We start from the raw sequence: 57,671 nt of genomic DNA on the forward strand, positions 1-57,671 counted from the left end.
GAACTTGATAAGTTAGTTGAGGCAATGAATAACGATAAGGATATGGTAATCATGGTTAAGGCGCACACGGATAACCGTGGTAGTGCACAGTACAACATGAACCTATCTAACAAAAGGGCTAAGGCTACGGTTCAGTATGTCATCTCAAAAGGTATCGCTAAGGAACGTATCTCCGGACAGGGATATGGTGAGAGCGAGCCTAAGGTTGACTGCAAGGAAAACTGTACCGAAGAGCAACATGCTCAAAACAGACGATCTGAGTTTATTATCGTTAAAGGAGATAAGGCTTAAAAAAGAATTAAATTTATATACAACATAAATAGAATTGTTTATGTTTGAACCCTGCTATCCTCATGGCCGTTATTGTGCACATGTAGGATAGCAGTTTTTTTATACCCTTATGTAATTTAAAATAGTATTTTGCAACTGTAAACCCGTATTGTATTTTGGAACTATTTGTTGGGCTTTTATGTATAGCCATAGCTTTGTTTTTTCTTTTTCTGGCATTTAATGTGCTTATTGAGCCTGCCTATATGCTTATGTTTGATAAGCCTGTATATGTACATTGGTACCTGTTTACCAATGAGCTTCCTACAGAAGCCCAGTTTATACTGAATAAGGAATTCAGATTTTACAGGAATCTCTCTCCTGTAAGAAAGAAATACTTTAGGCATAGGGTGCATGCTTTTATTGAATATTATGATTTCGTTGGAAGAGAAGGGGCAGAGGTGACCGATGCTATGAAAATAAGGATTTCAGCTACAAATGTGATGCTTACGTTTGGAATGAGGCAGTATCTTACAGATGTATTTCAGACAATAATCGTTTATCCTGATACTTTTTTGTCACTTGCGAGTGAGGAGTATCATAAAGGGGAGTTTAACCCCGCAGCGGGTGCTATAGTATTCTCATGGCGTCATTTTATGGAGGGTATAGAGTATGATAATGACAACTTAAATTTAGGGCTACATGAGTTTGCCCATGCTCTACATTTTAGTTCCCTTCGTAAAAGGACAGTAGGGACTGCTTCTGTATTATATAGCGATATGCTTGATAAGATTATGAAATATATTAGCCAGCCTGCTAACAGGGAAAAGCTTATCCAGGCAGATTATTTCAGGTTATACGCTTATACCAATCAGTTTGAGTTTATAGCGGTTATATTGGAGTACTTTTTTGAAACACCAAATGAGTTCCGGCAAAAACTGCCAGAACTATATGATATGGTAAGTAAGATGATAAATTTTAGACGTTAAGACTTCTCCTGATGTTTTTAATCTGGTTATTATGCCTCATGGTATGGTAGGTTATAAAATGTATCATTTCCAGTTTTGACATTCCTTTTAAAGGATGTACATCGGGTAGAGATGTTATTTGGGAAAGATTGCTTTTATAAGCCGCCTCAATAGTTTTTTTACTAAGTTCTTTTAAGGAAGCAATTAATTCTTTTTTATCATAAACTTTATCTTCGGGAATTATAAAATCAGGGGCCTGCATTTTATTCTCAAAATCCAGAAACAGCTTTTTCAGATTCTCAGCATTTTTGTCAGGAGCACGGTCTACGGGTTGTGTAGGTTCGCTAAGAATATTATCTGTTCCCGTTCCTGATTTTAGTAAGTGACAGCCAACCTGAGCAGCTGTCCAACTGTTCTTAAAAGGAATAGTATTTATCTCTTCCTGACTGAATTCAGAAAGAAGTTGAGTTGTTTCATTAAATGATTTTTCCAGTTGATTGATGATTGCCTCCATGTCTATTCTTTTTAGTTAAGTATCCCTGTAAAATAAAAAAAAAGCAGCCGAATAATAACCCCGGCTGCTTCATATTAGTTGTTGATTCTGGCATCAAAGTTAATCATCCATTGTACCCCGAATTTATCGGTTAACATACCATAATAGGCACCCCAAAACATATCGTCCATAGGCATGCCTACTTTACCACCTTCTGCAAGTCCGTTAAAATACTTATCGGCTTCCCCACGACTTTCCGCATCAATGGTGATGGAACTGTTAGTGCCAAACTTTACCTGTTCCATAGATTTAGGAACATCGGTACCCATTAGCAAACTACTGCCTAGTGGTAGTGCAATATGCATAATGCCGTTTTTTTCGGTTTCGGGCATGTTCTCACATCCCGGAGTATCGCCAAAACGCATAATGGTTACAAACTCTCCTCCAAATACCGACCTGTAGAAGTTGAACGCTTCTTCTGTATTTCCGTTAAAATTTAAATAAGGATTAACTGCTCTCATTTTATGATTGATTTTTATTGTTTCTCTAATTTAGATTTAATGTTGTGCAGATTTGTGTCAAGATCTTTACCTATCATGTTATCCATCATCAGGTTCATAAAGTTCATAGGGTAGGAACTGTTGCCCTGCATAACCCAATGCACATTTGTACTGTTGTTGCCTGAATTTTCGGTAGTGATGTATACTTTTGCTTCACTTTCAAATGGCCTGACAAAACGAAGATCCATATCAAGGCGTTCGTTGGTCTTTATGTCGGTTATTTCCAGTTCGCCTTCACCTACGTCGTCATTACCGTCCCAGCCGTAAATAAAGCCTTTTGTACCATCATTGCCTGTAAATTCGGTTTTCATGTTTGGATCTTTCATCCATACACTGTATTCGTCCATGTTTTTAAGATGTGATACATAATCAAAAACTTCTGCCTGAGGTTTGTTAATGGTAATTTGTCTTTCCACTTTATATTCTTTGCTAATGAAAATTGCCAGTATAAAAGGGATAGCAATTATGACAAGAAGTACTATCAGGATTCGTTTAATTATTTTCATGGTGATTGATTGTTAGGTTATATTATTTGTTGTAATGTAATAGGGTTATTCCACATTCAAAAGCTTTGCTCTCTACAAGTTTCAGGTTTTGCCTGTTATCAAGCTCTTCAAAAATAGGCATGCCTTTGCCTAAAGCGGTTGGATTTACAAACAGGAAAAACTCATCTATAAGTCCTTCTTTAATAAGAGAAGAAACAAAAGTTCCACCGCCATAAGCTATGATGTCACCACCATTTAGCTCTTTTAATTTTTTAATATCATCTGTAAGATTATGAGCTAAAGATGTGTTATTCCACGGATTGTCCTTTATGGTGTTGGTAAATACTATTTTAGGGATTTGATGAAAATCACTTGCTTCTTCCCTTGTTTCAGGATTGTTGTACTGGCTTTCCCAATGTGCGATAAAACCTTCGGCAAGTTTTCTGCCTAATAGGATAGTATCAACAGGTTTTGTTAGGGTGGTAACATAATCTTTAAGTTCCTGGTCCCAGTTCCAAATCATCCAGTCCATTTCACCGTTTGGGCCGGCAATATAGCCGTCTATAGACATTTGTACCTGAAGCTTTAGTTTTCTCATGGCTGATTTTAAGTTTATAATTAATTTTTATTTTCTATTTGGTTTTTTGTGCCTTTACCAAAAAGAACGGCATCGGCCGAATATCTTCCGCTACCGAGAATGAAAATGACTATGCATAGCAACATATAAACAAAGGCAATTGCTTTTACATCAAAGCCATCGTTAGCATGTGCTACGAAAAAAGCGATTATCATGGTTATGAATACCGGTATTACCGAAAAACGGGTTAGTAATCCTATAAGGATAAAAAAACCGCATACGAGTTCGGCAAAAATTACAAGATTAAAAGACAGTTTTGCTCCTATCCCTATAATATCCTGAAACATAGATGCGAATGCTTCATAGTTTGCTGCTTTCATATAACCATAATAAACAAACATTCCGCCGAAGATCAGCCTTAGTAATAAAGTGGCCAAATCAATGTTAAGTGCCTGTACTTTAATCAGATTTTTCATCTTGGTTGATTTTGTAGTTAGTTTTATAAAGTTATGAATATTAGTTTATTGCGGTTTGTGAAAACGATATAATAATTATGAGTGTTTTAAAGTTTTTCATTTTAATATTACAAATTTAGGATGTAGTGTTTTTGCTAAAGGAACGTTTAAACGTCATTATAAGGGGGGATTTAAGACAAAGAGGCTATAAACGAAAAAAGCCTCCCGACGGAGGCTTTTTTATATTTTGTATTCAGGATTTAGAAAACCAGTGTCTGCATTGAATGCGGAGCACTCTCTACTTCTGTAGCCTGACCGTTTATCCAAAGGAAATAGTTTACTTTCTCTTCACCGCGGTTCATTACAATTACCACAGTTTTTCCGTCAGGGTTTAGGAAAGCGGTAGCCTCTATAGCACTACGGCTTGTAGAGCAGGCAATCTTTTTAGCACCTTTTTGAACAAATTTTGAGAAATGACCTATATAGTAATACTCATTGGTAAACATAAGTTCACCGGTTTTGGTATTTGCGTGAATAGGTGCAAAACATAGGTTCATAACGTGGTTAGGTCCTCCTGTTTCATCAAGAAGAATGTTCCAGTCGGTCCACGCTGTTGTACCGCTGTTAAAGTCATTGATAAGGTTATGTCCGTACAACTCACCCAGTTTCCAATCGTTTATCTTATTTATATCAAACTGTTCTTTGCAGCCTTCGGTAAAAATAAGGTTGGTTTCAGGGAAGCTTTCATGTACCAGTTTAAGGTTATTAAACATTTGCGAACCTCCGTTCCATGTTTCATACCAGTGGTAACCTATGCCCCAAAGGTATTTTGCAGCCTCAGGGTCATTAAGTACTGTGGCGGCTCTTTGGAACAGCATATCGCGGTTGTGATCCCAGGCAATGATTTTTTTGTCGGCATAACCGGCTTTGTGCATTGTAGGGCCTAAATAGTTTTTAAGGAAATCACGCTCTTCTTCACCTGTGTAAATACATGACTCCCATTTTTGGGTTGCCATAGGCTCATTTTGGATTGTAATACCCCAAACTGGGATTCCCTCTTTCTCATAAGCGGCAATAAACTTAGTGTAGTAAGTAGCCCAGCTTTGATAGAACTCAGGTAATAACTTGCCGCCTTTTAACATGCTGCCGTTACTTTTCATAAAGGCAGGAGGGCTCCAGGGAGAAGCATAAAGCGTGAGCTCTCCGCCTGCTGCTTCAATAGCCTTCTTAATAAGCGGAATACGATATTTTTTATCGTGGCTTATGTTAAAAGACTTCAGTTCCTTATCACCTTCTTTTACGTAGGTGTAGCTTTCGCTGGCAAAATCACAACTGTGAATGGTAGTACGGGCGAGATTGTACCCAATACCTTTTTCTTTGTCGTAATATGCTTCAAGAAGCTGTTTTTGTGTCTCTTTAGGCAGTTTGGCAAATACTTCGGCAGATGCATCGGTAATAGCGCCACCAAATCCCATTACATTTTGAAAAGTATGGGTTGGGTCTACAAATACAGATACTTCTGTTTCCAGTGGTTGTTTCTTTTCGCTGAACGAAAGAGTGCCTTGTGCCGGCGTTAGTCTTTGGTTTGTTTCCTTAACGGTATTGTATACCGTTACTTTTTTGCCTGAGGTGGTATAGGGCGTTTTTTGGGCAAACGATGCCACTCCCGATACCATCAGGATGGTTAATAGATACTGTCTCATAGATGCGGTTTTGAGATTAGTGTATATATGTAATTAAATTAAAACGATGTAAGCTTTTTAAGGTCGGCAATAGTTTGAGTAGGATTATCCGACTTAAATACAAAGTTTCCGGCAACAAGTACATCAGCACCTGCTTCCACAAGCAACTTAGCATTTTTATCGTTTACACCACCATCAACCTCAATAAGGGTAGGGGCATTGTGTTTTTCGATAATTTCTTTAAGCTGTTTGATTTTGTTATATGTATTTTCAATGAAAGACTGTCCGCCAAAACCTGGGTTAACGCTCATCATGCAAACCACATCAGTATCTTTAATAACATCTTCTAAAAGCGCTACATTAGTATGTGGGTTTACAGCAATACCGGCTTTCATACCTTCGGCCTTAATTGCCTGCAGGGTACGGTGCAGGTGAGTACATGCTTCATAATGAACGGTTAGGTTTGTAGCACCAAGAGCAGCAAATGTTTTAATGTACTGATCTGGGTTTACAATCATAAGGTGCACATCTATAGTTTTTTTAGCGTGGCGTGTAATAGCCTCTAAAACCGGCATACCAAAAGAAATGTTAGGCACAAAAACGCCATCCATAATGTCTATGTGAAACCAGTCGGCATCACTGTTGTTAATCATTTCAATATCACGTTGCAGGTTGGCAAAATCAGCCGAAAGCACAGATGGTGCAATTAATGTATTTTTCATTATTGTTAGAGTATGAATTTATGCAAATATAAGCGCAAAGTTTTTAAAATGCGTAGCTTAACCTTTGCAAAGTCATGTTATTGTGGATAAATGATAATTTTTATGGAGGAAATTTAAAGTATGTGTAAAAAAAAACTCCGGTAATCAGCCGGAGTTCAATCATCAATCAAAAAACGAACAGTTATTGAACTGTAAGTGTCTTAAATATTTTTATTCGTGTTGAAAGTCAAAATTTTGGAGTGCCAAAATACAAATTTAATCTAAAAAAGCGAATTTTGGAAGCTCTTTTTTGGCTTTTTACGATTATCCTAAATATGTTTTAAGGATTTTACTTCTTGAAGTATGCTTTAATCTTCTGATAGCCTTCTCCTTAATTTGGCGTACACGCTCACGGGTAAGGTCAAAAGTTTCACCAATTTCTTCAAGTGTCATAGGGTGCTGGTCACCCAGGCCAAAATAAAGGCGTACCACGTCGGCTTCACGCGGAGTAAGGGTTTCAAGAGCCCTTTCAATCTCTGTGCGAAGTGATTCGTGAATAAGCTCACGGTCAGGATTTGGAGATTCTCCCGAACGAAGAACGTCGTATAAGTTAGAGTCTTCACCTTCAACAAGTGGTGCATCCATAGACAGGTGACGACCTGAGTTTTTCATACTCTCTTTTACGTCATTTACTGTCATATCAAGTTCTTTAGCGATCTCTTCGGCAGAAGGGGCACGCTCATTACTTTGCTCAAGCAAAGCATACATTTTATTGATCTTGTTTATGGAGCCAATTTTGTTAAGTGGTAAACGAACAATACGGGACTGTTCTGCAAGTGCCTGTAATATAGACTGACGAATCCACCATACGGCATATGAAATGAATTTAAAACCACGGGTTTCGTCAAAACGCTGTGCAGCTTTAATAAGTCCTAAATTTCCTTCGTTAATTAAATCGGGAAGTGTTAATCCCTGGTTTTGATATTGTTTTGCAACCGATACAACGAAACGCAGGTTGGCTTTTGTAAGTTTTTCAAGTGCTCTCTGGTCTCCGGCTTTAATACGTTGTGCTAACTCTACCTCTTCATCTGCAGTGATCAAATCTACTTTTCCAATCTCCTGTAGGTACTTGTCTAATGAAGCAGTTTCCCTGTTGGTAACCTGCTTGGTAATCTTAAGCTGTCTCATCTAAAATCTCCTCTGAGTTATGTGTTGAGATAGTTATACGTAACGAGTTGCAAAAAAGTTACAGAAAATTTGAAATTATTTTTAATTAGCTTATTGTTAAGGTTTTGTGTTATTTGTTTATTTAAACATTTTATTCAATACTCCAAAAACTCCTCTTATAAAAGTAGCGCTGGTAACCGTTTTGATAATCTGTTTTTCCAGTGTGCTGCTTGTAGAAGTCGTTCGGGTGCTTCGGGTAGTTTGCTTACGGGCTTTCTCTTCGGTTTTTTGCTGTTCTTCCTGCTGTTGCTGCACGGTGATTACCTCTATTTTTTTTGTAAGTATCTCGCAGGCACTTTCGCGGTCTATTTCCTCAGCATATTTTTTAACCAGTTTGGAGCTGTTGTTTATCTCGCTTATTTCCTGTTCTGTAAGTATGTCCATTCGGCTCATTGGGGCACGCAGCATAGTAGCGGCAAGCGGGGTAGGGATGCCCTTTTCGTTAAGTGCAGTAATGAGTGCTTCACCGGTACCCAGTTGCGTAATCACTTCATCGGTATCATAAAAATCAGAGATAGGGTAGTTCTCGGCTGTTAGTTTGATGGCTTTACGGTCGGTTGCGGTAAAGGCGCGTAGTGCGTGCTGTACCTTTAATCCCAGCTGACTCAATACACCGTTTGGAACATCGGTAGGGTTTTGGGTTACAAAAAACAGCCCCACACCTTTAGAACGGATAAGCTTTACTATAGTCTCTATCTGATCCAGTAGTGTTTTACTGGCTTCATCAAAAATTAGGTGTGCTTCGTCTATAAAAATTACCAGTTCAGGCCTTTCAGCATCACCTTTTTCGGGCATTTGATTATAAATCTCAGCCAGTAACGAGAGCATAAAGGTTGAAAACAGTTTCGGTTTGTCCTGAATATCGGTTAACCTCATAATGTTTACATAGCCCTTGCCTTCGTTATCTATACGCATAAGGTCTTCAATCTCAAACGAGAGTTCGCCGAAAAACAGGTTGGCATCCTGCTGTTCCAACTCGATTATTTTGCGGAGTATGGCTCCTGTTGAAGCGGTAGATATGCGTCCGTATTCCTTTTCAATCTCTTCTTTACCTTCATCGGTAATGTATTGCAGTACTTTTTTAATGTCCTTTAAATCCAGTAAAGGCATGTTGTTATCGTCACAGTATTTAAAGATAACACTCATAATCCCGGTTTGGGTATCGTTAAGATCCAAAACCCTTGAGAACAAAACAGGGCCGAATTCTGAAACTGTTGATCTAAGTCTTACACCGTGTTGTTTGGAAAGGCTCATTAGTTCAACGGGGAAACCTTTAGCTTCATACGGAAGTCCTATTTTGGCATGCCTTTCGGTAATAAAGCTTTTTTCTTCCCCCGGTTTGGCAATACCGCTAAGATCTCCTTTTATATCCATCATCAATACAGGAATACCATTGTTAGAAAGGTGTTCTGACAGGATTTGAAGGGTTTTAGTTTTACCCGTACCGGTAGCCCCGGCAATAAGTCCGTGCCTGTTTAATGTTTTTAACGGAACATTTACATAAGCCCCCTCTACAGGTTCGCCGTTAAGCATAGCTGTTCCCAGTGTTATAGCGTCGCCTTTTGTGGTATATCCTTTAGTAATGGTATCTAGAAATTGAGCTGTATCTGCCATAAAGGTTTTGGTTTGTTTTACGAATCTAAATTTCGGGTAATAATTTTTATCTGGCAAGAGGGGTGCTTTTTTCTTTTTATTTACAGAGTGTTTTATTTTAACATTTTTTTTATTTTATCGTTATTTTATTATGTTAAAAAATGTATTTTTGAAAGCTTTATTATGACCTTACTATTATGAAACACAGTTTACTACTTTTCTTTTTCTTTTCTTTTTTTTATGCCGCAGGGCAAAATTCATTCTCGCCTCTTGACACTTTATCTCATACTTGTGCTGCTAAGCTTAAAGTTGAATATGTAAAAAAGTTTAAGAATATTAATAATAACAGGGAATATGAAACATCTGCACAAAAAAATGTTATCAAAGAAATATATGGCGGCTTACAGGAAGACTTTATAGAAAAGATTGATAATAATAATTTTATTTGTGACAGCGAGCTTAATAGTTACCTAAATGGTCTCATGAATGAGATACTTACAAGTAACAGTATTGATAAGGATATCTACCGTATACTGTTGTCAAAAGACCCCGATGTTAATGCTTATAATACCGGTGATGGTACCGTTGTGGTTAACTACGGCCTTTTTCTTGCTGTTGATAACGAAGATGAATTGGTTTTTGTGATTTGTCATGAAGTAGGACACCAGTTTCTTGATCATTTAAAGAAAGATGTAGAGGCCTATGCCCGCTTGTCTACTTCTGAAGAAATGATAAAGAAAACCAAGGAGATAAAAAAACAAAAATATGGTAAAGCCTCTATGGCGACCAATTTACTTAAAAACATACGTTACCAGAGTTACAGTGAGAGAAGGGAAAAGGAGATTGAGGCCGACTCCATAGGTTTGGTTTTTTACAGGCAAACCAAGCGCAGCCCTGCGGCAGCTATATCCTTACTTCAAAAGCTTGATGTCTCGGATGCTGAGAAAGATTCCCTTGTTGTGGAAGACTATAAAAAGATTTTTGAAAAGGGAGGTTTTGTGGTTAAACAACGCTATTTTGAACAGGAAGAAAGTTTATTTCAAACGTATACAAAAGATGAAAGGTTTAATGCTGATTCACTTAAATCACATCCTGATTGCTCTACACGTATAACGCTCATTAAAGATTATCTTGATAACAAGTTTCTTGAAAGCAGTATGGGTAGTTCTACAGGTTTTGAAGAAATAAAAAGGAACAGCGTGTATCAAAATCTTTTTAATATGTTTTCGGCCCAGGATTATGGTATATCACTATATGAGGCATTAAAGCTGTATAAGTACGAACTTGAAGATCCTGTGCTTAAAAACATCATATATCTTAATCTTGTTAAGATATATGATTCCCGAAAAAATTATACCATTAACAGGTATGTGCCTAAGCATGACAACCTGCGTAACACCAAAAGCCTAAACAGGTTTATTAGTTTTATAAGCAATATAAAAATGACCGATTTAGAAACTATTATAAACAACTTTAAATCCTAAACATGAAATATCGTTTTTTACTGATTTTGTTTTTTGTATTATCGCTTACTTATGGACAGGTTGCCGATTTAGGTAAGTTATCACGAGGTAAGTTTTATTCATCTGCTGAAATTAAGGATAAGCACAACAACATCAGAGGCTACTTCCTTCTTTATGAAACAGATAAAGTGGCAAAGGAAACCTACCAGCTGGAGTATATACTTCTTGATGAGAACCTTACCAAGGTGACTAATGGCTTTATTACAGAAATGAAATATGAGTCATGGTTTTTTACTGCTAAGAAAATTAATGTTGAAGTTGTTTTAGAAGGCCGTAAGTTACTTATTGGCTTTGCAGATGATATAGCGGGGGAAGAATACTTTAAAAGATATAGAATACTTGATATTGCATCAAATGAGTTAAGTGATCCTTTTATATACAACAAAAATACCTTGGTTAAAAACCCTGAATTTGATCGTAAGCATTCCAATGTTGCAAGTAACCAGTCTGAAGAAATAACTTTTTACAATGAGGTAGGGCTTATGGCTCATTCTAAAACCATGAATAAGAAGCATGGAGTAACAGATAGGAGGTTGGTGCATTATGATGATGACCTTAACGAATTGTGGACTTTTAAGTATGACCAGATAAAAGCAAAAAAACTGACTGCCTTAACTTATCTTAATTCAGATAGTGAGGTGATTGTAATGCTTAATCATTATCTGAAGAATAGTAATGTTACAAAATACCTTAATGAGATGTCTGTTTCTTTTATAGACTCTGAAAAAGGTAACCTTATAAAAGAAGTACCTTTTCCTAAAGATGATTATACATATAGGGTGGTAGATTGTGCCATAAAAGATGATAAGATTTTTGTGATGGGAAACATGTCTGAAAAAACGAAAGAAGGTTTTGTTCATGATTCGAAAGGTAAAGGACTTTACAAGTTTGTTTTTGACAAGGAAACCGGAGAGCTTTTGGATAAGAAATACCTTTTATGGGAGAATTTATTAAACAATAAGAGTATAACTATAAACAAAAACGGGGTTGTAAAAAAAGAAGGCAAAATGTATATACACAATATGCTTATGCTTGATAGCGGTAAGGTTATAGCGGTTGGCGAAACCTTTTTGAATAAACCAATTATTACCAATAATATGTATTTGTTTGAACTTGCCGAAGATTTTTCTGTTTCCCAGTGTTTTGAAATTGAGAAATTCAGGAATAAATTTTCTAATACCAATGCATATTCGTCTACTATAAAGAGATATGGATTGTTTGATTTTATGGATTATCAGGATTTGGGAGATGATGAATATCTTTTCTTTCTTAATGATAATGAGAAAAACTCTAAAAACAGAAAGAAAACAACCTTGTATGGTATCATATCCTATTCAGACGGGCAGTTTAAAAGGCAGACTCTTAATCTGAAGACCGAGACCAGTACTATTTTTGCTACCAGTGCAAAAAAAGGATATATGTTACTGGTTGAGAATTTTGACGATGATGCAAAAGCCACCGAATTACGATTAGAGAAAGTAAATTTCTAGATCATAAACTAAAAATCCCTGCATAGCAGGGATTTTTAGTTTATGATCTAATTATTTTTTTCCATTTTTGATGAGTCATTATAAATTTAATCTCTTGATTTCCATAAGCCCCGGTATCTTCCCATCCCTTTAGGCGGTAAAATGTTTCAGCACGCGTGCCTGTACCGGTACTAAGCCAAATGGTTTCCTGTGTTTGTGAGAAATACCAGTCCATCATAATATTGTGGAGGGTTTTACCTATGCCTTTATTTTCAAATTTCGGTAAAATGAATAAAGCCCATACGTTATTATCGGCTGTGCTTACTATAGCAAAACCGACTATTGTATTATTTATTTCAGCTACCCAGCCTTTACCCCGGCGGGTAATATAATTTTCCACATCGCTGTCTTTAACCAGTTCGGGGTTAGAGAGTATGTTCTCCTTAACGGCATGCCTTACAAATTGTATTTGCGGAATATCGGTAATTAATGCTTCCCTGTACGTTAGGTCGGTTTGCATGGTTTTGTGTTTTAAAAGTTGTAATCCAGTTCGCTGTTCATGCGCTGAATGTAAAAATCTATTTTTTGATGCATACGGTTAAAGAACAGTTTACGGTCACGTGTGCCCGACTGGTTAAGTGATTTTGAGTTTTTGATTTGATAGTTAAAAAAATCTTCGGTGCTTTGACAGGTGTCATTATCACCTGTAATAAAGTATCCCAGCATAGTGTAGGGTACAAATAATGATTTTTGTTTTACCGATGATAACAGCACGTTGTTGTTTAATAATAGCAGTTCGTTATAATACAAGTGATAGCCTGTATCGTTTTTAGAACATTTTTGTTCGACTTCATGTAGTATGGCTTTAAGGTCATCACAAACATGCATTGCGTTTTCCAGTGTTAATAGTCTCGACTGGAAAAAGTAATATATCTGTTGTATAGTGCTGTTTATAGTAGTGTCGTTCCAAATCTCTTTTACCTCTACATTTTTGTATACGTTGTTAAGTTTTTGGCTGTGTTCAAGCAATGAACCGCTAACGGTAAAATTCTCAAACTTTTCGTGTTGCTGCCCGCTAAGAAGATCAAGCCATACATAGAGCTTAAACTTGGAGAGTAATGTTCCGCTAATGGTGTGGAATAACGGAATATCCTTTGCCGAATAATACATAACCGAATCAGGATAATTTTTATATGCTTCCAGTTTTTGTGCCGAGTCTTTAAAGTAGTCGGTTAGGTTAGCTATGTTTTTTATTTCGGCTGTTTTTTCTACAACTACCTTATTACTGTTGCCAAACAGGCTATCCATTGATATGGAGTAATGACTGCACAAAGCTATTGTTTCGTCAATACTAAATTTGCTTTTTTGGGATATTCTCCTGTGTGCGGCATCATAGCTAATGTTGAGTATGGCGGCTATCTCGTCTATAAGTGATGCCGACCGGCTATGCTGCCTTATGGTTTTTAAAAGTTTATCCTGATTGTCCATTTGTGAAAATTGCAAATACTGTGTGGTTTTTAATTTGTTAACGCAATTATGATTGCAATATACACAATAGTTTTGAGCTGAACTTTTAATCAGCTTATTATGAAAAATGTACCGTTTTTATTGATTGGTTTTCGATTTCTTCTAGCCCCTGTAATGATTACGTTGGCTTATGTTTATGAAGACGATGTCAGGCTCCCTCTGGTTATTTTATTGCTGTTAGGTATATTGTCGGATATATTTGATGGTATAGTAGCGAGGAATGCAGGAGTTTCAACTGAGAAATTGCGGAGAATGGACAGTCAGACAGATTTACTTTTCTGGGTCTCTGCCGGGTGGTGTGCCTGGGTGCTTAATCCCGGTATTGTGTTACATAATAAATATGCTATTATTATGATATTTGTGATGGAAGGGCTTACTTATTTGTTTAGTATTTTAAAATTCGGGAAGGAAACCTGTACGCATGCCTTTCTTTCCAAAATATGGGGCCTAACTCTTTTTATTGCTTTTTTTGGTATAATAGGTTTTGGTTATGCGGGCTGGACATTTACATTAGCCGTGGCTTTTGCTCTTATATCTCATTTGGATGTTTATCTTATTATTTTTTTTCTTCCGCGATGGACACATGATGTCCCAAGTTGTTACCACGCATGGTTAATAAGGAAAGGAAAAGATATTAAAAGAAACAGGTTTTTTAACGGATAGTAAAATGCTTGTTTTTTTGTGCAGGCTCTGGCAGCATTCGTTATTTTATCTTGATGTCTGTTATTTTTTAGCAAGGGTAATGTATTGGCTTAGTTTGAAATTATAAGCCCTGCTTAATAACAGGGCTTTTTAAGCTATAATTCGATTTTTTTGAGGATTGTTTTATCAATATAAAATGTGCCAAACGGAATGATACAGGCAAGAAGTACTTTCCAGGTAGTGACTTTAAATTTCCATTGCTGTTCCACACCTACACTTAAGGTATTAAATATAAAAAAGAGGAACAGAGCTCCGTGAATGGTTCCAAGTATTGTTGATAGGTGAGGGTAACCATACAAGTGTTTTAAAGGAGTGGCAACAAATAATAATATTAGTAACGATGTGCCCTCCAGGAAGCCTATTAGCCTTAGCCTTCCTACATTGGTTTTAAAGAGATTTTTCATAATTAAAAACGGATTAGAGGTCGGTTAGCGAGAGGAGAGAATGGCCATGGTATTGCTAATAGTATTAGCAGAGCGGCAAGGCTAAACCATATTAACATGGTTTTGAATTTTGTTTCGTCTGTTTTTTCTCTTTTAGATTTAGCCGAACCTATAGTGATAAAAACAATTGCTAATAACATTAGCATTATATGAATGAGTCCGAAAAAAAGGGTTTCACCTGTATTGTTTTCTGTGGTGTAAAACTGTTTTACAAACGGACTTTTTACATACAGTATTATTCCGGTAATAAGCTGTATGTGTGCAATGGTTGCGGTCCAGTGCCTTATGGCATTGCTGATTTTGGTAAAGGTGGTTTTACCTAAGTAACCTTTTACCGAAATAATTATGGCATAGGTTAGACTAAAAACCACAGCCCACCTGAAAACCGAGTGAACTGGGAGTAAAAATGAATACATAACTGTGTTTTGATTGATGATTGACATGACAAAAATAGTAAAAACATACTAATTAGTATGTTTTTGGGCAAAAAAATTATTCCAAAGTATTCAGGTAATTTTTGAATTGGGATAGATAACTGATATAGCTGGGTTTTCCGTGTATTTTTCCCAGATTCCTGATTCCCCCGTAGCCTGATATAATGTACTGTGCCGCTTCTTTTGAGTTGGTATTACTATTTATCTTTCCAATAGCTTTTCCGTTTTCCAGGGTATTGGTTATGGCTTCTTCCCATTGTATGACCAGTTGGGAAAGCGCTTTATTAAAAGCCTCATTGTATGATGCCATTTCTTCCACCATATTTATAGCAGGGCAGCCGTATTTTATAATAAAAAAAGGATCTTTAAGCAGGAGGGATTCTATCATGTTATATATCTCCTCTACCGGATTGCCATTGTTAGGTAATGCTTCTATAAGCGATTTGCGCATGCCGGGCTGCATTACCTCGTTTATCATGGCAAGTCCCATTTCGTCCTTATTTTTAAAATGATAAAAAAAAGCACCCTTAGTTACCTGTGTAGTTGCGATAATCTCGTCTACACTGGTGGTGCGGTAACCGTTTTGGTAAACCAGCTCAAATGCTTTTTGTAGTATGTTAAGCCTTGTGGCTGCTGCTTTTTTTGATGACATATTATAGAAACAAAACGCTAAGTTAAATAAAAAACCCTGCTATATAGCAGGGTTTTTATGAATTAACCTTATAAAATATTAAGCTTCCTTATTACCGTCTTTGTCATTATTTCTTGGTCCTCTGTTATTATCCCTGTTGGGGCGAGGTCCTCTGTTCTCTCTTGGAGCACGGTTCTCGTCTCTTGGCGGACGATTCTCATCTCTTGGAGGTCTTGGTAATAATGCTTTTCTTGAAACTTTCTCTTTTCTGGTTTTAGGATCGATACCGATGTATTTTACATCAAACACGTCACCCATATTAACAACGTCAGAAACATTTTCTGTACGTTCCCATGCTAATTCAGATACGTGTAACAGTACTTCGTTACCCGGAGCCTGAACGTACTCTACTACTGCACCAAAGTCAAGCATTTTTACAACTTTTACGCTGTAAGTTTCGCCCACCTGTGGTTTGAATATAATAGAGTCGATTTTGCTAAGTACAGCCTGCATTCCGTCCGGATCAGTACCAAGGATTTCAACTTCACCCTGCTCGTCAACCTCGTTAATAACGATAGTTGTACCTGTAGCTTTTTGAAGTTCCTGAATAACTTTTCCGCCAGGACCGATAAGAGCACCAATAAATGCACCAGGTATAGTAACCTTAACAATTTTAGGAGCGTGTTTCTTAACAGTTTCTCTTGGCTGACTGATAACTTCGGTAAGTTTACCAAGGATATGAAGACGGCCTTCGCGAGCCTGCTCAAGAGCCTGCTCCATGATTTCGTAGTTAAGTCCTTCAATCTTGATATCCATCTGGCAGGCAGTAATACCATCGGCAGTACCTGTAACTTTAAAGTCCATGTCACCTAAGTGATCTTCATCACCAAGGATGTCGGAAAGTACAGCCCATCTGCCTGTTTTATCGTCAGAGATTAATCCCATTGCAATACCAGATACCGGTTTTGCGATTTTAACACCTGCATCCATAAGGGCAAGTGTACCTGCACATACGGTAGCCATAGAAGATGAACCATTAGATTCAAGTACTTCAGATACTACACGAACAGTATATGGGTTCTCGTCAGTAAGCATGTTTTTAAGTGCACGTTGCGCAAGGTTACCGTGACCAACTTCTCTTCTTGAAGTACCTCTTAGCGGTTTTGCTTCACCGGTAGAGAACGGAGGGAAGTTATAGTGTAGGTAGAAGTTCTCTTCTCCCTGCTCAGACGGTAAGTCGATAACGTTAGCCTCACGGGATGTACCTAGGGTAACTGTTGCCAGTGCCTGAGTTTCACCTCTTGTAAATATAGCCGAACCGTGTGTTGAAGGTAGATAGCCCACTTCACACCAAATAGGGCGTATCTCGTTTGTTTTTCTACCGTCAAGACGTACGCCTAAATCAAGGATTACGTTTCTTACAGCTTCTTTTTGCGACTTGTAAATGTATTTGCTAATCAGGTCAGCAAGTTCAAGTTGCTCCTCTTCTGTAAAGGCAGCAAGAACCTCTTCCTTAATAACGCTGAATTTCTCAGAACGTTCCTGTTTAGAAGAACTTTCCTTAGCAACAGCAAAATACTTGTCGTATGAAAGGTCGTATACTTTTTTCTCAACATCAGCATCAGTAGCTTCCTCTTCGTAAGTTCTGATTTCTTTGCCAATTGCAGCTTTAAGTTTTTCCTGAGCAGCTATCTGAGCTTTAATGGCATCGTGAGCAAATTTAATTGCTTCAACCATTTCTTTTTCAGATATCTCTTTCATTTCACCCTCAACCATTGCAATAGAGTCGCTTGAAGCACCAATCATCATATCGATGTCAGACTGCTCCAGTTGTTCTCTGCTTGGGTTGATGATAAATTTACCGTCTACACGTGCTACACGAACTTCTGAGATAAGTGTGTGGAAAGGTACGTCTGACACTGCAAGGGCAGCAGAAGCTGCAAGGCCTGCAAGTGCATCAGGCATTACGTTTTCGTCGTGAGACATAAGTTGAATCATTACCTGCGTTTCAGCGTGGTAATCATCCGGGAAAAGTGGACGAAGTACACGGTCTACTAATCTCATGGTTAATACCTCTGCGTCACTTGGTCTTGCTTCACGTTTGAAGAATCCGCCCGGAAAACGGCCCGCGGCCGCAAATTTTTCACGATAATCTACCGTTAAAGGTAAAAAGTCAATGCCCGGAGCGGCAGTTTTTGCGGAAACTACAGTTGCAAGCAGCATGGCATCGCCCATTTGGACTACTACAGAACCGTCTGCCTGTTTTGCAAGTTTCCCTGTTTCGATCGAGATGCTTCTTCCATCTCCAAGATCGATAATTTCTCTTGTTACATTTGGAATCATAAATCCATTTCTTTGATTAAACAATGGGTACGTTGTAGTTGTGTAGTTGTTGTGCGTAGTTGTTTAAACCCCAATGAAAAACCAAAACTTTTTTTATGCAAAATATGTAAAAACAAAAAGAGGCGCGCAGGCGCCTCTTTTCATCTCGATTATTTTCTGATGTTTAATTCTTTGATAATCTCACGGTATCTGTTAATCTCTTTCTTCTTAAGGTAATCAAGAAGACTTCTTCTTTTACCTACCAGCTTAACAAGAGAACGCTCAGTGTTAAAATCGTGACGATTCTTTTTTAAGTGTTGAGTTAAGTGGTTAATTCTGAATGTGAATAACGCAATCTGTCCTTCTGCTGTTCCTGTGTCAGTTGCAGATTTACCGTGTTTTGAAAAGATTTGCTCTTTTACTTCTTTAGTTAAGTACATGCCAATATTGTTTAAATAATTTTTATGTAACGGGCCTATCCCGATTGGGTGCAAAGGTAATCAATATTTTAAAACCCGCAATACTTTGTTTGATAAGTTTAAAATGTACTTAGTGTGTCAGGTAATCAGTAAGTTAGAATAACTTGGCTACCTGTTCGTTTACAAATTCCAAGAAGCGTTCATCCAGTTCGCTAAAAGCGTCCAGTACGTTAGAGTCAATGTCTATCTGGCCTATGTTCTTTCCGTCTACAAAAAGTGGTACTACCACTTCTGATTTTACTGTAATACTACAGGCAATATAATTGTCCTGTGCGGTTACATCGGGTACCACAAAGTTTTCGTTAGAAACTGCTACCTGTCCGCAAATACCTTTTCCAAAAGGTATAACGGTATGATCGGTAGGTTCGCCGGCATAAGGGCCTAACAGGAGTTCTTCCTTGTCTCCGTTCCTGAAATAAAAGCCTACCCAGTCATAATAATCAATATTATCTTTTAAAAGATGGCAAAGCTGTAATAGTTTTTCATCTCTTAAAGTGTTATCATGGTGCAGTATATCTGTAACTTTCGGTTTTAACTCTTCAAATGTCATTGTGTATAATATTTAATACAAAAGTATTTATTAAAGCATTCTGGCTTATGTTTTTTTGTGTTAAAAAATATAAAATTCCCACATTTTGTGTTTTAACAGGGGTAGTGCGGCATCACTTAAAATTAAATGTATAAATTTGTGGCACAATGAAACTTAAAAGGCACATAAACATACTTTTGGCGGCACTCCTGTTAATGTCTAACACGGGGTTTGCGCTTAATGTACATTATTGCCACGGAGAGATATCATCGGTTACGCTTGCCTACAAACTGGATGAACCATGTATGGCCAGTACTAGGGAAGGTAAGAGCTGTTGTGCCATGAAAGCCGAAACCGGAAAAAAATGCTGTAAGAATGATGTTGTAAAGCCTCATGATAAGAGTGATAATATACTTGTAAAATCACTTCAGCTTGATCTTGGTTCTTTTTATGTTGCCGATACCTGGCAGCCACTTAATGTTGCTTACAAAGCACCTGTTGTAAAGCAGGTAAATACTTCCTTTTACTGCGAGGCCAATGCCCCTCCGCTCTTTAAACTCTATTGCCAATACATTTTATACGCCTGATTTTAATGTTTTTCAGTTTGATTTCCCTGTGATGGGGAATACTACTCGTTAACATTAAAATATTTTTATGCGTAATATATTATTTTATACAGCTTTGCTGTGCACCCTTATGGTACAGGCACAGGATAAGCTAAGCGGTAAGGTGCTGGATGAAAACAGCCAGCCGCTTCCGGGAGCCAGCCTTTACTGGCTCAATACAAACGTTAGCGCCTCTACAGAAGCTAACGGTACTTTTGAGATTCCTTACAAAACGGAATATAAAAAACTGTTGGTAAGTTATATTGGTTATACTACCGATACGCTTACTGTGGAATCTCCTGATTTTATAACCCACTCGCTTAAACCATCTGAAGAGAGTGAGCTTGATAATGTGGTGATAGATAAAACCAGAAAGAGTCTAAAGCGTACAAGTGCATCGGCAGCTAATGTGGTTAACATGAGTTCCGGTGAGCTGCTTAAGGCAGCATGCTGTAATATAGCCGAGAGTTTTGAAACCAACCCTTCCATTGATGTAAACTTCTCTGATGCCCTTACAGGAAACAGGCAAATCAAAATGCTGGGACTTACCAGTCCGTACCTCTTAATATCAGAAGAAAATATTCCTTCGGTTCGTGGTGCCTCACAGGCATATGGATTATCGTTCATACCGGGTACATGGGTAGAGAGTATACAGATAACCAAAGGTACAGGTCCTGTTATTAACGGTTATGAGAGTATATCAGGACAGATAAACTACGAGCTGTTAAAGCCTGCTATGGATATTCCGTTCTTTTTAAATGCCTATGGCTCTCAGGGTGGCCGTTTCGAGCTGAACACCCATTTCAATAAAAAGCTAAATGACCACTGGAGCAGTAGCCTGTTTGTGCATGGTAATACTAGGGTGACCAAAAACGATATGAATGACGATGGGTTTTTGGATAATCCGCTGGCAAAACAAATCAATGTAATGAACCGCTGGCAGTATAATAACCCTGAAACCGGATGGATTAGTTTTATAAACCTTCGTTATATGAGGGATGAGAAACAAACCGGTGAGGTTGATTTTGATCCTGATACCGATAAGTTCACTACTAATCACTGGGGTGCCGAAATCAATACCGATAAACTGGACATTTCTACCAAGCTGGGATATGTGTTCCCTGATATGCCTTACCAGAGTATAGGGTGGCAAACGGCTTTTAACTGGCATAATCAGGATTCTTACTTTGGGTTTAACCAGTATGATATAGATCAAAAGAGTTTTTACTCTAATTTGATATTCAGTTCAATAATAAGTAATACTCTAAACAAATTTTCTACAGGTCTTAATGTTACTTACGATAATTATGGCGAGTTTGTAAATACTATAGACCATAGTCGTATTGATAACAGTGTGGGTGCCTTTTTTGAGTATACTTATGATAATACCCGTAACTTTAGCTTTGTTGCGGGTGGTAGGTTTGATTTCCACAATCGTTTAGGCGCATTTTTAACACCACGGATGCATTTAAAATACAATCCGTGGGATAAGGCAACTTTAAGAGCTTCGTTTGGGCGTGGGAAAAGGGTAGCTAATATTTTTGCCGAAAATCAATCGCTGTTTGGTAGCTCAAGGGTAATGAGTATTTTGAACTCGGGAGGCAAGGTGTACGGACTGGATCCTGAAATTGCATGGAACTACGGCTTGAGCTTTGTACAGGGGTTTCCGTTATTTAACAGGAATGCCGAGTTTGTGGTAGATTTTTACAGGACTGACTTCCAAAATCAAGCAGTGGTCGATTTGTATGCCAGTCCGCAACAGGTATTGTTTTATAATCTTGACGGTAAATCGTATGCTAACAGCCTTCAGGTAGAGCTGAATTATGAAATTACCCGTCATTTTAATATCCGTACGGCTTACAAGTACTACGATATTCAAACCGATTATCTTTCAGGAACACAGGATAAGCCACTACAGGCGAAACACCGTTTCTTTACCAACCTGGCTTATGAGACCCATATTGGAGAAGGAGGTAAACAATGGAAGTTTGACTTTACCTATAACTGGATGGGTAAACAACGTCTGCCATATACAGGCAGTAATCCTGTTCAGTACCAAATGGGAGATTATTCTCCTGCCTTCTCGTTAATGAATGCTCAGGTTACAAGAACCTTCTCAAGCGTATTTGAAGTATATGTAGGAGGAGAGAATATAGGTAACTACAGGCAGAATAAAGCTATTGTTGGCGCCGATAATCCTTTTGGCCAGTATTTTGATACGTCTATCGTATATGCTCCGGTTTTTGGACAAATGTATTATGCCGGATTAAGATTTAAAATCAAATAATAAAAAAGTATATATTTAACATTCAAAAAATTAAATCATGAAAAATATAATATTAGTAGTGTTGGTAACTCTTTTCGGATTAACAGCACAGGCACAGGATAAAGAAGTTAAAAAAAGTAAGAACGCTAAATATGAGATTGCTGTAAACGGTAACTGTGATATGTGTAAAAAACGTATTGAAAAAGCAGCTTTCAGTGTGAAAGGTGTTAAATCGGCCGAATGGCATGCAGACCACCAGGACCTTCACCTTATACTGGATGAGAACAAATGTAGTATTGAGGATGTTTCTAATGCTGTAGCCAAAGCAGGACATGATACCGAACTGGTAAAAGCGACCGAAGAGGATTTTCAGAAACTGCATACCTGCTGTATGTATGACCGTATGGAATAGAAAAACAGATAAAAAAGTAAATCCCGAATTCAATTCGGGATTTTTTTTGGTCTATTGATATTAAAACAGCTTATTTATTCACTTTTTTATAGTTAAAGGGACTGCTTTAATTGTGCTCTATAGAGGGAATTATTAAATTGCATGTACTTACTATTAACCATAATCACCTTATGAAAAACCTAAAGTATGCACTGGCCTTTTTGGGGCTCTCGGCAATAATTTTACCTGAAAGTGCACAGGCACAGGAATTTTTTAAAGACAGGAAACTCTACCTTAATGAAGACGGAAGCAACTATGTGAAGTTTACCTTTATGACCCAGGCCTGGCTTAGAAGTATGGATTATAATCCCGGGACTACCATAAACGGAGTTGAGAAAAACAGTGGTACAGATATAGGTATTCGCCGTTACAGGGTACAGATGTATGGGCAGTTAACCGATAGGGTTTTTGCATACAGTCAGTTTGGAGAAAATAATTTCAACACTATATCCGAAAGGAAACTGGGCTTTTTTGTACACGATGCCTATGGTGAGTATGCTGTAGATAAAACCAAGCTTTCTATAGGTATAGGTTTGTCAGGGTGGAGTGGGCTGTCGCGTTTCTCGTCGCCTTCTGTAGGCTCTATTTTAGGGATAGACGCCCCTTTGTTTTTACAAACTACTAATGATGTGAACGACCAGTTTTTAAGGAAGCTTTCGGTGTTTGTAAAAGGTAAGTTGGGTAAGTTGGACTACCGTCTGCAAATGGCCGACCCACTTGAGGTTAAAAACTCACCCCCTGGATTAAATGAGGCTACTTTCTCTACCGATCCTTCAGAGATGCAGTGGAACGGTTATTTTCAATACCAGTTTTTCGATCAGGAATCTAACATGACGCCTTATTTAACGGGAACGTATCAGGGAAAAAAGAAGGTGTTTAATATAGGTGTAGGTTTTATTTACCAAAAGGATGCTATGTGGATGCTTAATAATACTGGTAGTGTGGAAAAAAGTGATATGGTACACTTTGCAGCCGATGTATTTTATGATGCTCCCATAGGTACAGGTGGGCAGGCAGTAAGTTTTTACGGTAATGTAACCAGTTATGACTTTGGAAAAAGCTATATACGTAACGGAGGGGCAATGAATCCGGCTAACGGCAGTAATAACCCTGTTATGCTAAATGGGGGAGGAAACAGTTTCCCTATGTATGGTACAGGTACCGTGATTTATGCCCAGGCAGGGTATAAGTTTAAGGATAACCTTATAGGGCAAACTACCTTAATGCCTTATGTGTCATTACAGCATGCCGATTATGACAGATTAAATGATGCGATGAATTTTTTTGATGCCGGTGTTAACTGGCTATTGGATGGGAATGTGTCTAAATTTACCATTGCTTATCAAAACAGACCAATATATAATTTAGGTGGAGAGAAAACCGGAACAAAAGGTGCTATTATAGCCCAGTATCAGGTTTTGTTCAATTAAATAAAAAAGCGGGTATATACCCGCTTTTTTTATAGGTTAATAGTAATAACCTGAGAAATGATTTTGCCCTCGGGCGAAAGTCCTTCAATAATTAATTTAGCTTCTCCTTTATAGGTTTGCGGAATACTAAAACTAAATTTTCCGTTTTCGTCACTTATTATTGTAGGTATCCAGTGAATCAGTCCGTAATTGTTAAAACCGCTTCCTGTATAGCCAGATGTGTATATGGTGCTTTTAAAAGGTGTTATTTTTTCAAATCCGTTTTTTATAACATAATCAAATACAGGTTTATCTTTAGTTTTACTGAAAGGCTTTCTTTTACGGTATATTTTTATTATTCCTATTCTGTTTTGCAGTGTTGGTACCGACATGTGTTTATTAATATAAAACTCATCAATATCACAGGTTAAAATATCTCTTAAAATATCCAGTTTTATCAGGCGGTAATCATCCAAAAATACATCAGGAGAGTTTTTTAGATTCTTTATAAAAGTGTTTTTAAAAAGGCCATAAACAGCTATAGCACTATCGGGTCTGTTTCTTACCTCAAAACCATGATATCTTATAAGGTCGAGAACAGTAGGGAAACCCAGACAGTCTTCTTCTGTTATTTTATATCCTTTTAGCTGTCCGTTGCCCAGTGTTGTTGCAAACTTAAGCTCTTCTCTTTTTCCTTTAACTACAACCTCTTTTAATGCTATTGTTTCTTTTTGTATATCTGGGACGTAGGTAAGAGGGGTACTTATACTTTCAGTAAAACAAATATTTTGACTCGGTATATATGAAGCCTTGTGCTGTGAAGTGTTGTTTAATGTTGTTGTATATAGTTTAGGATTTATATTTTTGCCGTTTTGTAATAATTCAAAAGTAAGTTTAGTAGAATCGGCCAGTATCAGGTTATCAAAATAAAACTCATTATTGTTTACAATCTCGGCTTTTTCGTCAATAACAGTTCCGTAAGAGGTAAGTCTTACAGAGTAATCTTTTCCGCTTTTTAAGTTTTGGTTAATTACGCCTTTAATTTTTAAACCCATATCAAAAGTATAGTTTTCTTTTGGCGGATTTTGTTTTATATTTTGCCATATGTATTTGCTTTTGCAGCAAATAAGATACTGGTCAAGACTTTCGTTGGGCTGTGAACTGTTATTAAAGTATTCAGAAATATTTATATCCGGAGAATCTTCAATATAAGGTGCAAGTAAGAAGTCGTTGAGAATATTGTTATTGTTAAGTGTTTTAGTTTGTAAAGGTAATACGGTAATGCTTAAATTAGTATTTGCTGTTGTTTCGGCTGTAAATACTATATCTGTATTTTCTGCTTTATTTCCGGTGATTTTTACATGTGAATTGCTTTCAAATCTTTTATATAGTAGCCTTTGTGCTACTTCATTTAAGTCTTTGTCGAGTATCCTGATGGTGTTTAATCCGTTAAATAAATAATCGTCATTAATCACCAGTTTATGGTCTGTAACGTTATCAGTGAACTTCGTTTCCAATAAAAAAGCATTATCATCTTTATGTATAAGTATGTAAAACGGCTTGTTTTCTATATCCTGATAGGTATTTTTATTGGTTTTTAATTCCAGCGAAGTATTGTTAGTGCCTGTTTTGTTAGTGAGCTTAACAGTTATTCCTTTTTTTAGGGCTTTTGGTAGTGCTGTTTTATAAGTTTGGTTGAGAAAATAAACACTTAATGAGTCTGCCGGATTTTCTTCAAGGTAATAATATTCAAATTTTCCGTAACCGTTATTATCAAGTTGTATAGTTTGAATTGTTTCAGCGTTGTTGAAAAGGGTGACTTCTGTAACAGGTAAAGGCTGGTTTTTACAACCCTTTACCGATATGGCCATTGTGTTTGTTTTGTTTTTGAGAGATATACCTCCTTCGGGATATACATTTATTTTAACCTGGGCATCGTTTGTAGAGTTTTGACCCGGAGTATCGGGGTTAATCACTTCAATTTTATATAAGGCAGATTGATTTTCACTAAAGTTATTCATCCAGTTAGTATAAAACTGTAAATAGTAACTGCCCGAAGCCATGTTAGGGGGGAGTTCAAAAGAGCCTTCAAAGGAGCCTAAGCTACCGTATAGTAATTTTGAGTCTAAAGTTTTGTTTTCAGAATTTTTTAGTACTGCAAAAATGTTTGTTGTAGTAAAAAAAGGGGTATTTTTTTTACTGTAGTACACATAGCCCTTAAACCATATACTTTCGTTAGTGATGAAAGTGGTTTTGCTAAAATGCACATGTATATTTTCTCTTTCAAGAGAATAGTAATTTTTGACTATCGATGAGATTTCCTGTACTTTATTTTCCTGTCCGTAAATAGGCAATGCTATTAAGATACAGAGAGATATTATTGTTGTAAGGTGCTTTTTCATAGTTTGGGTAAGGTACAAAAAAAGAGGGTGTTAAATACTTTAACACCCTCTTTTTTATAAGTTTACTGTTTTTATTTCCGAAACCATTTTTCCGTCGGGGGCAATACCTTCTATAAGTATTTTAACCTTGCCCGAATAAAGTTTAGGTATAATAAAGCTAAACTCTCCTTTGGCATCTGTAATAATTGTAGGATGCCAGTCTATAAGTCCGAAGTTTTGGAAACCTATATCATCATAAGTTGAAAGGTATTCAGCGTTTTTGAATTCCTTATTTTCTTCAAACCCATTTTTTATAAGAAAAGCAGTTTCAGTTTGTTTCTTTTTCGATTTGAAACCTCCTCCCGGTTTAAGGTAAATTTTAATCATTCCCATTTTGTTGTCAACTCCCGGTACAGGCATATGTTGGTTAATGTAAAGCTCATCGACTTCAGAGGTTTGAATACCATCTAATACATCAAAGCTCATTAACTGCCAGGTGTTCATATAAACCATTGGGGTTGTAGGCTGCCCGTTAAAGGTGTTTCTTGTCCTTCCGGTAATATTAATATCTCCCATTGGCGTTTTGGTTACATCAAAACCATGATATCTTATAAAATCAAGCAGATAGAAAAAGCTGATAGCATCATCTTCACTAATTTTATATCCTCTTAGTAAGCCATTTCCAGATCCTCTTGCATATTTTAGTTTTTTAGTAGCATCAGCATCAATAGTTATGTTTTCGAGCATTACGCTTTGAGAGTTGTATTTTGGTAATGCAATTTCTGAATCAGGATCTGTAGTATAATTAATGCAGGAAACTTTAACGGGTTTGTAGGGTTTATTAAACGATCTTATATTGTTTGATACCTGAGGGGTCAATCTTAAAGGTTCTGGTTTTTGTCCCGGTTTAACCAAAGAGAAACTTACATTACATGAGTCAGGCACAATTAAGTTGTTGAGGTAAAATTCATTATTATCGGTTACATAAGCCCTTTCATTCAGTAAGCCTTTAAAAGAGGAGATTATAACATAATGCCCTTTTAATGATTTTTTCTTATTTATGGTGCCTTTTAGAGAAAGGCCTATGTCAAACGAATAGTTTTGTTTTGGAGGGTTACTTTTTATGCTGTTCCAGTTGTATTTACTGGTTTGGCACATTAGGAACAGGTCAAGTTCGTATTTATTTGTTCTTGATAGGTTACTAAAATATTGTTTAGCGGTAGTTTTTACCTGTCCGTCAATGTAAGGTGAAAGAAGGAAATCGCCATAAATGTCTTCTTTTTCAGTAATACTTATGGTGTTTGCCGGTAAAACAGAAACGCTAAGACTCATGCTGCCGCTGTTTACTTTTCCTTTAAACTCTACGGTGCCGTTATCGTCAAATGTTTTTTTGATATAGGTATTTACAGTGGTTTCAGGATGTATGTAAAAAAGTCGCTGTCCAATTTCTTTAAGGTCAGTATCCAGAATACGAAGCGTGTTTACCCCTTCAAAAAGATCTTTGTTTTGAAGAAGGATAGTTTGTTCCAGTTGATTATCATTAAAAGAGAAATCGATAACAGATGTTTTGTCATCTTTGTTTATAACTGCATAGTATGTTTTACCCTTAATGTCATTGTAGGTAAAGGAGTTGGTTTTAAACTTAATAATAGTTTTGCCGGCCATTATATAGCTGTTTACATCCATAATGATTCCTTTAGCCTGAACCGGAGGTAAGTGTTGGCTGTATTTATTTCCGTTTAATTCTATTTGTACCGTATAGTCTGCTGAGTTATTTGCAGAAATGTCAAATCTGCCATAACCCAGTTTATTCAAAGTTATCTCTTTAATATCTTCTCCTTTGCTGTTTAATACCGTTGCCTTATTAATATTGAGAGGTGTGTTATCACACCCGGTTACATGTACCGCTATTGTGTTTGTACAGTCGCTAATAAAGCTGCCTTCGGGTTTTAGAGTTATATTTACTTCTGCTTCTGCGTTTTTAGTTAGTGATGCAGGGATGCCTGTTTCCTCATTTATAACTGTTATATCGTATACAGAAGACTCGTCCTCAATAAAATTATTCATCCAGTTGGTGTAAAACTGGATATAGTATTTTCCGGATTTTAAGCTGTTATCAAGTTTAAAGTTTCCTGTAAAATCACCAAGGTTTCCGTATAGGAGTTTTGTTTCTAAAACAGTTCCGTTTTCATCTATAAGATTTGCAAAAATATTTACGCACGAGAAAAAAGGGATATTGTATTTTCTGTGAAACACATAGCCTTTAAACCAAATGCTTTCTCCTGTTAAAAAAACATTTTTGTCAAAATGCGCGTGGATGTTTTCACGTTCGAGAAGGAAGTAATCCTCAAATTTCTTTGCAATTTCTTCCTTTTGGGATTGTTGTGCAAAGCAGGCTAGCCCGTTTGCGAGTGCAATGCATAGGAGCAAAGCTTTAATTTTCTTTTTCATGTGTAGGTGTGATTGTTATTTTTCAATTTTTTTGGTTTTGCTAAAATATGTCTTTTTCAATTATTATAAAAAAGAAAAGGAGCCCATGCGGGCTCCTTTGTATATGTTGTTGTGATGCCTGTTATTACATCATTCCGGGCATTCCGCCGCCCATTGGCATTCCGCCGCCAGCAGCACCTTCTTCTTTAATGTCGATTAAAGCACATTCTGTTGTAAGTATCATACCTGCAACCGAAGCAGCATTTTCAAGTGCAACACGTGTTACTTTTTTAGGGTCAATAACACCGGCACCAAGCATGTCTACATACTCGTCTGTTTTAGCATTGTAACCAAAGTCACCGGTACCCTCAGCAACTTTCGAAACTACTACAGATCCTTCAAGACCCGCGTTTTCCACGATTGTTCTAAGCGGAGCCTCAACAGCACGAGAAACAATCTGGATACCTGTAGCCTCATCTGCATTGTCAGCATTAATGTTGGCTAATACGGCTTTAGCTCTAAGTAAAGCTACACCACCACCGGCTACAATACCTTCTTCAACAGCAGCTCTTGTTGCATGTAATGCATCGTCAACTCTGTCTTTTTTCTCTTTCATTTCAACTTCACTTGCAGCACCAACATAAAGTACAGCAACACCACCTGCTAACTTAGCAAGACGCTCCTGTAGTTTCTCTCTGTCGTAATCTGAAGTGGTCGACTCCATTTGTGCTTTGATTTGGTTTACACGGTTTTTGATGTTTTCTGCATCACCGGCACCATTTACAACTGTAGTGTTGTCTTTATCAATAGTTACTTTTTCGCAAGTACCAAGCATATCAAGGGTTGCGTTTTCAAGAGTATAACCTCTTTCTTCAGCAATCACAGTACCTCCTGTAAGGATAGCGATATCTTCAAGAAGTGCTTTTCTTCTGTCACCAAAGCCAGGAGCTTTAACGGCAGCAATTTTAAGTGCACCTCTTAATTTGTTTACTACAAGTGTAGCAAGAGCTTCGCCGTCTACATCTTCAGCAATGATAAGAAGTGGTTTTCCAGACTGAGCTACAGGCTCAAGTACAGGAAGAAGATCTTTCATTGAAGATACTTTTTTGTCGTATAGTAAAATGTAAGGGTTCTCTAGTTCCGCTTCCATTTTTTCTGAGTTGGTAACAAAGTAAGCTGATAGGTAACCTCTGTCAAACTGCATACCTTCAACAACGTCAACATAAGTATCTGTACCTTTAGCTTCCTCTACAGTAATAACACCTTCTTTACCTACTTTACCAAAAGCAGTAGCGATAAGTTCACCTATAGATTCGTCGTTGTTTGCAGAGATAGAAGCAACCTGTTTAATTTTGTCTGTAGTACTTCCTACTTCTTTAGTTTGTTCAGAAAGATTTTTTACAATAGCTTCAACCGCTTTGTCAATACCTCTTTTAAGGTCCATTGGGTTAGCGCCTGCTGCTACGTTTTTAAGTCCTTCTTTAACTATAGCCTGTGCTAAAACAGTAGCTGTTGTAGTACCGTCACCGGCAAGGTCGTTAGTTTTAGAAGCAACTTCTTTCACCATTTGAGCACCCATGTTCTCAAGTGCATCTTCAAGTTCTACTTCTTTGGCTACAGATACACCGTCTTTAGTTACGGTTGGTCCGCCAAATGATTTACTTATAATTACGTTACGTCCTTTAGGGCCTAATGTTACTTTTACAGCATTAGCTAACGCATCAACACCACGCTTTAAACCGTCGCGTGCCTCTATATCAAATTTTATCTCTTTTGCCATGTTGTATTCTGGTTATATGTTTTTAAAAAATATTAAACTCTTATTAGATTACTGCAAAAATCTCTTCTTCTTTCATTATCAGGTAATCTTTACCTTCAAATTTAAGCTCAGTTCCTGCGTATTTACCGTATAAAACAGTATCACCAATCTTAACTGTCATGTCATGGTCTTTAGTTCCGTTACCTACGGCTACTACAATACCTTTTTGTGGTTTTTCTTTAGCAGTGTCAGGGATAAAAATACCTGAAGCAGTTTGAGTTTCTGCGGCTACGGGCTCAATCAGAACTCGATCTGAAAGTGGTTTAATGTTTAAAGCCATATGAATTCCTATTTATGTTTATTGTTTTTAAAATTAACTGTTTTGAATTTTTCAGAAATTGTGCCAATCCATAAAACTGACAGATTTATGGTAAAAAAAATGCCAGCACTGACAGGCTGGCATTTTTTTATATTGTATGTTGAAACTATTCCTGAGTTGCTCCCTCTGTGGCAGCAGGAGTTTCAGTAGCGGCCGGAGCAGCTTCTTCTGTAGCAGCCGGAGCTGTTGTAGCAGGAACAGAGCTCTCGTCAATAATACTATTTGTAGTTCCGTTAGAGAAACTTAAAGTAGATAGTAAAATTAAAGCGATTAGAACAGTAGCAAGAGTCCAGGTACTTTTGTCAAGAAAGTCTGTTGTCTTTTGTACACCACCCATCATTTGAGTTCCTCCGAATGAAGAAGATAATCCTCCTCCTTTAGGGTTTTGTACCATAACTACTAAAACCAAAAGGAAACTTACTACTACAATTAGTACCAGAAAAATTGAAAAGTCAACCATTGTTATTTATATTATTATTTTGTTGTAAAATCTTTATATCCGCTATGCGGTCTGCAAAGAAAACACTTTTTTCCGGATATTTCAAAATTAAAATTTCATAAGCTTGAATTGCTTTCTGATATTTTTTTTGTTCCAGGTATACTCTTGCAAGTGTTTCAGTCATAGGCAGCGAGTTGTCACTACTGCTTTTTTCTATGTTTGCAACGGGCTGGGTAGCATTTCTTACAGGAACTATTTTAGGGTTTGATTCTATAAACTTATCTATAAGTTCCAGTTTTTTATCTAAAGAAGTTGGAGCTGTATTCTCTGTTTCCTGCTTTTCAGGTTCTTCAGTTTGGGTGTTTTCGGCTTCAACCTTGTTTTCCTTTTCGGCAGTTGTTACTTCTTCCGGAGTTTCCTCACGGTTTATAGGAGAGAGTTTTGAAAGTTGTAGCCATTCCTGAAAAGAATGTTGCTCGGCTTTATTAAACTCCAACGGTTTGCCTATCTCCAGTTTTTTTTCGGTATTATCCTGTTGAGGTTCCTGCTCTTTATCATGTAATTCGTTTTCTTCTTCTTTAGGAACAAAAACAGGTGAAGTTACTATTGCAGGTGTATGATGAATTTCTTCTTCTTTCCTTTTGTTTTCTTCGGCTTCTTTTATGGTTTGCTCTATAGAGCGCTCCAGCCTGTTAACATTAGGGGTGGGGGATTCTGTTTCTTCTGTACCAGTTTGTAAGGTTTCGGTATCCTTAACAGTGATTTCTTCAATAGCCTTTTCTTTCTCCTCTAAAAAATCCTTTTGAATACTCTGAAAATTCTCTGAGGTGATAAAGTCAAAAAGTATCGAACGGTCATTGGTGTGAGCTGCCGTTTTTTTAAGCTCCATATTATAACGAAAGCTATCCTGATTATATAAGCCTTTTAAGTGTATGGCACGTGCACTTTGCAGGTACGGAAATTCGTAAAGTACGCTTTCCAGATCCATGGTGTGCTTGTCTGTAACACTATAGGGTTTATTAAGCAGGTATGTAAAATCTTTCGTGTTCAAATGTTTTTATTTTAAGGGAGCTTTTTATTTAATTACCATTTTGCCAGCGACTCATTAAAGATGTCCTGGGTTATTCTTTCAAAAATTTCATCTAAAGCAGCAGTAAGCACTGATCCTGTAGGTAACGAGTCGCCACTAAAGTCATAAAAAAAGCTGAACGGCTTTTCAAAATCGTCGTCTTCATTTCTTTTGTTCGTAAACCTTACGTTTACTGTGATGCTTAACCTGTTTTGAGCAGCACGCTGATCGGCAGTGGCTGTCATTGGAGAGATACGGTATTGTGTAATCTCGCCTTCGTAAACCAAATCACCTCCCGAATTGGTAAGTGTAAGGTTTGTTTGGTTTTGTATCAGGTCCTGTAACCTCAGGGTAAAAGTACGTTCTATACCCGGTTCTACAATTTCAGCACTGTTTTGAAAATAATTTACCTGAAAAGTTTCGGCATCAATTTTACCTGTTCCGGTAAAATTATATACACTACAATTGTTAAAGGTAGTAGCTAAAACTAAAACAAGTATGAATTTTATATATCTCATTATCCTTTTTTATTATTAAAGGTTGTGTTTTTTATTCTTTAGGCTTTTGACCAGTTTGTAAGCGACTCATTAAAGATGTCCTGACTTATTCTTTCAAAAATTTCATTAACCGCTGTTGTAAGCACAGATCCTGTAGGGAGATCATTACCATTGTAATCATAATAAAAACTGAAAGGCTTTTCAAAATCCCCTTCAGGATTATTTTTGTTTGAAAATCTTACGTTTACAGTTATGCTTAACCTGTTTTGAGCAGCACCCTGATTTGCGGTAGCTGTCATAGGTGAGATGCGATACTGTGTGATTTCGCCTTCATAAACCAAATCAGGATTAGAGTCGGTTAGGTTAAGGCGGGTTTGGTTTTGTATCAGTTCCTGTAACTTATTAGTAAAGGTGCGCTCTATGCCCGGTTCTACCAGTTCGGCATTATTCTGAAAATGTTTTACCTGAAAAGAATCGGCATTTACACTTATTCCTGTAAAGCTATAAGTGTTACAGCCGCTAAAAGTAGCTGCTATTACAAAAACCAGTATAAATTTTAAGTATTTCATCAATCCTTATTAATTAAAGGTCGTATTGCTTAATCTTTCTGTATAATGTTCTTTCAGATATTCCTAACTCATCGGCAGCAGCCTTACGTTTTCCTTTATTACGTTCCAGTGCCTTTTTTATAAGCTCAACTTCTTTTTCGTCTAAGCGAAGCGTTTCCTCTTCCTCAACCGTTTCAGCAAAAAGGTAATGATCATCGTCGTCATCATCGTCATGATGATTTATTACGGTTTCGGTAGGATGGCTTATGTTTTGAGGAGACATAACCTCTGTACGGATTCTCTCTTCAAAATTGTGACTGTTATCTTCTACAGTACTGTTGCCGTAAATTTTTTGGATAAGCCCTTTATTAGATTCCTGTACTTTGCTGGTATTACCGTTTTGCATCAGTTCCATGGTAAGCTTTTTAAGATCGTTTAAATCACTTTTCATATCAAACAGCACTTTGTATAGTATTTCCCTTTCGTTACTAAAGTCGCCTTCTGCTTTTTTCTCACTAACTACGGCAGGCAGGTTAGTACCTGTATCCGGCAGGTAAGAGCGCAGTGTGGAAAGCGAAATATCGCGATTGGTTTCCAGTACTGATATCTGTTCTGCAATATTACGCAGCTGCCTAATGTTTCCGCTCCAGCGATAACGCAACAATAACTGTACCGCGTCGTCATCCAGTTTAATAGGAGGCATTTTATATTTGTGTGCAAAATCAGAAGAAAACTTTCTGAACAGCAAGTGGATGTCTTCTTTACGTTCGCGCAGGGGAGGGAGTAAAATCTCTACTGTACTTAAACGATAGTAAAGGTCTTCCCTAAATTTTTCCTTTTCAATGGCTTCAAACATATTTACGTTTGTTGCTGCTACTATACGCACATTGGTTTTTTGTACCTGAGATGAACCTACTTTTATGAACTCTCCGTTTTCAAGTACACGAAGCAACCTAACCTGTGTGGTTAAGGGTAGTTCCCCAACTTCGTCAAGGAAAATAGTACCACCGTCGGCAACCTCAAAATATCCTTCACGGGTAGAAGTAGCTCCTGTAAAGGCTCCCTTCTCGTGGCCGAAAAGCTCACTGTCTATAGTTCCTTCAGGTATCGCACCACAGTTAACGGCAATGTACTTACCATGTTTTCTGTGAGAAAGTGCGTGTATAATTTTAGGAATACTTTCCTTACCTACACCGCTTTCCCCTGTAACCAGTACCGAAATATCGGTAGGGGCTACCTGTATCGCTTTTTCCAAAGCACGGTTAAGTTTAGGGTCGTTACCTATAATTTCGAATCGCTGTTTTATGGCTTGTATGTTTTCCATAGGCATTGTCACGTTTTTATTTTATGAGTGACACTTTGATTTTTGACTGGACAGAATTGAATATGTTTTTCATTTCTGCCTGTTGTAATAAATCAATTTGTGACTTATCAAGTATTACAGCCTGGTTTTTACTTATGTATATAAAAAACCATTTTTTTGTTTCTTTTACTTTGTAAATGTCTTCCCATTTATATGTCGTACTAAAATCTTCACCTTCGCTTTTATATGAATTAGGGGTAAAGGTGTAACTAACATTAGTATAAAACCTGCTGTTTTTTGTAAAAGCTTTTTTTGAAGCCTTTTTTATACTTCTCCAAAGTAATAGAGGTATAGCGATTATTGCTATTGCATATACAAAAATATTGTAAGCGGTATTATCTGTTTCGTTATATGCATTGAACGGATTTATAAATGTTATAATCGCACTCAGTGTTAAAGCACCATAAATAATAATTAATATTGGGCTTCTTCCTATTACTAAATTGTATAGGCTCGCCTTTGCAAGGTCATCTTGCTTTAAGCTTTGGTTTATGGTAATGTCTGTCATGCTTAATTCATCTCACTGTAACCTACTGCATCACCAATAAGGGTTGCCGAAGTACAATTGCTTATCTTTACATTTACAAAATCACCCGGTTTATAGTTACCCTCTTTTGGGAAAACTACCGTAGTATTTTGCGAATTACGCCCGCTCCAGTGTTCGTTAGAACGTTTGGATTCTTTTTCAATAAGTACTTCAACCGTTTGGCCTACAAAACGCTGGGTTCTTTCAAAAGCCATTTTTTGCTGTAGGTTGATAATCTCTGTTAGTCGACGGTTTTTCACCTCGGCAGGGATATCATCTTCCAGTTTTCTGGCAGCCAGTGTACCCGGACGCTCAGAGTAGGCAAACATGAACCCGAAGTCATACTTACAGTGTTCCATAAGGCTTAATGTGTCCTGATGATCTTCTTCGGTCTCGGTTGGGAAACCTGCAATCATATCCTGAGAAAGTGATATTTCAGGGATAATACGGTAAATGTTATCTACAAGCTCCATGTATTCCTCACGGGTGTGCTGGCGGTTCATTGCTTCAAGTACACGCGTACTACCACTTTGTACCGGCAGGTGGATATACTTGCATATATTATGGTGTTTAGCCATTACCTCAATTACCTCAAGGTGCATGTCCTGAGGGTTTGAAGTACTGAAACGGAAACGCATTTTAGGGAACTGTGTAGCAACTATATCCAATAGCTGGGCAAAATCTACAGCTGTTGCTTTTTGCATTTCGCTGGCTTTTTCAAAATCTTTTTTAAGTCCGCCGCCATACCACAGGTAGCTGTCTACGTTCTGGCCAAGTAGTGTTACCTCCTTAAAGCCTTTCTCCCATAGTGCAGCAATCTCTTCGGTAATACTTTGTGGGTCACGGCTTCTTTCACGTCCGCGGGTAAATGGTACCACACAAAACGTACACATATTGTCACAACCGCGAGTAATGGAAACAAATGCAGTTACCCCGTTACTGTTAAGACGTACAGGGGCAATATCGCCGTAGGTTTCCTCTTTAGAAAGGATTACGTTAATGGCATCGCGTCCTTCCTCAACCTCTTTTAAAAGATTAGGCAGGTCTTTATAGGCGTCTGGGCCTACTACCATATCAACGATTTTTTCTTCCTCAAGGAACTTACTTTTTAAACGTTCAGCCATACAGCCTAAAACGCCAACTTTCATTCCCGGGTTTATTTTTTTTATAGCGTTGTACTTGTCCAGTCTTTTACGTACAGTCTGTTCTGCCTTATCGCGGATGGAACACGTATTAACCAATACCAAATCGGCCTCCTCAAGGTTTTGGGTGGTGTTATATCCTTCATTTGCAAGGATGGATGCAACAATCTCGCTGTCAGAAAAGTTCATCTGGCAACCATAGCTTTCTATAAAAAGCTTTTTACTGTTTCCGTCTTTTTGCTCTAAAACAAGGCTTTGTCCTTGTTTGTTCTCTTCTATAATCTTTTCCATGATTCGCTACTGTAGTGCTTTTTTGAATTGGCAAAGATACTATTTAATTTGTAAAATATGACATATTGACATATTCTATCAGGTTAAATTCGCTGCATTAAACAAACGCTTTACTCCGGCAACAGATCGTAATATAAAAGTAAAGCCCAAAAGTACGATTAAACCTCCGGCAGAAAGGGAAGAAGAGGCAAGTAGCCCTGCCAGTATAAATGAGCACCCTGATGCTATCATTCGGTTTCGGTAATCGTAAAGTTCTACTTTGTCCTTTTCAAAATAAAGCAAGGCAAGCGATATGGTTCCGGATGTGCCTATAAAGAAAATAATATCCTGATACGGATTATTTTGCTGTATTATGGATAAGGCTATTAATGCAACTGAAATGAGTAACCCTAAAAATACGGTTGGTTTGTCAATTCCGGCTTTTGGAACCCAGCGGAATGATTCGGCATAAAAACTAAGGTTGAAATTTTCATACTCCTCTTCAGTCATGAAATGGCCTGTTAGGCATTTTCTTTTTAGTGTGTCCAGATACTTAAACGGGAAGCGGTCCCTAAAATCCATATACAGGCCAAGGTATACCTTTTTATTTTTTGGGATTTTTATTACAGATTTGTAAAAATCAAGTTTAATGATTACTTCTTCAATGTCAGAATCTATATTTAGGGTGAGCTCCTCACTATGCATGATTTTGGTGATTAACTGCTTTTTATTATCATAAATTTTAATTTTTCTGATGTGTCCCCAATTATAGGGTAGTAACAGCTTTATGTTTATCTCTCTCATAACGTGGTTTGAGTTATATGTAAAGTCCTAAATTTAATAAACTTACGGTGGAATGGCAATGGGTTTTATGTTTTTTTATTTCGGGCATATATATAATAAGGTGTAGTGTGGTGTAAAGTGGTGTTTTAGCATTTATTTGTGATAAAAAAGTATGAATTTGAAATGTCCAAAATTTAATATTTAAAAAAATCCTATACTTTTGCGACAAAGGAAAGCAAATATGGCAAAGAATTTAGTGATCGTTGAGTCGCCTGCAAAGGCAAAAACCATTGAGAAGTTTTTAGGTAAAGATTACCAGGTGGAGTCCAGTTATGGACATATAGCCGATTTACCCTCAAAGGAAATAGGGGTGGATATAGAAAACGGCTTTAAACCCAAATACCAGGTGTCTTCAGATAAAAAGGCTTTGGTTAAAAAACTTAAGGATCTGTCTAAATCAGCTGAGACAGTTTGGTTGGCGAGTGATGAGGACCGTGAAGGAGAAGCTATAGCCTGGCACCTTGCTGAAGAGCTTAAGCTGGATAAGAGTAAAACCAAGCGTATCGTTTTTCATGAAATTACCAAAACGGCAATCCAAAAAGCGATTGAGAATCCAAGAACTATTGATTATAATCTTGTAAATGCACAGCAGGCAAGAAGAATATTGGATAGGTTAGTGGGTTATGAGCTTTCGCCGGTATTATGGAAAAAGGTTAAGAGCGGGCTTTCTGCGGGGCGTGTACAGTCAGTTTCTGTACGTCTTATTGTAGAAAGAGAACGTGATATACAAAATTTTAAAGCAGAGGCTTCTTATTCAATAACCGCCGAGTTTGTTAATGAGACGGGTAAAACGTTTAAAGCGAGGCTTCCTAAAAACTTTACTACAAAACAGGAAGCACAGGATTTCCTGAATAAAAATATAGGGTCTGAGTACAAGGTTACCGATTTAGAGACTAAACCAGGTAAAAAATCACCAGCAGCTCCGTTTACCACATCTACACTGCAACAGGAAGCGTCGAGAAAACTGTACTTTCCTGTTGGGGTAACTATGATGCTGGCACAGCGACTGTATGAGGCCGGACTTATAACATACATGAGAACGGATAGTGTTAACCTTTCTCAGGAAGCGATGGCTGCCGCCGAAGCCGAGATTACTAAGTCTTACGGTAAGGAATATAGCAGGCCACGTAACTATGCTACAAAAAGTAAAGGTGCACAGGAGGCTCACGAGGCTATCCGTCCTACAGATATGACCCGTCATACGGTAAATATAGACAGGGATCAGGCGAGACTTTACGATTTGATTTGGAAAAGAACAGTGGCTTCTCAAATGAGTGACGCTAAATTAGAGCGTACCAATGTTAAGATAGAAGCTAACAATCATAAAGAGATTTTTGCAGCATCGGGAGAGGTGCTGTTGTTTGAAGGTTTCCTTAAAGTGTATCTTGAAGGAAGTGATGATGAGGATGTGGAACAGGAGGGTATGCTGCCTGCATTAAAAGTAAACGAGAAGCTGCGTAATAACTACATTACAGCTACCGAGCGTTTTTCAAGACCGCCTGCACGTTATACGGAGGCTGCTCTTGTTAAAAAGCTTGAAGAACTTGGTATAGGTCGTCCGTCTACTTATGCTCCTACAATTTCGACTATCATAAGCAGGAATTATGTGGAGAAAGGAAGCTTTGAAGGTCAGGAAAGAAAATATGCTCAGCTAACCTTAAAAGCAGGAGCGGTTTCAGAACAGCAATTGAAAGAAAACGTAGGATCGGATAAAGGAAAACTGGTGCCTACAGATATAGGTATGATTGTGAATGATTTTCTTGTAAATCATTTTGAAACCATACTGGATTATAATTTTACCGCTAAAGTGGAGCAGGATTTTGATGAGATTGCATCGGGTAATGAAGACTGGACAAAAATGATGAACGATTTTTACAGTCATTTCCATCCTAATGTAATTGATGTTGAGAAAAATGCCGAGAGGGAATCAGGGGAACGTATTTTAGGCACAGATCCGGAGAGTGGAAAACCGGTAATTGTTCGTTTAGGTAAATTTGGGCCAATGGCTCAGATAGGTGATGCCGAAGATGATGAGAAACGATTTGCCAGCCTGTTGCCTGAACAAAATATAGGTAGTATTACCCTGGATGAAGCTCTTGGATTGTTTATGTTGCCAAAAACACTGGGTACATACAAAGGTGAGGAAGTTGAGGTAAACAACGGTCGTTTTGGTCCGTATGTTCGTTTCGGTAAAACTTTTATCTCTCTTCCTAAGGGAATGGATCCGCTTGATGTGAACTTTGAGGTGGCTTCTAAGCTTATTGCAGAGAAAGAGCAGGCCGATGCGCCAATTGGTACTTATCAAAACGAGCCCGTTCAAAAAGGGGTGGGGCGTTTTGGTCCGTTTATCAAATGGAACGGAATGTTTATCAATGTGAATAAAAAATATGACTTTGATAACCTTTCACAGTCGGATATAGTAACTCTTATTGAAGATAAGCTTCAAAAAGACAGGGATAAGCTTATCCATAACTGGGAAGACGAAGGTATAAGGGTTGAAAAAGCTCGTTGGGGACGTTCGGTTATCCTTAAAGGGAAAACTAAAATCGAACTAACCAAAGATGTGGATGCTGAGAAGCTAACGCTTGATCAGGTGAAGGCTTTGATAGAGGAGAAAGCTCCGGCAAAAAAGACTGCTAAGAAAGCAACTGCTAAAAAAACAACTGCAAAAACAAAAAAGAAATAAAGTATGGTATTTGATTTTTTAGAACCTGTAGACGAAAGCTTACTGGAGTTTATAAGTGAACTTCCTGAGCAGTCTCTGGGGAGGAGGGTCAGTATACACACATCTGATGTTTTTCCTGATTTGGACAAAGCGGCTATTGCTATAATAGGTGTTTTAGAAAACAGGGGTTCTCATGGGCAGGACGAGCGTGTACATCTTGAACATGTTAGAAAGGAGTTTTACAGTTTGTTTCCGGGTAACTGGCATGCAAATGTTATTGACCTTGGTGATATTACTGCAGGGAACACTCCAGAAGATACATACTATGTTGTAAAGACACTGGTTGAGGAACTGGTTAAGCAAAAAGTGGTTCCTTTAGTGCTGGGAGGGTCTCAGGATATTACTTATGCTATGTACAGGGGGTATGACAGACTTGAGCAGATGGTTAATCTGGTTTCGATAGACAGTAAGTTTGATTTTGGTAGCGAGGGGGAAGGTCTTACAGCTAACTCATATTTAACTAAAATAATCGTAGAAGAACCCAATAATCTTTTTAATTTTAGCAACGTAGGCTATCAAACGTATTATAATTCTCAAGAAGAGATTGATTTGATTGAGAAATTGTATTTTGATGCTTACCGTTTAGGTGAAATAAGTAATAATTCGACGATCGCTGAGCCGGTTTTTAGGGACGCAGACATTGTTTCTGTCGATATGACGGCTGTAAAATCAAGTGATTCCGGCAATTATGTTAAATTTATCCCAAATGGCTTTGATGGAAAAGAAATTTGTATTTTAGCGCGGTACGCAGGGATAAGTGATAAGGTTACTTCATTTGGAGTATTCAATCACAATAATTCCGCTCAGGAGTCCGTTTTAATAGCTCAGGTGTTGTGGTATTTTATCGAAGGGTTTCATTACAGGTCTAATGAATATCCTTTTGGGAGTAAAGAGCACTACCTTAAATATATTGTTCCTCTGGAAGACGAGGAACTGGTTTTTTATAAGAGCGACAGGACAGACAGATGGTGGATAGAGATACCATATGTGTCTCATGTTAATAATAAATTAACAAGAAATACGTTGTTACCTTGTACACATGAAGATTACAAGGGTGCATGCGGGAGTGAGATACCGGAAAGATGGTGGAAGGCCCAGCGAAAAAACATTATTTGATGATAATGTTATAAAAAGAGCATAGTTTTATTTAGATTTTCTTAAAGTTACCATTAGATTACTTTTTGTTTAGGTTTTTTTAGGAAAAAAATTGTTTTTTTGAAAATAAATAAATAGGTTTACGCCCTTAAAAAATAGAATTACATTAATAACCCAATTTTATATGAAGAAGTTCATTGCATTAACAGCAACTTTAACATTTTTAATTAGCTGTGGTTCTAGCGACCGCGGAGAGCTTGTAGGTGTTAAAGGTAAAAAGTGGAGGCCTGAAAAGCCTTATGGTATGACTTTGGTTCCTGGAGGTGCTTACATTATGGGTAAATCGGATGACGATTTGGCTAATGTACAGGATGCTCCAACTAAGACTGTAACTGTTCGTTCGTTTTACATGGATGAAACAGAGATTACCAATAGTGAATACCGTCAGTTTGTTGAATGGGTTAAAGATTCTACTATAAGAACAAGACTTGCTATTCTTGCAGAAGAAATGGGTCAGACTCCAGGTAGCGGTGGTATCGGTGAGTATGCATTCATGGATCAGACAGAAGAGGAGAAATCTCCTTACGATCAGTATATGTATGATAACTATTACAGTATTGGTACAGATGATGATCCGTTTGCCGGTAGAAAGCTTAACCATAAAGTGAAGCTTATCGACGATCCTCAAAAATATCCGGATGAGTACTATGTGGAGGTTATGGATTCTATGTATCTTCCTGCTTCTGAATCGTACAACGGTTTAAGGACTATTGATGTTTCTAAGCTTGTATTTGCTTATTCCTGGATGGATATTCAGGCTGCTGCAAAAGACAAGTCTAAGAATACAAGAACTAAGAGAAGTAAGTACTTGATTAAGGAAAAAGTAGATGTTTATCCTGATACAACAGCTTGGATTAAAGATTTTGCTTACTCTTACAATGAGCCAATGCATAATGATTATTTCTGGCATCAGGCTTACGGAGAGTATCCGGTTGTAGGTGTTACTTGGCAACAGGCTAAAGCATTCTGTGCTTGGAGAACACTATACAAAAATGCTTATCAAAAAGATAAAGGAAGACAGCATGTTAACTCTTTCCGTTTACCAACTGAGGCAGAATGGGAGTATGCTGCAAGAGGTGGCCTGGAATCAGGTACATTCCCTTGGGGTGGTCCATATGCTAAAGGTGACAGAGGATGTTTCCTTGCTAACTTTAAACCAAACAGAGGTGACTATGCTGCAGACGGTGCACTATACACTGTAGAGGCTAAGTCATACGATCCAAACGATTACAATCTTTACAACATGGCGGGTAACGTTTCTGAGTGGACAGATTCATCATACGATGCTTCATCTTATGAGTATGTTTCTACAATGAACCCTAACGTTACAGATCACCAAAACCAACGTAAAGTAATCCGTGGAGGATCATGGAAGGATGTTGCTTACTTCCTTCAGGTGAGTACGAGAGATTATGAGTATGCAGATTCTGCAAGAAGCTTTATCGGTTTCAGAACAGTACAGGATTACATGGGTACTCAAAACACACGTAACACAATTAACTAATAACCAATTTTAATAACTTGAATATTTAATTGATTAACTTAACTAAAAACTAAAAATTATTTATTATGGCACTACCTAAAAGAGTTATGAATTTCGCCTACGGTATGGGGGCAGCAGTTGTAATCGTTGGAGCATTATTTAAGCTTATGCACTGGCCAGGTGCAAGTCCAATGCTTATCATCGGTCTTAGTGTTGAGGCCTTTATCTTTGGTCTTTCAGCTTTTGATCCAGTTGAGAAAGAATTAGACTGGTCTCTTGTTTATCCTGAATTAGCTGGTGGAGAGCCGACTAAAAAAGGTCAGAAAAAAGAAGATCCGAAAGAAGCTCAGGGATTACTATCTCAGAAATTAGATAACCTGTTAAAAGAAGCTAAAATTGACGGTGAGTTAATGGCTAGCTTAGGTAACAGTATCAAAAACTTCGAATCTGCAGCTAAAGGAATTTCTCCTACAGTAGATTCTATCGCTTCTCAAAAGAAATACAGCGAAGAAATGTCTACAGCAGCGGCTCAAATGGAGTCTCTAAACAGTCTTTACAAAGTACAGTTAGAAAGTGCTTCTCGTAATGCTGAAGCTAACAAAGAGATTGCAGAAAATGCTTCTCAATTAAAGCAACAAATGCAGCAAATGACTCAAAACATTGCTTCATTAAACAATGTTTATGGCGGAATGCTTTCTGCTATGGGTAACAGAGGCTAATTGACTGATTAGTTTTATTTAAATATTTTTTAACCAAAAAACAAAAAAACTAATTAGGAAATGGCAGGAGGAAAATTAACCCCTAGGCAGAAGATGATTAACCTGATGTATCTGGTTTTCATCGCTATGATGGCTCTTAATATGTCAAAAGAGGTATTATCGGCTTTCGGTATATTAAATATCAAAATTGAAGATTCAAATAAGTTAGTAGAAACTAACAATACTGATTTATTTACTCAGTTATCGGCTAAAGCTGAAGAGCAGGCAGGTTACTACCTTACTAAAAAGGAGAAAGCTGAGAAAATCAGAAATGCTTCAAATGAATTCTACACTTACGTAGAGAATCTTAAGAAAGAGCTTACTAATGAGTACGAGAGAGACTTAGACGGTAACCTTCCTTATGAAGAAATGGATAAAGGAGATAAGCTTGATGAGCTTTTCTTTGAAGGAGATAAACCTTCAAAAAAAGGTCAGGAGTTTATTGATAAAATTAAAAATTATAATCGTACTGTTCAGCAAATTGCTGCACAGGACATGCTTGAGGAAACTAAAAAGAAACTTGACAAAAGGTTTGCTATCGAGCCGGTTAAGTCTAAAAATGCAGGTACTACTCTTCCATGGTTAGATTATAACTATAAAGGGTTCCCTCTAATTGCTTCTATAACTAAGTTAACTCAGTTAGAGAACGATATCAGGGTAACAGAAAACGAATTGCTTTCTGGTATGTTCCTTGAAGGTACTAAGAAAATGGCATCTTTAAGTGCATTTGAAGCTATCGTTGTTCCGGATAAAACTGCTTTCTTTGCTGGGGAAAAAGTAACCGGTAAAATTATCTTAGGTAAAAAAGACCCTAACCTTAAAGCTCACAGTGTTGTTGTTAACGGTCAAACACTTGGTGAAGATGCTATGCAGGCTGGTCAAACTATGTTTGAATTCAATGCAGGTAACATTGGAGAGCAGGATATTAATGGTGAATTCCAGTTTAAAGAAGGTGACTCTATCATCAAATTACCAATTAAAGGTAACTATGTAGTTGTACCTAAACCAAACTCTGCTACTATCTCTGCAGATAAAATGAACTCTGTTTATAGAGGTGTACAAAACCCTATGACTATTTCATTTGCAGGTATTTCAGATAATAATGTTAAAGCTAACGCTCAAGGTTTATCTAAAGCTAGCAAAGCAGGTCAGTACAACTGGAATGTTAATGGTATTCAAGGTAAAACTGCTGTAGTTACTGTAACGGGTACTTTACCTGATGGTACTGTTGTTAGTGACAAGAAAACATTTAACGTAAGAGATATTCCTCAACCTTCTGCTTCTGTAAGAGGTAAAACAGATTCAGCAAAAGGTAACAAAAATGACCTTTCTAACTCTACAATCAACGCAGTGTTTAAAGACTTCGTATTTGATGTAACAACTACTGTTAAGAGTTTTGAGGTTTATGTTCCTGGTAACCCGGCTATTATTTGTCAGGGTAACAAGTTTAATGCTCAGGCTTTAAAAGCTATTTCCAGAGCATCAAGAGGAGATCAAATTACAATCAACAGAGTTCAGGTTGATGTACAGGGTGCTCCCGGCTATAAAGTAAGGCCTTCTAGTCCTCTTGTTTGGGAAGTACAATAATATTTTTAAAAGAACGTTTTTCTTTTACAGCTTAAAATTAAAATATGAATAGTAGAAAAATTTTATTAGCGGCTCTTTTTATGTTAGGTACAGGTTCTGCTTTTGCTCAATCTAACGTGCTTAATGCAAAAACACCGGATGAGATAGGTAAGAAGACCGAAGCCGAGATGCTTGCGGACAATGATAATCCACTACCGTATGGTTATGTAGGGGATAGAGATATCCTGTTCAGCAAGAGAGTGTGGGAAGTGATAGACCTTGACGAGAGAATTAATTTCCCTTTGTATTTTCCGGTTGAAGATAACCTGGGCGAAAATAGAAAGTCTCTATTCAATGTTTTAACAACTGCAATTAAAGACGGTGAATTAACAGAGGTTTATGGTGACTCTTATTTCAGGGATAAAATTACTCCTGAAAATATCGAACAGTTATTTAGTTATAAAGAGCTAAATGATTACGGTATCGAGGTTACTAACCAATACATTGGTACTTCTCAGGAAGAACTTAAGGCTAAAGGTATTTTAACTGCTGAGCATTATGATACTTCTGAGGTTACAGCTGCCGATGTTACTAAGTACATGATTGAAGGGTACTGGTATTTTGATAAAAGACAAGGTGAATTGAAATACAGAATGATAGGTATTTGTCCTATGGCTATTGATGCCCTTACTAAAATGAGGATGGGTGCTGATGCAGAACCAATTCAACTTTTCTGGGTTTACTTCCCTGCTGCAAGAGATATTCTGCACAGAGAAGATGCATTTAATCCAAGAAACTCTGCAATGCCAATTACTTTCGATCACCTGTTAAACTCCAGACGTTTCTCAGCTACTATAGTTAAAGTTGAAAACGAATATGGTGACAGACTTATCGAGGACTATTTAAAAGATAATTCACAAATGCAGCTTCTTGAAGCTGAACGCCTGAAAGAAGTTATTCGTAACTTTGAACAGGATATGTGGAATTACTAATAAGTAGTTACCTTATATACAATATTAAAAACTCTTACTTTTTTAAGTAAGAGTTTTTTATTTTTACACCATGAAAGATTATATAATTGTTGGTGCCGGACTGGCAGGTGTAAGTTTTGCTGAGACAGCATTTTTGAATAATAAATCGTTTACTGTTATTAGTGATGCTTCTCAAAACTCCAGTTATGTGGCTGCCGGATTGTATAATCCAGTAATATTAAAACGCTTTAGTATGCCTCTTAACGCTAAAGAGCATATAGAGTACATAAAACCTTTTTACAGTAATATTGAGCAAAGACTTAATTTAAAGTTTGATGTTCCTATTCCTATTTGCAGAAAATTCGTATCAGCTGAAGAGCAAAATAACTGGTTTGAAGCGGCTGATAAGCCTGCGCTAAGTCCGTTTCTTTCTACTTCGGTTATTCATACCAAGTATAACGGAATTGATTCTCCTTTCGGTTTTGGTAAAGTTATGCATACTGGTTATCTTGATACCGGAGTTTATCTAAATGCTTATAAAGAATATCTTGAGAAAGATCATCAGCTTATAAGAGAAACGTTTGATTATAATCAATTTAACGTTACTGCTGATTGTGTAGAGTATAAAGGGATAAAAGCTAAGCATATTATCTTTGCTGAAGGTTTTGGGCTACATGATAATCCATACTTTAAAGGATTACCGTTAGATGGTACCAAGGGGGAATTATTGGTTATTAAAGCTCCTGAACTTAAGCTTGATGTTGCAATAAATGCAAGTGTGTTTATTCTTCCTATTGGTAACGATATTTATAAGGTTGGGGCTACATACGAATGGTATGATAAAACACCTGTTCCTACCGAAGTGGGTAAAAAGGAACTTATAGAAAAAATTGAAGAAGTTATTTCATGTGATTATGAAATTCTGGAGCATTTGGCAGGTATACGTCCTACTGTTAAAGATAGGAAGCCTCTTGTTGGTACACACGAATTATACAAAAGAGTACACCTTTTAAACGGACTGGGTACACGTGGTGTAATGTTAGGGCCACCTATGGCTAAAGTACTTTTTGATTCTATTGAGAATAATATTCCTGTAGATAAAACAGTAAGTTTCCTTAGGTTTAAGCGTTAGTGTTGTTTTTCCAGTTTTTATCGTAGCTGATAAAGAAATTAATCCAAATATTTCTTGATACACGCATGCTAATGGGCATAAGTGCTATAAGTGTAGTAACAATAGCGATAAAGGCTGTTTTAAGGCTGCTGTTAAAAAATACATAGCTAATGATAAAGGCTGCAACGCTAAAGGCAACACCAACCGCATAGCTAACATACATTGCTCCGTAAAAAAAGGAAGGCTCTATTTTATAATGCAGTCCGCAGTGGCTGCAATTTTCATGCATTTTATATACCTTGCTCAAATTATAGGGATTTTTATCTATGTACATGCTTTCTTCCTGACAACGAGGGCATGTTCCTGTTAAAATGCTATATAGTTTGGATCCTTTTTTTAACATTTGCAAAAAATTTGGTTTTCACACAAATTTACAATTAAATAAAAACAGATAATGCTTAATATACATAATTTATCGGTTTCTTTTGGCGGAACTTATTTGTTTGAAGAAGTAACCTTTAGGCTTGGTGCCGGAGACAGGGTAGGGCTTGTTGGTAAAAACGGAGCCGGTAAGTCTACCATGCTAAAAATCCTTTCGGGCGATATACCGCCAGATTCGGGTGTTATAGCTACAGAGAAAGAGGTTAAAATAGGTTTCCTACGTCAGGATATCGATTTTGTAAGGGGAAGAACCGTACTTGAAGAGGCTTATCAGGCTTTTGAGGAAATCAAGAGGGCTGAGGCTAAGATTGATGATATAAATGAGCAGCTTGCCACAAGAACGGATTATGAAAGTGAATCGTATTCCAAACTGATAGAAGATTTAAGTGACCATACGCATCATTACGAGATACTTGGAGGTTATAACTATGTAGGGGATACCGAGAAGATACTTTTGGGACTTGGTTTTAAGAGAGAAGATTTTGATAAGCTTACCGATACCTTTTCGGGCGGATGGCGAATGAGGATTGAGTTGGCTAAGCTCCTGCTGCAATACAATGATGTATTGCTTCTGGATGAGCCTACCAATCACCTTGATATTGAAAGTATCATTTGGTTGGAGCAGTTTTTACGAAATTATCCGGGGGTTGTAATTATTGTGTCGCACGATAAGATGTTCCTTGATAATGTTACAAACAGGACTATTGAAATATCACTTGGTAAGATATACGACTTTAATAAGCCGTATACACAATATCTTGTACTAAGAGAAGAGATAAGGGAAAAGCAGCTGGCTACCCAAAAGAATCAGGAGAAGAAAATTGAACAGACAGAGAAGCTGATTGAGAAGTTCAGGGCCAAAGCCTCTAAGGCTTCCATGGCACAGTCACTTATCAAGAAACTGGATAAAATAGGCCGTATTGAGGTTGATGAGGATGATAATTCGGTAATGAATATTTCCTTTCCTGTTTCCGTTACTCCGGGTAGGGTTGTGGTTGAAGCCGAAAATGTAACCAAAAAATATGGGGAGAAAACCATTTTAAGTGATATTGATCTGCTTATTGAACGAGGAAGTAAAATTGCTTTCGTAGGGCAAAACGGTCAGGGTAAGTCTACACTTATAAAAGCTATTGTTAAGGAGATTGACTATACCGGTAATATAAAACTGGGGCATAATGTTCAGTTGGGGTACTTTGCCCAAAATCAGGCAGAATATCTTGATGGTGAGATTACGCTTTTAGAAACCATGGAAAATGCAGCAACCGATACTAACCGATCGAAGGTTAGGGATATGCTTGGTGCCTTCCTTTTTAGGGGAGATGATGTGGAGAAAAAGGTAAAAGTGCTTTCGGGAGGGGAAAGAAACCGCCTGGCGCTTTGTAAAATGCTTTTACAGCCTATTAACGTGCTTGTAATGGATGAACCTACCAATCACCTTGATATTAAGTCTAAAAACGTTTTAAAGGCTGCCCTTAAGAAATTTGAAGGTACTTTACTGCTGGTTTCTCACGACAGGGACTTTCTTCAGGGGATGGCCAATACGGTATATGAGTTTAAGGACAGGAAAATAAAAGAATATTTGGGAGACATCAACTTTTATCTGGAGCAGCGAAACCTTCAGAATATGAGGGAGGTGGAAAAAAAGGATGTTGTGGTAAAAGAAGCTCCTAAGGAAGTGAAACAGCAGGTTTCTTATGAAGACCAGAAGAAGAATAAAACCCTGCAAAACAGGCTAAATAAAATTGAAGGGCAGATACAAAGCCTGGAAGTTGATATTCAGAAGGATGACAGGCGACTGGAAACCGATTATGAGAAACTAATGGCTGATGCTTCGTTTTTTGCAGCCTATGAGAAAAAGAAAAAAGATCTTGAAGGTTTGATGGAGGAATGGGAAACCGTTCAGGAAGAGATGGAAAGTCTACAATAAAAAAATCCCTGCATTTGCAGGGATTTTTTTATTCTTTGGTTTTTATTTCCACCTCAGAATTTTTTCCTGAGACTTCTACCTTACTTTCGCTGTCACCATCCTTGTTCTCATAACTAACTCCGTCTTTGCTTATGCTTATCGAAGTTCCGTCAGGGTCTTCCTCAGCAGGAGCTGTTGTTGTTGGTTGTGGCGTTGCCGGGGGTGCCGGGTTCTCTACCGGGTCCGGTGTTGGTGGTGTCTCTTTTTTGTCCTTACAGGATGCTACAAATAACATAGCCATGATTCCTGATAAAATCATTAATCTTTTCATAATCACTTAGGTATTTAAAAAGGTTAAAGTATAAAGGTAAGGTTTGAACTGTTAAAAAATAGGTAAGGTAAACTTAAAGTTTACTGAATAAGTCCTATTTCTTTGGAGTGCTTAATGGCTTCATGGCTGTCTTTAAAATAACAGATCGCAATGTTTAACGATTCGATATTGTTAAGTGCCTTCTGTGCTTTATCTTTTTTGCTGCGCCCGGTTTGCCTTATATATACAGCCCTTACTGTTACGGGGAATATTTTACAGATGTGCTCGTACAAGTAAGGATCATCCTGTGAGTCATCTCCCAAAAGGGTATATTCCAAGTGTGGATAAAATTCCAGTATATGTTTTATTTTGTCAAACTTATGTCCGTGATTTCCGCGTCCCGTAACAAAAAAGTCCATCAGGCTGGTTTTAATATCCTTTAAAAGGAGTACGGCACGTGGCAGTTCGTGAATCTCGGTAAACTTTACAATGAATTTATAAAGGTTCCATTCACTGCTGGAAACATAAAAAAAAGCATTCTTCTCATCTTTCTTATTACGCCCCGCGGTACTCAATGCCTGATAATGGGGCACTACTCCCTCAAAAATCTTACGACCGTTAATGTTTTTCCATAAAAGGATGTAAAGCTTTTTGAAAAGGTTACGGGTGTGTGATATTAAAAAGGTATCATCAATATCAGATATAAAGCCTAAGTTGCCCTCATAAGGCCTTATGTAAGTACCGTGCTCCCTAACTTCTTTTCCTTTATAAGTCATGCTTACGTAGTAATCGTTCCAGCCATGGCCTATTTTCTCTTTTAAAGGGATACAAAACTTAAAGTAACCGTCATCAAGTGTTTTGGTGTGTATTTTCCTGCCGTTATGTTCAAGGTACACGTCGGCATTGGCTATTGTCTTTAGTCTGAACATTCTGATAATCGACTTTGCATTCTTAAAACGCTTCTTCTCAAATTCATAACTATTGGATTTGTTGGGTTTAAATATGTGGCCAAAAACTATTAGTTCATCTTCATTGGCATAGCCGCGGTACAATCGTAAAATTGGCTTCATTAAAATTTATGATTTTTGTAAGAAGGTTCGTTACCGTAATTTAATTAAATTTAATGAAAAAAGAAAATGGAAGCGCAAAAGGAATATTTACTGGTGATAAATCCCATAGCAGGAGGGAATGATAAAACAAACCTGATAGAAGCTGCCCGTGAATATGCCAAAAATAAGGATGTTTCACTACTTGAATATGAAACTACGGGTAAAGATGATGAAAGTAGGATTAAGGAACTTTACAGAAAACATAAACCTAAAAGAGTTATGGTGGCGGGAGGAGACGGTTCTGTAAAGATGATAGCTGAAGCTATTGGGCATGAAAATGTGGTGATTGGTGTACTGCCTGCCGGATCGGCAAACGGACTATCAGTAGACCTTAAACTTCCTGAAGATGTAGAGGAGAATCTTGAAATTGCCTTTAATGGGGGGTATATGGAGATGGATATGGTTAGCATTAACGATAAGATGAGTCTGCATTTAAGTGATATAGGGGTTAATGCCGAACTAATACGTAATTATGAAAATAGTAGCCTGCGCGGTAAGTTGGGGTATATGCTTCAGGCATTTAATACTTTGACCGAGCTTAGGGATCCTTTCCATGTGATTATTGAAGCAAACGGGGATACGGTTGAAACCAAAGCGCGAATGATTGTTATTGCAAATACCCAACGCTATGGTACAGGTGTAACCATAAATCCGATAGGGAAAATGGACGACGGTAAATTTGAAATTGTAATATTAAAAAGCCTTGATGTGTTTTTTATCGGGCGTATACTGGCAGGTAAAATGCCTTTGGATAAAAGTGAAGACGTAGAAATTATATCTACAGATGAAGCTCTTATAACTACAGATGTTCCGGTATGTTTCCAGATAGACGGAGAGTTTTGCGGAGAAATAGACAGGCTTGATATTAAAATACTGCACAGGCAAATGAAGGTCGCAGTGCCCGATGCTACTTAAACGGATTACGCTCTTTCCACTGTATTTTAGGATCAAAATAAGGGAATAGCCTACTCATAAAAATATTGAGTAGTGTGTTATGGTGTTTAATAATGCCGTACACCTCTTCGGGACAGGCACCTACCGAACTTTTTATCTCCATAGCCGATCGGGCAAAAATTACATGCTTAAACTGTTTTTTTATGGCATAGGCTACCATATCATAAAGCATATTGAGATATAGCATTTTTTCTTTTTGTATACTTTCATCATAACCTAAAAAATAGGTATCCATATCGCTGTTGTTCTTAATAAGGGTACTGAAGCCTATTAAGGTGTTCGCAGAGAAATAACCATAAAAAAGGAACTTGTTCTTTAGCTGTTGCTTAAAAGTATAAAAGTGTCCCTTGGGTAGAAAAAAGGTGTTAAACGGAGCGTTTTGCGCTACGGTTAGGTATAGTTCATGAATGCGGTTTTCGTGTTCTTTTATTTCTTCTTCGTTAAGCTTTCTTTTTTCCACACCTTCTGCTTTTTTTCGAGCCCTGTTGTACTGAGTTCTGTATTTGGTGTTGAGTGCAGCCAGATAATCATCTACAGAATCCCATTCAGGCCTGATGTCGAAAATCATGTTGGGCTGTGTACAAAACTGATAGTAGTTTTTAAACCCTGCAGCTTTGAAATCAGGGAGTTCTTTTTTATTGAAATCTTTTACCAGTGTAAGGTTAATAGCGATGCATTTTTTTAGGTATTGTTTACGTAATTTTTTAAGTGCCTGCCTAAATAATGATATTGCTGTTGTTTCTTCAATGTCCTGCGTTAGGCAAAAGGCGTTTTGTCCGGTAAGTTTGTTATTACCTAAAATAAGGATGTGTGAAGAAAACTTTTTGAACAGATAATCCTTAATGCTTAATTTCTTTTTTTCTTCTTCTCCAAAAGTGTTTATTCTGGTAAGGTCTATATACTGTGCAATGGCAATGCCGCAAAGGGTATTGTTTTTAAGTAAACCTATAAGGTGACATTCCATATTCGCGGGAGAAGCGTTTTCCAGTACACGAAGGTAATTTTTCGAGAGGAAAATGTTTTGCGCAGCAATATTGTCCCATTCATCAGGAAGGGATTGTGCCGATTTGAAAATAGTATAAGAAAATGTGGTGCTCAAAGTGAAGCAAAGAAAATAAAAAAATCTCCCGAAGGAGATTTTTATTGTGTTATATTTTTTATTTCGCTAGAGGCCATGAGCAAACGATGCCCCCTATAATGGTACAGCATACAACCCAGTAGCCTCCGTTAATTAGTATGTACTTAGCGCTTCTTCTTTCAAAAAGGGCATTGGTACCTATAACAGGAAGGGCAAAAAAGAGTCCGGCCATAAAGCCATGAAGTGCCCCGTGTTTAAAAGTCCTGTATGCACCTCCGTAATCAGCCATAAAAGCAGCGTAAGAAGGTTTTGCTGAAGCAAAGAAATCAGGACCGCCCACCATGCCCATAGGACCAAACTGGTGGATTACCATAAACTGCAATATGAATGAGATAAAAAAGGCAAAGAGGATAGCCATGCCGAAAATCTTAAACATGTTAGCTTCTTTTGCTTTTTCTTCTGTTATACCTGTTTCTTTCATCCAGGCGGTTCCAAAAACCTTAGGATTGTACCAAATAAAACCTACAACAAGTGTAGATAATGCAGCTGCTAAAACTGCAAGCCAGTTAATACCCATAATTATTTGTTTTTAGTGTTTGTAATGGTAAATGTATAATTTATTGGCTTACAAAATATTGTATTGTTGATAATTTTGGGTTTTATATGAATAATATGAAAGATAGTAACCTTCTGTTTTTCAGGTAACCGGCAACATTTTCGTTAGCATAAGCTTCCCGTTCAAAGCTTATGTTCCTGTAGGCTTTGTTCCATCTTCTGTATACCAAGAAGCGTATTAGAAACTCAATACAATACCAAAGATAAAAAGGCAGTATAAGCAGTTCAAGCTGTTGCCTTAAATGGATTTTTTCATGGTTGAGTAAAGTTGTATTTTGCCTGTATTCCTCTTTTCTTAAAATAATAAAAGGAAATAGGGTTATTGCAGTATATCCTTTCGGAATTAAATATTTAGACACAATTACCATCATTAAATGTAAAGTTCATAAATTTGCGCGCATGAGTGGGCAAAATTCTGAAAATAAATTAATAGAAGGTGAAGATTATTATCTTACACCCGAAGGCTATAAGGTTTTTACCGAAAAGTTTCATTTAAAAAGAGGCTATTGCTGTAAAAATGGCTGCAGGCACTGTGCTTACGGCTACGATAAAAATACCGGAACATTTAGAAAAAAATAAGTACTTATCTATAACAACAATTTATGTTGCTAAAGATAATGAGAAACGAACACTAACAACTGAATACTGAGACTATGACATTTAAGGAGCAGATACAGGAAGGAATCCCTTCGGTGTTACCACAACCGAAGCCGTATGACCCAACTATTAACCATGCGCCTAAGCGTAAGGAAATACTTTCGGCAGAAGAAAAGAAGCTGGCACTGCGCAATGCATTGCGTTATTTTGAACCGCAGCACCATGCCGAACTGGCTAAGGAATTTGCTGATGAGCTGGAGAAATACGGACGTATTTACATGTACCGTTTTCGTCCTGATTACGAAATGTATGCAAGACCAATTTCAGAATATCCGGGGAAATCAGAGCAGGCAAAAGCCATTATGCTGATGATACAAAATAACCTTGACTATGCTGTGGCACAACACCCTCATGAGCTTATTACCTATGGTGGTAACGGTGCGGTGTTCCAAAACTGGGCACAGTACAGGCTGGTTATGAAATACCTTAGTGAAATGACCGAAGAACAAACGCTTGTTATGTATTCAGGTCACCCAATGGGACTGTTTCCTTCGCATAAGGCTGCGCCAAGGGTAGTGGTTACAAACGGTATGATGATCCCTAATTACTCCAAACCGGATGATTGGGAAAAATTCAATGCACTTGGCGTTACTCAGTACGGACAAATGACTGCGGGTAGTTATATGTATATAGGTCCGCAGGGTATTGTTCATGGTACTACCATAACCGTAATGAACGGTGGAAGAAAAATCTCCAAAAACGGAGAAGGTCTTGAAGGTAAGGTATTTGTTACGTCGGGTCTTGGTGGTATGAGTGGTGCTCAGCCAAAAGCAGGTAACATTGCAGGTTGTATTACGGTTTGTGCCGAGGTGAACCCGAAAGCGGTTCATACACGTCATTCTCAGGGATGGGTTGACGAGGTGGTAACCGATACCGATTCTCTAGTGAAAAGGGTGCTTGAGGCAAAAGCCAATAAAGAGGTTGTATCTATTGCTTACCAAGGTAATATAGTAGATGTATGGGAGAAATTTGATGAAGAAAATATATATATTGATTTAGGTAGTGACCAAACTTCGCTTCACAATCCGTGGGCGGGAGGCTATTACCCTGCCGGAATCAGTTTTGAGGAATCTAACAGGCTTATGGCTGAAGAGCCGGAAACCTTTAAGGAAAAAGTACAGGAAACACTTAGAAGACATGCTGCTGCAATCAATAAGCACACCGCTAAGGGGACTTATTTCTTTGACTATGGTAATGCGTTCCTTTTAGAGGCTTCGCGCGCCGGAGCTGATATTATGGCTGAAAACGGTATCGATTTTAAATACGCAAGTTATGTTCAGGACATAATGGGGCCTATGTGCTTTGATTATGGATTTGGTCCGTTCCGTTGGGTATGTGCTTCAGGAAAACCTGAAGATCTTGCCAAGACCGATGCTATTGCGTTAAATATACTGGAGGAGATGTCTAAAACCGCACCTGCTGAAATTAAACAGCAGATGCAGGATAATATAAAATGGATTAAAGGAGCTCAGGAAAATAAACTTGTAGTGGGATCTCAGGCACGTATTCTTTATGCAGATGCAGAAGGAAGGATTAAAATAGCCGAAGCTTTTAACCAGGCAATTGCCAAAGGCGAGATAGGCTATGTTGTTTTAGGACGTGACCACCACGATGTATCGGGTACTGATTCTCCTTACCGTGAAACTTCCAATATTTATGACGGTTCCCGCTTTACTGCTGATATGGCTATCCATAATGTGATAGGCGACAGCTTTAGGGGAGCTACCTGGGTAAGCATCCACAACGGTGGAGGCGTAGGCTGGGGAGAGGTTATAAATGGCGGATTTGGTATGGTTCTTGATGGTTCTAGTGATGCGTCAAGACGTTTAGAATCAATGCTTTTCTGGGATGTGAATAATGGTATTGCAAGAAGAGGATGGGCGAGAAACGAAGGTGCTGTTTTTGCTATAAAACGAGCAATGGAAGTGCAGCCGCTTTTAAAAGTGACTATACCTAATATGGTAGACGACGCATTGTTGGGCTAATAATCATAAAGAGCAGGTTATTAGTTTGTATATTAATAAGAACTATTAACTCTTTGGATTATGAAAACAATAAAATTGCTATCGTTACTATTTGTTTTGGTCCTTGCAGGTTCCTGTAATTCTATTAAAGTAGCTGCTGATTATGATGATGCCGTTGAATTTAATACTTACAGGACGTATGCTTATTTTCAGCCGGGTATAGATAAGGCTGATATATCTGACCTTGACAAGAAAAGGATTCTTCGTGCCATTGATGAAGAGTTTGCTAAAAAAGGATTTACCAAAAGTGAAAATCCTGATTTTATGGTGAACTTTTTTACCAAAGCTCGTAAGGAAGTCAATGTAAACCAGTTTTATGGAGGCTGGGGTTACGGCGGCTGGGGCTGGGGAGGCTATTACGGTTATCCCTGGGGCTGGGGTGGTAACTATACAACTGTTAGCACATCTACAGAAGGTACGTTGTATATAGACCTTATAGATGCCAAGAAAAAAGATTTGGTGTGGCAGGGGGTAGGTACCGGAGTTTTAACACTGGACCGAGATAAGAAGGAGGAACGTATAAAAGAATTTGTATCAAACATACTTGCTCAGTTTCCGCCACAAAAAGACAATAAGAAATAAAAAAAGCCGCTCATTGAGCGGCTTTTTAGTTTTATGATAAAGTAATTAGTTCTTTACAATTTTTTGAATTGGTGCTCCGTCTGCAGTTAGGAAGTAAACTCCCGGTGCAAGATTGGAAAGATCAATTTCTGCTTCATTTTCTGCAGAGTTTGAAATATTCATCAATTGTTTTCCGGTAACATCATACAGTATAAACTCATTTACTTCTTCCTCAAACTGTACAGTTATACTGCCGTTTGTTGGATTAGGGTATACCTTAAATCCGTTTTCAGGCTGTAAGCTTTGCTGTACAAGGGCAATTTCCTGTAGTCCTCCGTCAAGAGATTTAAGCGCGATATTGTTAAATATCGTTTGTGGTATACACTCTTCAATTTCTGCAAGAAGGAAACTTCCGTATTCAGCATGGAAATCAGGTAGTAACTCTACAAAATGACCTGCCTTGTAAATAGCTCTACCATTGTTAGCGTTGATAGTGTTTACAGCAGTGATGCTAATTTCACGTTGCTCAAATGATGTCTCGTCAGCCGGCACATTTTCATCTTCATATAGGTACTGTTCACAAAGGTTTGTATTTTCGTCATAACATGCAGGCTCATAAGGGTTACCCCAGTCGGCTTCCGGAGGGAAGTCGTTGCCCTGTGAGGTTGTTAAACAACACCATTCAGACCAGTTCCCGCAACTTGTTCTAATACGCCATCTAAAGCATTCGTAATTCAGAATATATGCTACGTAGTATAGGTTGATATTGTTTTCCTCTACTGTAGTTGCAAAATAATTTGTTC

General features: G+C 37.6%; 57 protein-coding genes (1 of these 57 running past the window's edge). 21 read left to right on the forward strand and 36 right to left on the reverse strand.

Going from position 1 to position 57,671, the window contains the following annotated elements; translation table 11 throughout:
- Together ABS768_RS15960 and ABS768_RS15965 are read left to right on the forward strand one after the other, a co-directional pair.
- Window positions 1-291: OmpA family protein (locus ABS768_RS15960; RefSeq protein ID WP_408075949.1), on the forward strand; the 291-nt coding region annotated here is incomplete at its 5' end.
- Window positions 292-446: 155 nt separating this feature from the next.
- Complete coding sequence (locus ABS768_RS15965) at window positions 447-1,256, forward strand: zinc-dependent peptidase (protein WP_408075950.1); 810 nt, start codon at window positions 447-449, stop codon at window positions 1,254-1,256.
- On the opposite strand, the gene ABS768_RS15970 is transcribed toward ABS768_RS15965, so the two are convergent.
- The 9 genes from ABS768_RS15970 to ABS768_RS16010 form a co-directional block, all read right to left on the reverse strand.
- The gene (locus ABS768_RS15970) at window positions 1,246-1,749 is read right to left on the reverse strand and encodes a DinB family protein (RefSeq protein ID WP_408075951.1); all 504 of its coding nucleotides are present in this window, start codon (window positions 1,747-1,749) and stop codon (window positions 1,246-1,248) included. The two genes, ABS768_RS15965 and ABS768_RS15970, sit on opposite strands and share 11 nt — an antisense overlap.
- 74 nt (window positions 1,750-1,823) lie before the next feature.
- The gene (locus tag ABS768_RS15975) at window positions 1,824-2,249 is read right to left on the reverse strand and encodes a VOC family protein (protein WP_408075952.1); all 426 of its coding nucleotides are present in this window, start codon (window positions 2,247-2,249) and stop codon (window positions 1,824-1,826) included.
- A gap of 14 nt (window positions 2,250-2,263) precedes the next feature.
- Window positions 2,264-2,794: an SRPBCC family protein gene (locus ABS768_RS15980; protein WP_408075953.1), complete on the reverse strand. Its 531-nt coding sequence runs from the start codon at window positions 2,792-2,794 to the stop codon at window positions 2,264-2,266.
- A 22-nt stretch (window positions 2,795-2,816) separates the two neighbouring features.
- The gene (locus ABS768_RS15985; protein ID WP_408075954.1) at window positions 2,817-3,371 is read right to left on the reverse strand and encodes a dihydrofolate reductase family protein; all 555 of its coding nucleotides are present in this window, start codon (window positions 3,369-3,371) and stop codon (window positions 2,817-2,819) included.
- Window positions 3,372-3,391: 20 nt separating this feature from the next.
- Entirely contained in the window at window positions 3,392-3,826 is a 435-nt protein-coding gene (locus ABS768_RS15990; RefSeq protein WP_408075955.1) for a DoxX family protein, read from the reverse strand.
- A 239-nt stretch (window positions 3,827-4,065) separates the two neighbouring features.
- Complete coding sequence (locus ABS768_RS15995) at window positions 4,066-5,508, reverse strand: glycoside hydrolase family 30 protein (protein WP_408075956.1); 1,443 nt, start codon at window positions 5,506-5,508, stop codon at window positions 4,066-4,068.
- Window positions 5,509-5,546: 38 nt separating this feature from the next.
- Window positions 5,547-6,209, reverse strand: a complete 663-nt coding sequence (gene rpe / locus ABS768_RS16000; protein ID WP_408075957.1) for a ribulose-phosphate 3-epimerase — start codon at window positions 6,207-6,209, stop codon at window positions 5,547-5,549.
- Window positions 6,210-6,512: 303 nt separating this feature from the next.
- A complete protein-coding gene (locus ABS768_RS16005) occupies window positions 6,513-7,376 on the reverse strand; it encodes a sigma-70 family RNA polymerase sigma factor (protein WP_020212501.1) in 864 nt (287 codons plus the stop codon).
- A 117-nt stretch (window positions 7,377-7,493) separates the two neighbouring features.
- Complete coding sequence (locus ABS768_RS16010; RefSeq protein ID WP_408075958.1) at window positions 7,494-9,029, reverse strand: helicase HerA-like domain-containing protein; 1,536 nt, start codon at window positions 9,027-9,029, stop codon at window positions 7,494-7,496.
- A 176-nt stretch (window positions 9,030-9,205) separates the two neighbouring features.
- On the opposite strand from ABS768_RS16010, the gene ABS768_RS16015 reads away from it, so the two are divergent.
- Complete coding sequence (locus ABS768_RS16015) at window positions 9,206-10,492, forward strand: M48 family metallopeptidase (RefSeq protein WP_408075959.1); 1,287 nt, start codon at window positions 9,206-9,208, stop codon at window positions 10,490-10,492.
- Between the two features lie 2 nt (window positions 10,493-10,494).
- On the forward strand, window positions 10,495-12,021 hold the full coding sequence (locus ABS768_RS16020) for a DUF6770 family protein (protein ID WP_408075961.1): 1,527 nt from the start codon (window positions 10,495-10,497) through the stop codon (window positions 12,019-12,021).
- A gap of 40 nt (window positions 12,022-12,061) precedes the next feature.
- Here ABS768_RS16020 and ABS768_RS16025 read toward each other — a convergent pair whose 3' ends face one another.
- A complete protein-coding gene (locus ABS768_RS16025; protein ID WP_408075962.1) occupies window positions 12,062-12,520 on the reverse strand; it encodes a GNAT family N-acetyltransferase in 459 nt (152 codons plus the stop codon).
- Window positions 12,521-12,531: 11 nt separating this feature from the next.
- Entirely contained in the window at window positions 12,532-13,503 is a 972-nt protein-coding gene (locus ABS768_RS16030; protein WP_408075964.1) for a hypothetical protein, read from the reverse strand.
- Window positions 13,504-13,587: 84 nt separating this feature from the next.
- Between ABS768_RS16030 and ABS768_RS16035 the strand changes: the two genes are divergently transcribed.
- Entirely contained in the window at window positions 13,588-14,190 is a 603-nt protein-coding gene (locus tag ABS768_RS16035; RefSeq protein WP_408075966.1) for a CDP-alcohol phosphatidyltransferase family protein, read from the forward strand.
- A gap of 134 nt (window positions 14,191-14,324) precedes the next feature.
- Here ABS768_RS16035 and ABS768_RS16040 read toward each other — a convergent pair whose 3' ends face one another.
- The 6 genes from ABS768_RS16040 to ABS768_RS16065 form a co-directional block, all read right to left on the reverse strand.
- Window positions 14,325-14,633 carry a DUF3817 domain-containing protein gene (locus ABS768_RS16040; RefSeq protein WP_408075967.1) on the reverse strand — a complete coding sequence of 103 codons (309 nt, stop codon included), beginning with the start codon at window positions 14,631-14,633 and terminating at the stop codon, window positions 14,325-14,327.
- 2 nt (window positions 14,634-14,635) lie between these two features.
- Window positions 14,636-15,088, reverse strand: a complete 453-nt coding sequence (locus ABS768_RS16045; protein ID WP_408075968.1) for a hypothetical protein — start codon at window positions 15,086-15,088, stop codon at window positions 14,636-14,638.
- 76 nt (window positions 15,089-15,164) lie between these two features.
- The gene (locus tag ABS768_RS16050) at window positions 15,165-15,758 is read right to left on the reverse strand and encodes a TetR/AcrR family transcriptional regulator (protein ID WP_408075970.1); all 594 of its coding nucleotides are present in this window, start codon (window positions 15,756-15,758) and stop codon (window positions 15,165-15,167) included.
- A gap of 78 nt (window positions 15,759-15,836) precedes the next feature.
- On the reverse strand, window positions 15,837-18,080 hold the full coding sequence (locus ABS768_RS16055) for a polyribonucleotide nucleotidyltransferase (protein ID WP_408075971.1): 2,244 nt from the start codon (window positions 18,078-18,080) through the stop codon (window positions 15,837-15,839).
- 149 nt (window positions 18,081-18,229) lie between these two features.
- Complete coding sequence (rpsO, locus tag ABS768_RS16060; RefSeq protein WP_408075973.1) at window positions 18,230-18,499, reverse strand: 30S ribosomal protein S15; 270 nt, start codon at window positions 18,497-18,499, stop codon at window positions 18,230-18,232.
- Between the two features lie 133 nt (window positions 18,500-18,632).
- Entirely contained in the window at window positions 18,633-19,088 is a 456-nt protein-coding gene (locus tag ABS768_RS16065; RefSeq protein WP_035135917.1) for a GAF domain-containing protein, read from the reverse strand.
- A 146-nt stretch (window positions 19,089-19,234) separates the two neighbouring features.
- Here ABS768_RS16065 and ABS768_RS16070 point away from each other — a divergent pair, with 146 nt between their 5' ends.
- The 4 genes from ABS768_RS16070 to ABS768_RS16085 all read left to right on the forward strand — a co-directional run bounded on the left by ABS768_RS16070 (window position 19,235) and on the right by ABS768_RS16085 (window position 23,819).
- On the forward strand, window positions 19,235-19,654 hold the full coding sequence (locus ABS768_RS16070; RefSeq protein WP_408075975.1) for an HYC_CC_PP family protein: 420 nt from the start codon (window positions 19,235-19,237) through the stop codon (window positions 19,652-19,654).
- Between the two features lie 67 nt (window positions 19,655-19,721).
- Window positions 19,722-21,959 (forward strand): TonB-dependent receptor, encoded by a 2,238-nt coding sequence (locus tag ABS768_RS16075; RefSeq protein ID WP_408075976.1) that lies wholly within the window; start codon window positions 19,722-19,724, stop codon window positions 21,957-21,959.
- A 37-nt stretch (window positions 21,960-21,996) separates the two neighbouring features.
- Entirely contained in the window at window positions 21,997-22,350 is a 354-nt protein-coding gene (locus ABS768_RS16080; protein ID WP_408075978.1) for a heavy-metal-associated domain-containing protein, read from the forward strand.
- Window positions 22,351-22,520: 170 nt separating this feature from the next.
- Complete coding sequence (locus ABS768_RS16085) at window positions 22,521-23,819, forward strand: hypothetical protein (RefSeq protein WP_408075979.1); 1,299 nt, start codon at window positions 22,521-22,523, stop codon at window positions 23,817-23,819.
- 29 nt (window positions 23,820-23,848) lie between these two features.
- Here the strand turns inward: ABS768_RS16085 and ABS768_RS16090 are convergent, their stop codons facing one another.
- From ABS768_RS16090 to ABS768_RS16145, 12 genes are all read right to left on the reverse strand, one after another.
- Window positions 23,849-26,200 (reverse strand): hypothetical protein, encoded by a 2,352-nt coding sequence (locus ABS768_RS16090; protein WP_408075980.1) that lies wholly within the window; start codon window positions 26,198-26,200, stop codon window positions 23,849-23,851.
- 54 nt (window positions 26,201-26,254) lie between these two features.
- Complete coding sequence (locus ABS768_RS16095) at window positions 26,255-28,630, reverse strand: hypothetical protein (RefSeq protein WP_408075982.1); 2,376 nt, start codon at window positions 28,628-28,630, stop codon at window positions 26,255-26,257.
- Between the two features lie 124 nt (window positions 28,631-28,754).
- The gene (gene groL / locus ABS768_RS16100; protein ID WP_408075983.1) at window positions 28,755-30,389 is read right to left on the reverse strand and encodes a chaperonin GroEL; all 1,635 of its coding nucleotides are present in this window, start codon (window positions 30,387-30,389) and stop codon (window positions 28,755-28,757) included.
- A 43-nt stretch (window positions 30,390-30,432) separates the two neighbouring features.
- Complete coding sequence (locus tag ABS768_RS16105) at window positions 30,433-30,708, reverse strand: co-chaperone GroES (RefSeq protein ID WP_408075985.1); 276 nt, start codon at window positions 30,706-30,708, stop codon at window positions 30,433-30,435.
- Window positions 30,709-30,853: 145 nt separating this feature from the next.
- A complete protein-coding gene (gene secG, locus ABS768_RS16110; protein ID WP_408075986.1) occupies window positions 30,854-31,207 on the reverse strand; it encodes a preprotein translocase subunit SecG in 354 nt (117 codons plus the stop codon).
- On the reverse strand, window positions 31,200-32,237 hold the full coding sequence (locus tag ABS768_RS16115) for a tetratricopeptide repeat protein (protein ID WP_408075988.1): 1,038 nt from the start codon (window positions 32,235-32,237) through the stop codon (window positions 31,200-31,202). The genes secG and ABS768_RS16115 overlap by 8 nt, the downstream gene beginning before the upstream one ends.
- A 32-nt stretch (window positions 32,238-32,269) precedes the next feature.
- Window positions 32,270-32,773 carry an LptE family protein gene (locus ABS768_RS16120; RefSeq protein WP_408075989.1) on the reverse strand — a complete coding sequence of 168 codons (504 nt, stop codon included), beginning with the start codon at window positions 32,771-32,773 and terminating at the stop codon, window positions 32,270-32,272.
- A gap of 38 nt (window positions 32,774-32,811) precedes the next feature.
- Window positions 32,812-33,321 (reverse strand): LptE family protein, encoded by a 510-nt coding sequence (locus tag ABS768_RS16125; RefSeq protein WP_408075990.1) that lies wholly within the window; start codon window positions 33,319-33,321, stop codon window positions 32,812-32,814.
- A 13-nt stretch (window positions 33,322-33,334) separates the two neighbouring features.
- Entirely contained in the window at window positions 33,335-34,624 is a 1,290-nt protein-coding gene (locus ABS768_RS16130; protein ID WP_330444348.1) for a sigma-54 interaction domain-containing protein, read from the reverse strand.
- 16 nt (window positions 34,625-34,640) lie between these two features.
- Window positions 34,641-35,171 (reverse strand): YcxB family protein, encoded by a 531-nt coding sequence (locus tag ABS768_RS16135; RefSeq protein WP_408075992.1) that lies wholly within the window; start codon window positions 35,169-35,171, stop codon window positions 34,641-34,643.
- Between the two features lie 2 nt (window positions 35,172-35,173).
- Window positions 35,174-36,622, reverse strand: coding sequence for a tRNA (N6-isopentenyl adenosine(37)-C2)-methylthiotransferase MiaB (miaB, locus tag ABS768_RS16140; RefSeq protein ID WP_408075994.1), 1,449 nt, complete (start codon window positions 36,620-36,622; stop codon window positions 35,174-35,176).
- Between the two features lie 78 nt (window positions 36,623-36,700).
- Window positions 36,701-37,405, reverse strand: a complete 705-nt coding sequence (locus tag ABS768_RS16145; protein WP_408075996.1) for a hypothetical protein — start codon at window positions 37,403-37,405, stop codon at window positions 36,701-36,703.
- Between the two features lie 220 nt (window positions 37,406-37,625).
- Here ABS768_RS16145 and topA point away from each other — a divergent pair, with 220 nt between their 5' ends.
- From topA to ABS768_RS16180, 7 genes are all read left to right on the forward strand, one after another.
- On the forward strand, window positions 37,626-40,130 hold the full coding sequence (gene topA, locus ABS768_RS16150) for a type I DNA topoisomerase (protein ID WP_408075998.1): 2,505 nt from the start codon (window positions 37,626-37,628) through the stop codon (window positions 40,128-40,130).
- 3 nt (window positions 40,131-40,133) lie between these two features.
- Window positions 40,134-41,285: a formimidoylglutamase gene (locus ABS768_RS16155; protein ID WP_408075999.1), complete on the forward strand. Its 1,152-nt coding sequence runs from the start codon at window positions 40,134-40,136 to the stop codon at window positions 41,283-41,285.
- Between the two features lie 163 nt (window positions 41,286-41,448).
- Entirely contained in the window at window positions 41,449-42,828 is a 1,380-nt protein-coding gene (porK, locus tag ABS768_RS16160) for a T9SS ring complex lipoprotein PorK/GldK (protein WP_408076001.1), read from the forward strand.
- Window positions 42,829-42,893: 65 nt separating this feature from the next.
- Window positions 42,894-43,526 carry a type IX secretion system motor protein PorL/GldL gene (porL, locus tag ABS768_RS16165; protein WP_408076003.1) on the forward strand — a complete coding sequence of 211 codons (633 nt, stop codon included), beginning with the start codon at window positions 42,894-42,896 and terminating at the stop codon, window positions 43,524-43,526.
- Between the two features lie 60 nt (window positions 43,527-43,586).
- Complete coding sequence (porM, locus tag ABS768_RS16170; protein WP_408076005.1) at window positions 43,587-45,152, forward strand: type IX secretion system motor protein PorM/GldM; 1,566 nt, start codon at window positions 43,587-43,589, stop codon at window positions 45,150-45,152.
- Between the two features lie 44 nt (window positions 45,153-45,196).
- Window positions 45,197-46,123 carry a type IX secretion system ring subunit PorN/GldN gene (gene porN / locus ABS768_RS16175; protein WP_408076006.1) on the forward strand — a complete coding sequence of 309 codons (927 nt, stop codon included), beginning with the start codon at window positions 45,197-45,199 and terminating at the stop codon, window positions 46,121-46,123.
- A 70-nt stretch (window positions 46,124-46,193) separates the two neighbouring features.
- Window positions 46,194-47,234 carry an NAD(P)/FAD-dependent oxidoreductase gene (locus ABS768_RS16180; protein WP_408076007.1) on the forward strand — a complete coding sequence of 347 codons (1,041 nt, stop codon included), beginning with the start codon at window positions 46,194-46,196 and terminating at the stop codon, window positions 47,232-47,234.
- Here the strand turns inward: ABS768_RS16180 and ABS768_RS16185 are convergent.
- Window positions 47,224-47,616: a DUF983 domain-containing protein gene (locus ABS768_RS16185; RefSeq protein ID WP_408076008.1), complete on the reverse strand. Its 393-nt coding sequence runs from the start codon at window positions 47,614-47,616 to the stop codon at window positions 47,224-47,226. The genes ABS768_RS16180 and ABS768_RS16185 overlap by 11 nt on opposite strands.
- A 51-nt stretch (window positions 47,617-47,667) precedes the next feature.
- On the opposite strand from ABS768_RS16185, the gene ABS768_RS16190 reads away from it, so the two are divergent.
- Window positions 47,668-49,581, forward strand: coding sequence for an ABC-F family ATP-binding cassette domain-containing protein (locus ABS768_RS16190; protein ID WP_408076009.1), 1,914 nt, complete (start codon window positions 47,668-47,670; stop codon window positions 49,579-49,581).
- 28 nt (window positions 49,582-49,609) lie between these two features.
- Here ABS768_RS16190 and ABS768_RS16195 read toward each other — a convergent pair whose 3' ends face one another.
- Together ABS768_RS16195 and ABS768_RS16200 are read right to left on the reverse strand one after the other, a co-directional pair.
- Window positions 49,610-49,891 (reverse strand): hypothetical protein, encoded by a 282-nt coding sequence (locus ABS768_RS16195; RefSeq protein WP_408076010.1) that lies wholly within the window; start codon window positions 49,889-49,891, stop codon window positions 49,610-49,612.
- A gap of 80 nt (window positions 49,892-49,971) precedes the next feature.
- Window positions 49,972-50,940 (reverse strand): App1 family protein, encoded by a 969-nt coding sequence (locus tag ABS768_RS16200; RefSeq protein WP_408076011.1) that lies wholly within the window; start codon window positions 50,938-50,940, stop codon window positions 49,972-49,974.
- Window positions 50,941-51,006: 66 nt separating this feature from the next.
- On the opposite strand from ABS768_RS16200, the gene ABS768_RS16205 reads away from it, so the two are divergent.
- On the forward strand, window positions 51,007-51,894 hold the full coding sequence (locus ABS768_RS16205) for a diacylglycerol/lipid kinase family protein (protein ID WP_408076012.1): 888 nt from the start codon (window positions 51,007-51,009) through the stop codon (window positions 51,892-51,894).
- Here ABS768_RS16205 and ABS768_RS16210 read toward each other — a convergent pair.
- The 3 genes from ABS768_RS16210 to ABS768_RS16220 all read right to left on the reverse strand — a co-directional run bounded on the left by ABS768_RS16210 (window position 51,887) and on the right by ABS768_RS16220 (window position 53,994).
- Window positions 51,887-53,032: an 8-amino-7-oxononanoate synthase gene (locus tag ABS768_RS16210; protein ID WP_408076013.1), complete on the reverse strand. Its 1,146-nt coding sequence runs from the start codon at window positions 53,030-53,032 to the stop codon at window positions 51,887-51,889. The two genes, ABS768_RS16205 and ABS768_RS16210, sit on opposite strands and share 8 nt — an antisense overlap.
- A gap of 58 nt (window positions 53,033-53,090) precedes the next feature.
- Window positions 53,091-53,588 (reverse strand): DUF1761 domain-containing protein, encoded by a 498-nt coding sequence (locus ABS768_RS16215; protein WP_408076014.1) that lies wholly within the window; start codon window positions 53,586-53,588, stop codon window positions 53,091-53,093.
- Window positions 53,589-53,670: 82 nt separating this feature from the next.
- Complete coding sequence (locus ABS768_RS16220; protein ID WP_408076045.1) at window positions 53,671-53,994, reverse strand: hypothetical protein; 324 nt, start codon at window positions 53,992-53,994, stop codon at window positions 53,671-53,673.
- Between the two features lie 31 nt (window positions 53,995-54,025).
- On the opposite strand from ABS768_RS16220, the gene ABS768_RS16225 reads away from it, so the two are divergent.
- The 3 genes from ABS768_RS16225 to ABS768_RS16235 all read left to right on the forward strand — a co-directional run bounded on the left by ABS768_RS16225 (window position 54,026) and on the right by ABS768_RS16235 (window position 56,889).
- Complete coding sequence (locus ABS768_RS16225; protein ID WP_408076015.1) at window positions 54,026-54,205, forward strand: DUF5522 domain-containing protein; 180 nt, start codon at window positions 54,026-54,028, stop codon at window positions 54,203-54,205.
- A 74-nt stretch (window positions 54,206-54,279) separates the two neighbouring features.
- A complete protein-coding gene (locus ABS768_RS16230) occupies window positions 54,280-56,268 on the forward strand; it encodes a urocanate hydratase (RefSeq protein WP_408076016.1) in 1,989 nt (662 codons plus the stop codon).
- Window positions 56,269-56,328: 60 nt separating this feature from the next.
- Window positions 56,329-56,889: a DUF4136 domain-containing protein gene (locus tag ABS768_RS16235; RefSeq protein ID WP_157484214.1), complete on the forward strand. Its 561-nt coding sequence runs from the start codon at window positions 56,329-56,331 to the stop codon at window positions 56,887-56,889.
- Window positions 56,890-56,934: 45 nt separating this feature from the next.
- On the opposite strand, the gene ABS768_RS16240 is transcribed toward ABS768_RS16235, so the two are convergent.
- Window positions 56,935-57,671, reverse strand: the 3' end of a protein-coding gene (locus ABS768_RS16240) for a T9SS type A sorting domain-containing protein (RefSeq protein WP_408076017.1). The gene runs 1,477 nt beyond the window's last position; 737 of the gene's 2,214 nt are visible here — the last part of the coding sequence; its start codon lies beyond the right edge, outside the window; its stop codon occupies window positions 56,935-56,937.

Source organism: Flavobacterium rhizophilum, from assembly GCF_046000485.1.
GTDB lineage: Bacteria > Bacteroidota > Bacteroidia > Flavobacteriales > Flavobacteriaceae > Flavobacterium > Flavobacterium rhizophilum.

Bases quoted from the DNA above. Each gene is read 5' to 3' on its own strand.
- ABS768_RS15970 (WP_408075951.1), bottom strand. From the start codon at position 1,749: ATGGAGGCAATCATCAATCAACTGGAAAAATCATTTAATGAAACAACT.
- ABS768_RS15975 (WP_408075952.1), bottom strand. From the start codon at position 2,249: ATGAGAGCAGTTAATCCTTATTTAAATTTTAACGGAAATACAGAAGAA.
- ABS768_RS15980 (WP_408075953.1), bottom strand. From the start codon at position 2,794: ATGAAAATAATTAAACGAATCCTGATAGTACTTCTTGTCATAATTGCT.
- ABS768_RS15985 (WP_408075954.1), bottom strand. From the start codon at position 3,371: ATGAGAAAACTAAAGCTTCAGGTACAAATGTCTATAGACGGCTATATT.
- ABS768_RS15990 (WP_408075955.1), bottom strand. From the start codon at position 3,826: ATGAAAAATCTGATTAAAGTACAGGCACTTAACATTGATTTGGCCACT.
- ABS768_RS15995 (WP_408075956.1), bottom strand. From the start codon at position 5,508: ATGAGACAGTATCTATTAACCATCCTGATGGTATCGGGAGTGGCATCG.
- rpe (WP_408075957.1), bottom strand. From the start codon at position 6,209: ATGAAAAATACATTAATTGCACCATCTGTGCTTTCGGCTGATTTTGCC.
- ABS768_RS16005 (WP_020212501.1), bottom strand. From the start codon at position 7,376: ATGAGACAGCTTAAGATTACCAAGCAGGTTACCAACAGGGAAACTGCT.
- ABS768_RS16010 (WP_408075958.1), bottom strand. From the start codon at position 9,029: ATGGCAGATACAGCTCAATTTCTAGATACCATTACTAAAGGATATACC.
- ABS768_RS16015 (WP_408075959.1), top strand. From the start codon at position 9,206: ATGAAACACAGTTTACTACTTTTCTTTTTCTTTTCTTTTTTTTATGCC.
- ABS768_RS16020 (WP_408075961.1), top strand. From the start codon at position 10,495: ATGAAATATCGTTTTTTACTGATTTTGTTTTTTGTATTATCGCTTACT.
- ABS768_RS16025 (WP_408075962.1), bottom strand. From the start codon at position 12,520: ATGCAAACCGACCTAACGTACAGGGAAGCATTAATTACCGATATTCCG.
- ABS768_RS16035 (WP_408075966.1), top strand. From the start codon at position 13,588: ATGAAAAATGTACCGTTTTTATTGATTGGTTTTCGATTTCTTCTAGCC.
- ABS768_RS16040 (WP_408075967.1), bottom strand. From the start codon at position 14,633: ATGAAAAATCTCTTTAAAACCAATGTAGGAAGGCTAAGGCTAATAGGC.
- ABS768_RS16045 (WP_408075968.1), bottom strand. From the start codon at position 15,088: ATGTATTCATTTTTACTCCCAGTTCACTCGGTTTTCAGGTGGGCTGTG.
- ABS768_RS16050 (WP_408075970.1), bottom strand. From the start codon at position 15,758: ATGTCATCAAAAAAAGCAGCAGCCACAAGGCTTAACATACTACAAAAA.
- ABS768_RS16055 (WP_408075971.1), bottom strand. From the start codon at position 18,080: ATGATTCCAAATGTAACAAGAGAAATTATCGATCTTGGAGATGGAAGA.
- rpsO (WP_408075973.1), bottom strand. From the start codon at position 18,499: ATGTACTTAACTAAAGAAGTAAAAGAGCAAATCTTTTCAAAACACGGT.
- ABS768_RS16065 (WP_035135917.1), bottom strand. From the start codon at position 19,088: ATGACATTTGAAGAGTTAAAACCGAAAGTTACAGATATACTGCACCAT.
- ABS768_RS16070 (WP_408075975.1), top strand. From the start codon at position 19,235: ATGAAACTTAAAAGGCACATAAACATACTTTTGGCGGCACTCCTGTTA.
- ABS768_RS16075 (WP_408075976.1), top strand. From the start codon at position 19,722: ATGCGTAATATATTATTTTATACAGCTTTGCTGTGCACCCTTATGGTA.
- ABS768_RS16080 (WP_408075978.1), top strand. From the start codon at position 21,997: ATGAAAAATATAATATTAGTAGTGTTGGTAACTCTTTTCGGATTAACA.
- ABS768_RS16085 (WP_408075979.1), top strand. From the start codon at position 22,521: ATGAAAAACCTAAAGTATGCACTGGCCTTTTTGGGGCTCTCGGCAATA.
- ABS768_RS16090 (WP_408075980.1), bottom strand. From the start codon at position 26,200: ATGAAAAAGCACCTTACAACAATAATATCTCTCTGTATCTTAATAGCA.
- ABS768_RS16095 (WP_408075982.1), bottom strand. From the start codon at position 28,630: ATGAAAAAGAAAATTAAAGCTTTGCTCCTATGCATTGCACTCGCAAAC.
- groL (WP_408075983.1), bottom strand. From the start codon at position 30,389: ATGGCAAAAGAGATAAAATTTGATATAGAGGCACGCGACGGTTTAAAG.
- ABS768_RS16105 (WP_408075985.1), bottom strand. From the start codon at position 30,708: ATGGCTTTAAACATTAAACCACTTTCAGATCGAGTTCTGATTGAGCCC.
- secG (WP_408075986.1), bottom strand. From the start codon at position 31,207: ATGGTTGACTTTTCAATTTTTCTGGTACTAATTGTAGTAGTAAGTTTC.
- ABS768_RS16120 (WP_408075989.1), bottom strand. From the start codon at position 32,773: ATGAGATATATAAAATTCATACTTGTTTTAGTTTTAGCTACTACCTTT.
- ABS768_RS16125 (WP_408075990.1), bottom strand. From the start codon at position 33,321: ATGAAATACTTAAAATTTATACTGGTTTTTGTAATAGCAGCTACTTTT.
- ABS768_RS16130 (WP_330444348.1), bottom strand. From the start codon at position 34,624: ATGGAAAACATACAAGCCATAAAACAGCGATTCGAAATTATAGGTAAC.
- ABS768_RS16135 (WP_408075992.1), bottom strand. From the start codon at position 35,171: ATGACAGACATTACCATAAACCAAAGCTTAAAGCAAGATGACCTTGCA.
- miaB (WP_408075994.1), bottom strand. From the start codon at position 36,622: ATGGAAAAGATTATAGAAGAGAACAAACAAGGACAAAGCCTTGTTTTA.
- ABS768_RS16145 (WP_408075996.1), bottom strand. From the start codon at position 37,405: ATGAGAGAGATAAACATAAAGCTGTTACTACCCTATAATTGGGGACAC.
- topA (WP_408075998.1), top strand. From the start codon at position 37,626: ATGGCAAAGAATTTAGTGATCGTTGAGTCGCCTGCAAAGGCAAAAACC.
- ABS768_RS16155 (WP_408075999.1), top strand. From the start codon at position 40,134: ATGGTATTTGATTTTTTAGAACCTGTAGACGAAAGCTTACTGGAGTTT.
- porK (WP_408076001.1), top strand. From the start codon at position 41,449: ATGAAGAAGTTCATTGCATTAACAGCAACTTTAACATTTTTAATTAGC.
- porL (WP_408076003.1), top strand. From the start codon at position 42,894: ATGGCACTACCTAAAAGAGTTATGAATTTCGCCTACGGTATGGGGGCA.
- porM (WP_408076005.1), top strand. From the start codon at position 43,587: ATGGCAGGAGGAAAATTAACCCCTAGGCAGAAGATGATTAACCTGATG.
- porN (WP_408076006.1), top strand. From the start codon at position 45,197: ATGAATAGTAGAAAAATTTTATTAGCGGCTCTTTTTATGTTAGGTACA.
- ABS768_RS16180 (WP_408076007.1), top strand. From the start codon at position 46,194: ATGAAAGATTATATAATTGTTGGTGCCGGACTGGCAGGTGTAAGTTTT.
- ABS768_RS16185 (WP_408076008.1), bottom strand. From the start codon at position 47,616: ATGTTAAAAAAAGGATCCAAACTATATAGCATTTTAACAGGAACATGC.
- ABS768_RS16190 (WP_408076009.1), top strand. From the start codon at position 47,668: ATGCTTAATATACATAATTTATCGGTTTCTTTTGGCGGAACTTATTTG.
- ABS768_RS16195 (WP_408076010.1), bottom strand. From the start codon at position 49,891: ATGAAAAGATTAATGATTTTATCAGGAATCATGGCTATGTTATTTGTA.
- ABS768_RS16200 (WP_408076011.1), bottom strand. From the start codon at position 50,940: ATGAAGCCAATTTTACGATTGTACCGCGGCTATGCCAATGAAGATGAA.
- ABS768_RS16205 (WP_408076012.1), top strand. From the start codon at position 51,007: ATGGAAGCGCAAAAGGAATATTTACTGGTGATAAATCCCATAGCAGGA.
- ABS768_RS16215 (WP_408076014.1), bottom strand. From the start codon at position 53,588: ATGGGTATTAACTGGCTTGCAGTTTTAGCAGCTGCATTATCTACACTT.
- ABS768_RS16220 (WP_408076045.1), bottom strand. From the start codon at position 53,994: ATGGTAATTGTGTCTAAATATTTAATTCCGAAAGGATATACTGCAATA.
- ABS768_RS16225 (WP_408076015.1), top strand. From the start codon at position 54,026: ATGAGTGGGCAAAATTCTGAAAATAAATTAATAGAAGGTGAAGATTAT.
- ABS768_RS16230 (WP_408076016.1), top strand. From the start codon at position 54,280: ATGACATTTAAGGAGCAGATACAGGAAGGAATCCCTTCGGTGTTACCA.
- ABS768_RS16235 (WP_157484214.1), top strand. From the start codon at position 56,329: ATGAAAACAATAAAATTGCTATCGTTACTATTTGTTTTGGTCCTTGCA.